Origin of the sequence: Pectobacterium polonicum, from assembly GCF_005497185.1 — a bacterium.
Classification (GTDB): domain Bacteria; phylum Pseudomonadota; class Gammaproteobacteria; order Enterobacterales; family Enterobacteriaceae; genus Pectobacterium; species Pectobacterium polonicum.
On sequence record NZ_RJTN01000022.1, the window covers coordinates 1 to 57,142 of the forward strand.

Sequence of the window (57,142 nt, forward strand, 5' to 3'; positions counted from 1 at the left end):
AAACGAGGGGAAGAAAAAGGGACGATATTTCCGTCAATGGGCTATTTGCATATTGATGGTAAAGGTATGCAGGCCAACGGTGGAAGTCGTTATAACACCTTTGAAGCTGAGACGATAGCAGCATGGCTTGCGGATCACAAAGAAGAAATTGAGCGCTATTACGATAAGCCCTTACATCAATTAGTCGGAGTTGTGACGCCATTTTCGGCGCAGGTCAGCACGATTAAATCGTCATTACGTAAGCTGGATATTAATTGTAATGGTGATGAACATTCGCTGACAGTGGGTACTGTTCATTCATTGCAGGGGGCGGAAAGGGCAATTGTACTTTTCTCTCCGGTCTATTCGAAGCATGAAGATGGTGGATTTATCGACAGCGACAGCAGCGTGCTGAACGTCGCAGTTTCTCGTGCTAAAGATAGTTTCCTGGTTTTTGGTGATATGGACCTATTTGAGATCCAGCCAGGCTCTTCGCCGAGAGGGTTGCTGGCAAAATACCTGTTTGCGTCCACCAGCAATGCCTTGCAGTTTGAGTACAAAGAACGCCAGGATCTTAGTACAGCACAAACGCAGATCTCTACCTTGCATGGTGTTGAGCAGCATGATGCGTTTCTGAACCAGACTTTTGACGCTATCGGTAAGAGTATTACCATTGTTTCTCCTTGGCTAACTTGGCAAAAGTTGGAACAAACCGGTTTTCTTGCATCGATGGCCCAGGCACGCGCTCGTGGTATCGACATTATTGTGGTAACGGACAAAAGTTTTAATACCGAGGATGCCGATTATGAAAAGCGTAAAGAGAAACAGCTGCGCTTAAATGATGCTATGGAAAAACTCAATGAGATGGGCATCGTGATGAAGCTGGTCAATCGTGTTCACAGTAAAATTGTGATTGGTGACGAAGGGCTGTTGTGCATAGGGTCGTTTAACTGGTTCAGTGCGGCCAGGGATGAGAAGTTTAAGCGATACGATACATCAATGGTATATCGTGGCAAAAACTTAAAAGGTGAAATTAAAACTATATATAACAGTTTGGAGCAACGTGAATTCTAATTCAGGATCATCATTTTAGAGAATTAAGGTTCTGTGTCATTCCAGTCATCTGTTCAGAAAAATGAATGACACAGGTCCTAGCCTTTCGATTTCGATAAAACTCACCAGACCAGCCAAGCATTGGCCGGAAAAAATGGCATATTAATATTATTAATGAAATAGTTAACCGAATCAGTTCTGGCTACCGAACTCGACTCATAGCTGGTTCAGGATGTGGACGCGAACCGTAAAAATGGTTCCGACAAGAAGATTACCAAAGCCACAATAGGCAGTCGAACCTGCTACGCAGCATGACTGTAACGGCAATTTTGAGTCTCAACTGGTTAAGTGGTTCTAGGCTACGCAGCCAGAGGAGATTAAGCAGAAAATTATCAGTCTGTTCACGCAAAGAATGAATTACGCCAACATCAGTCAGGATGTCTAAAATTTACACGATTTCAGTATCGTAACCGCTACGATTAGCGACGCCACCGACAAGATTATCCCTATCTCTGAATTCAAATAGTGGCAGTTGCGCCTATTCGCAAGGCTATTCACACGACTAACACCATTGAGTCGGTTCACTAGGAATTTTGCAAATTGACGGAAATCAAAGGTACCTTCCCTACGAGAATAGCATATTAAAGCGGCTTTATCTGGAATTGGTGAATGAGCAGGTGAAGTGGACAATGCCTATCCAGAACTGGAATTTAACATTGTCGCAGTTAGCTATCTATTTTGACTGGCGACTGGATAACGTTATTACGTTGTAATCTTTTTACCGTGGCATAGCATTTTGAATGCTCTCAACTGGTTTGCAGCCAAGCAATTTTTAATCTCTCGGTATTATTTTCCTGATAGTAAGCAACTCAGAGACCTTTAAAAACCTGCCCACGATGCCACTCAATAAACCTATCAAGTGGGTAATACTCCCGCTTTTTAGGCAGAAACAGCGGCTTTCCCTCAAAATCCCAGAATAGCCTTTCGACGATCTTGCTGCCATTCACGCCTTCAGAAACCATCAATTTCATGCCGTCATCAATACCGATAACGCCAATATCAAACGCAGAGTGATGTACTGAGCACAAGGCTAATCCGTTGGTCACGGTGCAAGGGCCACCGTATTGCTTCCATTTGATGTGAGCCGCTTCGAGGCCGACAGGCGTTGTATCGTGTCGTAAATCATAGCCGCATACCGCGCAGCGGTATTGGTACGCACGTAGTACCGTTTGACGGAAATGGGGATCGCGAGACTTGCGTACATCATCTAGCGATAGTTCCAGACGGTTGGCAATAACTTCCTGAACACTTTCAGGAAAATGCTCACTTAAAATTTGTTGAGCCAGTTTATCGATAAGTTGCGGCTGTTTGCACAATAGCTGATAGCTGACTTCATCAAATCCCCCCATGACACCGTGCTGAATCAGCTCACGATTTGGCGGCTCTTTACTCCCTTTCTGCGGTGAACAATGCTCGTCGTTCTGCAACTGCCAAAAACCATCTCCCTTCAGCCGCCAGAAAGGCATTTCAGGGTAATGAGCACGCCGCTGTGGCCCAAAGCTGTTCAAAAGTGCCAATAGAGAAGGGCGGATTTCGTCGCCATAGTGAAACAGGCGCGGGTGTCCTTGTTGATAGGCCGATAAGACATAAAGCAGCAACAATGGCTTATGAGGCGCACGTTGATCACCTTTACGCCATATCGACATGTTGGAAATTGCGGTTTGAAGTTCCTGAGCAGATGGCATACGCAACACGGGCTGAAAGGGAATATATTGCGATAATGCTCGCAAAATCAGTGGGATTCAAGTCTCCAGTTGCTCTCAGAATGTTACCTCACGCCATCTTATCAACGTAGATAACCCTGTGATGCTCGGCGTCAGTGATACTTTGCATATGTGAGATTCTGGCGATGAGTAAAAAGGTGAGCAGATCCTTTATGCCATATTTTCTGTAGATATTATTTTTCATATTATTGGCTGTTTTATGGGTTATCACCATTTTCCTTGCGATGGTTTTTATTGCCATTCCGTCCAGCCAATAGCCGAAGAATATTTTCTCATTTGGTGATAACGATATCGTCTTGCCTTTTATTTCTTTGAACGATGACAGGGCAGAGATCACTTTTTTAATCGTACTCATCGGTACGTGTTTTGATAATAGCAATACCTTTTTAGCCACCATCACCGGTGCATGTCTGCGGTTGTTGAGAATAATAATGAATGTCCGGTGTTCAGTGGTAATGATGTAGCTTAATAGTGCCATGTCGATACCGTGTTCAATATCAACAACAGTGATTGGCACATTACCGTTATCACTATTTCCCAGACAGGTAAACGCCGCCGTGGTGAAAGGGCAGCGGCTGAATATTTCAATGCTCATGGCGATCGCGATTCGATAGAAAAATAGCAACGTGATGTTTATGGTGGCACGTCATCCCTGTAACAGCTTTAATACGTTTCCCGACTGCTGATTGGCTTGTGACAAGACGGACAGGGAAGCCTGTTGCAGGATCTGGGATTTTGTCATCGCGGAAACCTCAATGGCATAATCGGCATCCAATATGCGGGAGCGAGCGGCAGCGGTGGCAATTTTCTCCTGTGACAGCACGGCAGTGACGGATTCGAAGCGGTTCATCTGGCTGCCGTATTCACTGCGGTAACTGTCCAGCGTTTTCAGCGCGTTATCGAACGTGGCTAATGCCGCTCTGGCCTGTTCAGGTGCACCTAGCGTCACAGAGGAAAGTCCCAACGACTGGCTATCTGCGGGCGTAGGGTTGAGGGTAACCGTTTGCAATGCATCACCGAAACTCGCCCCGACGACAAACGTCGTTTCTTTGCTGATCGGTACTGAGGGCGGCAGTGGCGGGGCTGGCTCTGTCGGTGTGGGAAGTTCATCCCAGCTTGCGCTACTATTAAAGACGCCGCTGCCAACCACAATGACAATCAGATCTTCTGTCACCTCATCAATATGAATTTTTTCCAGTCGGTTTGCAGCCCCCACATTCCCATCGTTAAATCCCCCGGTGTTGGCATCTTCAAAACGGTCACCATCACCGCTGTAGGTGATGGTCATACCTTGATACGTTGTCTGTGCCCCTGTATTGATATTGTATTCCCCGGCTTGCAGCAGCGAATCTGCCGAGTAGGTGGCTCCAGGTAAAAAGCCGTTATCTTGCGTAATCACGGCGGTATTCATGGTACTTTCATCTGTCACACCGTTTGCTGACCAGACGATATCGGCGTCTGTGCCTTCTGCGGGCGTACCGGCCAGATGTCTGCCGTCTCGCGCAAAGAGCTGGATATCGTCATCGGCGCTCAATGAGTCGATGGTTATGGTGATATTTTTTGCGCCAGCAGGAATGTAAGCCAGCGAAATTACCCCAGAGGGAAATTGATGATTGATATTGGGGACGGGAAACTTTTCAGCCAGTGGCAAGGTTTCCCCCAATTTGGCAGGCTGAGGACCCGGTTCAGCTGGAGCCAACGGATAGCGGCCAAAGATCTGTGTCGACGAAGCGATGCGGTCGATCTCTTCCCTGATTTGTTGATATTCACCGTTCAGGCTTGCCTGGTCGGAATCTGACAACGTGCGATTTGCCGCCTGCACTGCAAGATGTCTGCCGCGTTGTATAAGGTTATTGATAGCATTAAGCCCGCTCTCGGCGGTTTGCATCAGGCTGAGACCGTCTTTCATTCCGTTGGTGATAACGCTGTTGGCATTCAGATTAGCGGTCATCCGGTTGGCAATCGCCTGACCAGCGGCATCATCCTTCGTACCATTGATGCGCAGACCCGATGAAAGCCGTTCAATCGCCTGGCTCAATCGGGTGGCCGATTTATCCTGTTGATTCCGTATCGTTAAATGAAGAGAGGTAATCGGCGTCATTGCGCACCAGTCCTGATTTGGCAAAAACAACGGGATGATTTTTATCTGCTGATTATTGATTTACCGTACAACAAGCAATAGTTAGCCCTTCCCGATAATGGAAATAAAAACAGATAAAACATTACGTTATGGTTATTTTCGGCAATAGCTTATCGACGGTGGCGATCAAAAGATAATCGTTTTGATAGATCGATGCGATCGTATCGATCGGCGTTACCGATCAAAAGCGCTCTGAATCAGTGTTTACGTAACGTCATGAAAATTAAGCAGGTCGGTAGTCTGCCCAGTAACTAAAGCAGGCGAAGAAGACATATTCTTCAATCACCGCCTGTAGTGTTGGCTGAGTGCGCAGGCGGGTGTTAATCCACACCTGAACCTGTCTGTCGGTTTTATCTGCCAATGATGCCCATTCACGATAAGACAGGCCGTCAAGTAGCTCGGACCAGCACAGTAGCGTCAGTATTTCCCGAATGCCGGGGTCGTTTTCCCGATCAAATAATTGCTGAAGACTGTCACTCAATACCTCCAGATGCAGTCGCTCACATTCGCTGATGAGAATACCACTCAGCATAGGGTATCGGCGAAGATAGCGAGCAGCCTTCACTGGCAGAATGGCTCTGCTACCCGCTTCAATACGTGATACGTCTGATTGCTGCATTAGCCTCGCGGGAATAATCAGATGCGCTTTACGCTGGCCTGGCAGAGACACTGTCGTCAGACTCAACTGATGGAAGGTATGAATTTTTCTCGTACTGATACCCTGACGGATGGCGTGCGTTGCACTGTCATCAAGATGACTCTGATATTTATCCAACAACGTGGATAGCGTCGTGTTACGTGTCATTTGGAAAATGTCTCCAATATGCGGAATAACAGACAGCCCGTGTCCTCCGTGGAATCGGATAGTGGTCTGTTATCCTGGGAAAATGAAATAACGGGGAGGGGGAATGGTGCTGTTTCGGTCTGAAATGATGGGAGAGATAACGCGTCTGGATTATCTATTCCTGATGAGCTCCTTCCTCGAATTCATGTCCCTTCTCCCTGGCGACAACACTGTAGATACCGTCTTTACATGTTGGGCAGAGTTTCTTACCGGTATAGTCTTTTTTGCACAGTACGCAATACCAGCTTTTCGGTTTAGGAAGAACGTAGCTGGCAAAGACCTTCTCTCGTAATTTTTTAATCCTCTCTTCTTCTTTCTCTTCGGGGTCTCGATAGGGACATGCCATCAGTTTTTTTGAACTTATATTGAGCAGGTCATGCTCAAACCAGGTTCTTTCATGTTGAGAGCCTTTATGCAGGATTAACGTGCAGCCACAGGATGTACATGTCCAGTAACCTTGAGGCAGGCGGCTAGCCTCAGTCGAACTAACAAAACGATTTTTGGCGTTGTTAGCCAGATAGCATTTTAGAAAGCGCATAAATTGATTCCATTTCTGGCGACAAGGAGTCCGCATGTAGAGTGTGTCCTATCGCTGTTAGCAGGAAAATAAGTAGGGTTGAAGGCGTGTGATTACTGGCGAGATTGATCGATACGTTGCTGTAACCAGATTTCGACTTCACTTTGCAGCCAGCGGGAACTGCGGCCCAGCTTAATCGGCCTCGGAAATTCACCCAGTTGAATAAGCTTGTAAAACCATTTGTCGGTTAGTCCGGTCAACTGGGTGATAAATGCCATATCGACGAACTGGTCTTCAAGAAGGCGATAATCGGTAGTGGTGCTCATCGTTTTTTCTCCTCTGGTGAATGGAGAAGGAGCCGGAAAATGGAAATTGGCGAACTCCTTCAAACGATGTGCGCGTGGCGTAGTTTTTTATGGCTGAGTGACAATTAACCCAAGCATCTTGGTCGGCCTCGACGAGTAGGTTGGGAGATTTCACTAACCTGATAAATAATCCTCTCCGTTTTCTGATCCTGTTTACTCAGGTAACTCAAGATATATAGCATTCTGTTTATTCCTTCATCGTCGTCATAGGATGTCACCCATTCCCCTTTTACCCTGTAATGTTCCTTGGGTTCACATCGGTGTGCATACCCATCCCCCTCTGTCACATTCGCCCAAATATCCCTAATGTCTTCAAATACGGCCCAAACCTTACGATGTTTCTGACCATTGAGATAAAAAGCAGCATGGATATGAAAACTATGTTCTTCGGTATATTCCAGCACCCAGACATATCCGACGAGTCCCTTTAGCGAAGGGCACTGTTGTAATAACTGCGTGATATCAAAAACGGTGGAATGAGTATCTGCGTAATGATGGGCGTCACTCTTTTTTAAATATGAGAAATCGACTCGTAGCATAAGTAATTTTGAATAACGGTCAAATAGTCGACTGAGGTGATTTCGTATATTTCTACGTAGTGTCCGATGGTGAGCGTACCTGACGTTGGTATCAGTGATGATTTTATTGTATTCCATGAATTCATTCCTGAATGAGTGTTTTTCATGGGATAGGATGCTGGCGTAAATTTTTAAATTTTATTAGCACAAGATAATGCACATGAAGATAACATCTTGGGTTCTTTCTTGTACGGAGTGATAGGCGTAGAGATAGTGGTATGGATAATTTTATTTACATAAATCGTCTTCTTATAAAATATTAGTATTTACCTTAATTAATCGTTCCACCTTCAGAAGAATGAATATCTGAAATGGAATATGTCTTTGGAATACTGCGGTTTTCCTTGGATAACTATTCTGCCTCATTCATTGTGATAGTGTTATACTTACCAGGCATCGATATTGCTTATCGCTGTATGTCTTGGTACGTTATCTCTGTTGCCGATTCGCATCTATTGTGAATCATTCCGGCATCAGAACTATGGTCGCCTTCAGTCGACTGGGTACAAAAGCCAATGGCGACGAACCATCCTGATTTCTTGGTTCGTGTGACTATCGCGCCTAAACTCAGGTCAGATACAGATATCTGAAGCAACATGGATGTGTCATCGTATAGATAAGCCTTTGGGATACTGCCTCAATACTTAGCGTGAATCGTGCTGCAATACTGATATTTTTAGTGTAAAAAACACCTTTTATATCAATAAAAAACCTATCAATTCACCTTAAAAAACATTGAATCTATGCTTAAAAAACACCTTTTTAAAGGGTAGAATTATATGCTGAAAAGTAAGATTAAATTTTTTTGATAGTGGTTATCATTTGCGTATGGGGTAAGGCACGATGACGGATATGATGGATGATCTGAGAGTATTTAAGCTGCGCTCAAAAGATACAGGTCGCAAAGTGCATCTGTTAACCTACGGAGATATCAGCCGGTGCTATAGTTTTATCTGTTTTGATGAGAAGGTTCTTTTTTCTGCTAGATGGAAAGACGTTTTTTCAAAAGGAGATAATATCCCCTTTGATTTACTGGATGATATTTATTACAAGCAGAGAACACATGACGGTAAGAGAAATATAAGATTGCGCTACGATGAAAGAAATGACCATGAAATTAATGTGCTCCTGACTTACGCGCAGGAGTGCTGGGTGAAAGAATCAGTTGCACAGAAAGAAGAAACCGAAAAATACCTTTGTGATAAGTATGATACACTGCTAAAGAAACACAAAAAAATCACATTGCTGCCATTTGCTTTTTATCTTGCGGATGACTGGGAAGAACAAAATGGAGTCAGCCTATCTCGGAAGTTTTCTGTTAACGTTATAAAGTTAGCTCTGGAAGAACTTCAGGAGCGTTTCGATAAAATGATAAAAACTCTGAAGTCTCATAGCGAATATGAACCTGCTTGCGCCTATACTCGACTCATTTTACTTGATGAACAATTCAGGCCTTTTTATTTGGTGAATTTTTTCTTTCGTGGTGATGATATTAGTGACTTTTTTGCAAAGGATATCTGGGAGGAATGGCTGAACACTCGATGTTCTAGAAATAAAGAAAATGAACGAGCGACTCTTTACGCTTTTGAACACGAACACAAGCCATGTCGAAATGATGTAGAGGGATTGTTGTTTAGCCGTCCCGATAGGAGTATTTTTAGTATACATGATGAAGATGAAATAATTAAAAAGTTATTAAATTTTGATATAAATAACTTTGGCACAGTAAAAAATAACCGTAAATCTCATGAAAACTTTTTCCGTCTTCAGGCACAGAAATACAATGCCATCCCAGGTTCAAGAGCAAAAACGTTCTCAGACAACTTTACCTATACACTTTCTGCGAAGAAAAAAATGAAAGACAAATCAGATTAAAAATTTTTCAGTTATATATCATCCCTATGAAAACCCACCCATTTCAATTCATCAGGCCATCCATCCCGGATGGCCTTTTTCATTCTGAGGTTGATATGAAAAAATCATCAGGCTATGCCCTGATACGCCGCCATCTGCGGCGTTATCCCCGTTCGTTACGTCATACCCTTATGCAGGAGTTGACCCGGTTGGTCACCTATGAACCGGTGATTGGCATTATGGGCAAAACCGGTGTAGGGAAATCCAGCCTATGCAATGCGCTGTTTCGCAGCGAGGTCTGTGCGGTGAATGCTGTCGCAGCCTGTACCCGTGAACCACGGCGAATCCGTCTGCGTTTTGGTCGTCATTATCTCACGCTGGTTGATTTACCGGGTGTCGGTGAGAGCCAGCAACGGGATGAGGAATATCGCGCACTGTATCAATCCCTGCTGCCGGAGTTGGATATGGTGCTGTGGGTATTGAAGGCAGATGACCGCGCCTATTCTGCCGAGGAGCAGTTTTACCGTGATGTGTTCGGCTCCGTGAACGGTGAGCATCCGCCGATACTCTGGCTACTCAATCAGGTTGACAAGATTGAACCGAGCGAGGAATGGCATTGAGCCTCTGCGCAGCCGTCATCCAGGCAACGGGAGCATATGGCGCAAAAGCAGGCGGTTATCGGGCAACAACTCGGTATCGTGGCAGAGAACATTTTGCCGCTTTCCGTCAAAGGCCGTTACCAACTGGGAAAGATGGTGGAGGCGATGATAACCCTTCTCCCAAAGCAGGCCCGCAGTCCGGTCATTCCGCATTTACGTGCCGAGCACCAAACCGACAGCGCGGTACAGCAGGCCCAGGCAGGATTTTCCGACACGGTGGTCAGTGCGGTGGATTGGGTCATTGACCACGCGCCGTTGCCTCAGGTGGCAAAACAGGTGCTGCATGGCGTCACCCATTCCGTTGCCAGAGTGGCAAATGCTGTGTGGTCTTTTTTCTTCGACTAATGTTTTTGCTGCTTCCCATCAGATTTCTTTATCGTCACCGATCGATTTTGTCGATCGAACCGATCGAATTGATTTGTTATACCGCCATTTCTCCCCGCTATAAAATCGACATTCCACTCTGAGATTTTTTACTTTTACGAATCAATAACATGTTCATGTAACGCGTATGCGTCTGGAGGGCAATGATGCCGTTGTTACTGCTTTGGGTTGGACTGGCAATCGTACTGGGGTGCGTGGCATCCAGTAACGGTCGCTCATTCTGGGGCTGGTTTATTTTGGGTATGGTCATCGACCCGTTATTGGCCGGATTGCTGTATTACCTGATTTGCAGAGAAAAATAATATGCGAACGCTGTTGAAGCTGTTTGGCCGCTTTATGCGCTGGTATATCACGCTGGTGATTTTTATGGCCTGCCTGCTTTTTATTATCAATACCGTTGGTGGATGGGCTGGTTTTTAACCGAAAGCCCTTCCGAAGGAAAATCACAATGAAAACACAACCTGCACTGCCATGCAGCGGAATGCTGCTGGCCTCGCTGATTGTTCTTCCCATTCTGTCTGTACAGGCAAAGCCTGCTGACAATGAACCGCAAATTATCACCGACAGCGAAGGGCACATGGTTTGCCATCTTTGTGGACCCGACAGGAAAGACAGCTTCTTTATTTCTGACTATCCACAGGGCTATAAAAATAAAACGGATCAGTACAGCAAGTTATGGGACATGACGCGCTACACCATTCTGCTGAATGATGCCATTCCTGCTTATACGGCTAACCGGACACCCGATTTTTATTACATCGATAAATATGCAGCTTCTCCCACCGTTCACTTTATTGAGTTTGACGATGACCGCTCTGATTTATCGGCTGTAGCCACCGTGTCGGTTACGGAAAATAAAAATAACACGCTGCTCACTGTCATCTGGAAGAATGGAGAGAAGAACCGTTTCCAGATGAATAACCAGGCTCTGGCGTATCAGGCCCAAATCCTGAAAAACACGCAGGACCAGCTTTTTTGCCGGAATTGCGGAGACAGTGGTAAGGATGTTCTGGTTCAGGGCGCGGATACCGCCAGCCTTTATACCCGTTTGACCGACACGCCGTATTACGCCTTTCTGGAACAACGTGCCGGGATGGCCTGTCCGGCAGGAAGCTGGTATGCCGTCAATAAAACCAACCCCGCTCCTGAAATCAAGGTGATTAGCATCAAGGATTGCAGTGAAATCGTGAAGATTGACAGCACCCATGATGCCGACAAAACCACGCTTAACCTTACCCACTACAACGGCAAAAAGGACTCGCTGACATTCAGCAATCGTTGAGTGTTATCCCCTCTGGTCATTGACCGGCATCGGCCTGTCGAATAAAGGAAAATATCATGAAGAAAGCACTCATCGCGCTTTGTCTGGGGCTGTGTTCGCTCAGCGCTTTTGCAGAAAACGCGCCAGTCAGAGTGAAAAGCTATATTGCATCAGGAAACTGGTACGCTGGTCCCTATTACCCAAGGATATCCGTGACGGCGTTGACAGATGTTGTCGTTGTCAAAGACATTACGGTTAACCGGGGAAATTGTAAGCATCTTTCCGAAGCGTCCTGGAAGCCCGTTCGACTCCGTTTCGGCAACACTTTTGAAACGACGTTCAAGTCAAAAAACTGGGGAGCTGAATGTAATGTCCTTGAAATCATTGTTGATACCGATCAGGGCATATGGGAATTCAGGATGGAGTAACCGCTGACCTTATTTGCTATTCCGCAACCAATACCTCGTGCGTCTGCGCGAGGCATTGGATTTATGTGCTCTTATCATCCATTTCACCCTGCTTTTTCATCATCCATCGTTTAGATAAGGGATCACCATGTCATGTAATTCATTGGCAGGCAGCGTTGCGTCCAGAGAGCAGCGCATCATCCAGATGGCACTGTGCCTGCTGGAAAAACGGGTGCGTAAAAATGCGCGGCAGTTCAAAACCTCGGAGGACACCAAAAGCTGGTTAATGCTGGAGCTCAGTAGCCTGGAGCGTGAAGTCTTTATGGTGCTGTATCTGGATAACCAGCATCGCCTGATAGAAAAGGAAATTATCGCGCTGGGTGGTATTAACAGCACCGAAGTGCATCCGCGTGAAATCCTTAAAGCCTCACTGCGCCATAACGCCGCTGCCGTAATACTGGCGCATAACCATCCTTCCGGCTGGGCCGAGCCCAGTCAGGCCGACCGCCATATCACCGACAAGCTGAAGGACTCATTGTCACCACTCGACGTCAAAGTGCTCGACCATCTGGTTGTCGGCGGCGCTGAAGTGGTGTCGTTCGCTGAACGCGGCTGGCTGTGATAACCACATTCATCACCGCGCTTTTATAAGGAAACTATCATGCCATCATCGGATACCCCTGAATGGGGATTAAAATGTACCATCACTCCGCGATTCGGAGCCAGACTGGTGCAGGAAGGTAACCGTCTGCATTATCTGGCAGACCGGGCCAGCGTTGTCGGTACATTCAGCAAAACAGAAGCCAGAAGTCTGGAACGTTGCTTCCCTGAGCTGATTAAGCTGTTGGAACAGAAAATGCGAACGGGAGAACTGAATCCCCGTCAGCAGAACGGCGTCACGCTGCATTGCAACGAATGGACCTGTGAAGCCGATACGCTGGGCAGTTTTGGCTACGTGTATATTGCTATCTATCCCTCTTCTGCGGCAACACAATAATCCGCTGCTTCTCTCCCCACCTGGGTATTTTCCTGATTTTATCGACCTAACCTGTAGAGAGTATTCCCATGCAAACATCATCTGCAATCCCGCCACGGGAGGATAACCCCTGTGCGTCGCCTATAGCCGTCTGGCAGCAACTGCTTACCTACCTGCTGGAAAAACACTACGGTCTGACGCTGAACGACACACCGTTCTGTGAGGAAAATGTTATTCAGGAACATATTGATGCTGGTATCACGTTGCTCAATGCCATCAATTTTCTGGTGGAAAAATATGAACTGGTGCGTATCGATCGCAACGGCTTTAGCTGGCAGAAGCAATCGCCGTTTCTCACTGCCGTTGATGTTCTCCGTGCCAGACGTGCTACCGGCTTGCTCAAAGCATAAAGACTGCGAGCCGCTTTCCAGTTACATCTCACCAAATCTATTTATTCTTCTCTCCGATGCATAATGCGCCAGCCCTGACCGGTTGGCGCATTTGCTTTTATGTATGGACCACAAACTATGCAAACTGAACCCGAGGTTTTGACCGAACACACCGAGCTGATTTGCTCGACCAACATTGAGCGTATCGTTACCGGACGTGATGCCGCGCTACAACAGATAGAACAACTCCTTAATCAGCTACAGTCGATCTCAACGCTAACGGCGACTATCGGTGGCGGCACCGCCGAAGACTGGGCATTAAAGCAAGGGCATCGCTACGATTGCTGGCTGACAGAAACGCCAGCTAAAGCGATGTCAGCCATCATCCGCACGTTGGATCGCAATATCTGGCGTGACCTGATGCTGAAATCCGGCATGCTGTCGCTAATGGACGCCGAAGCGCGTACACAATGGCATAAAAATCTGGATGAGGGTGACCTACCTGTCATTAGCGAAGCCAATATCCTCAGCACCTTTGAGCAACTTCACCAGAGCAAGCAGGAGGTATTCGAGCGTGGGGTAATCAATGTATTCAAAGGGCTATCGTGGGATTACAAGACCAATCACCCTTGTTTCTTCGACAAGAAAATCATCATCAGCAATCTGGTGACCTACAACCGTTGGGGCTTTGGCCTGAACTGGGGCTGGCGACGCGATCAACTGGCCGACCTAGAGCGTATGCTTTACTTGCTGGATGGCAAACCTATTCCCGACAATCGAGGCGATGTCACTATCCGGCTGATGGACCATATTCGCGATAATCCTCATCAGCAGGAATATGAAGATGAGTATTTTAGCGTGCGTTACTTTCAGAAAGGCACCGGGCATCTCACTTTTAAACGCCCCGACTTGATCGAGCAGATGAACGACATTATTGCCAAACATTATCCGGGGATGTTGGCGGCGAGGTGATTAAACAATCAGGTTAATCAGGTATATCCCATTGACATATCCCATCAATATTCTATGCTATCGATAGCACGAATTTTATCCAAGGAGACTGCCATGGAAAAAACTACAGTATTTAAAAGCAATCGCAGTCAGGCTGTACGACTCCCTAAAGCCGTTGCACTGCCCGATGATGTGAAGCAGGTTGATATCGTCGCGATTGGTCGCACACGTATCATCACTCCGGCAGGCGAAAGCTGGGACAGTTGGTTCGAAGAGGATGGCGTAACGCCTGACTTTATGATCACCAGAGAGCAACCCGATGATCAGAGCAGAGAGGATTTTTGATGCTGAAATATCTGCTCGATACCAATATTTGTATTTACACCATCAAGAACAAGCCGCAGGAAGTCAGGGATGCTTTCTACCGTCATTACGGGCAGTTTGCTATCAGTTCTATCACGCTGATGGAACTGATCTATGGTGCGGAGAAATCGGTAAACCCAGAGAAGAATCTTGCCATGATTGAAGGGTTTTCTGCGCGTCTGGAAGTGCAAACTTATGGCTTTGACGCTGCCGTGCATACCGGGCAAATTCGTGCGGAGTTGGCAAGACAAGGAACCCCCATTGGCCCGTATGATGCCATGCTAGCGGGTCACGCGCGATCCGCAGGTTTGATTCTGGTAACGAACAACGTGCGTGAGTTTGAGCGTGTGCTAGGATTGCGCGTAGAAAACTGGGTCGGTAGATAGGCTGACAATAGCCAGTCTTTTTAATATGCTGTCGTAGTTCAACAACTGGCGTTACTTCTTAGTATTGTAGCGAACGGCAGGGTAGGGAATGAAGCAATGTGGGTTGTGGGTACAAATGCGGGTACATGAGCGTTGTATTTTAAGGTGGAACCTTTAAATTCAATGCTTTTAGCATGTTTTTCAAGTCCCGCCCCGGCACCATCAATTTAAGCTAGTAAAAACAGCTAGTTATCTAGCTCAAGCAAACCACCTTACGGTGGTTTTTTGTGCCTGAAAATCCCTTTCCTAATATTCTTCCTAATATGATTTTTGCGTGTTTGGTGAATATGCAATTATCGTGAATTTTTATTCTGACCGCCAACAACTGGAACGATCGGTGTTTTGCGGTCATATCGTGCTGTCTGGCTGATTGTCATGTGTCCCGATATTGCCTGTTTTTCTGCTAACGTCCCATCCAGATCTGAAATGCCTTTCGCCTTCAAATCATGAAGTGTGAAGTCGAAACTTAAATCTGGGGGTAGTTCCTCCGCTTTTTTCTTTGCCTTCATTCAGTGTGCGTTAAAGCTGTCGCGGGTGAATCTCGATACTGACGGTTGGTGTACCACGTATATCCCGGACATACCTGGTTTTAGCGGGAGAGACTCTGCGATTTTTATTGCCGCTGACAACCGATCATGTAAGTGCACCCGTTTTAGTTCCACGCATTTTTTGAGATTTCCGGGTTTTCAGCCATCAGCCGATATTCCTCCGGCGTCAGGTTATTCAGCGATTCATGGGGACACTCGCTGTTATATTCATTCAGCCAGCGTTCCGTAATTTCTCTGACCTCATTCAGTGTTCTAAACAGGTAAAAATCCAGTACTTCTGTTCGATACGTTCGGTTAAAGCGTTCGATAAATGCATTCTGTGTCGGTTTACCCGGTTTAATAAATTCCAATGCCACACCATGCTCTTCCGCCCACTGCGCCAATGTGAGCGATACCAACTCAGGCCCGTTATCCATGCGCAACTTCAACGGATATCCACGGTTGGCGACTACCCTGTCCAACACCCTAACAACGCGTTGTGCCGGGATATTCAGATCGATCTCTATTGCCAGCACTTCACGATTAAAATCATCCACGACGTTAAACGTACGAAAACGTCTGCCGCATACCAGCGCATCATGCATAAAATCCACTGACCAGCTCTGATTCAGATGTTCCGGCGTCGCCAGTGGTGCTGGATTACGCACTGGCAAACGTTGCTTTCCTTTACGACGAAAATTCAGTTTCAGTAAGCAATAAATACGATGAACGCGTTTATGGTTCCATGCATGCCCCTGCCTGCGTAGCTTCTGGAACAACTTCTTGAAGCCGTATCGCGGATAGCGTTCCGCCATTTCAGTCAATGCCTGAATGACCGGCTCATCACGCCGGATATCGGGCTGGTAAAAATAAACCGTCCTGCTCAACGATAACGTCCTGCATGCCTGGCGGATGCTCATCGCAAACTGCGCGGTCAGATAACTGACGAGCTCACGCTTTATCGCTGGTTTTAAAGCTTTTTTTCAATAACATCTTTGAGTGCGCGGCACTCCAGACTCAGATCAGCAAACATCTGTTTCAATCGACGGTTTTCGTCCTCCAGATCTTTCATCTTTTTGATATCAGAGGCTTCCATACCGCCAAACTTGGCTTTCCAGTTGTAATACGAAGCCTCGGATATTCCCGCTTCGCGGCAAACGTCTTTGACGGTCCGTCCGGCTTCAACGGACTTCAACACGGCGATGATCTGGTGCTCGGTAAATCGGGCTTTGCGCATAGCGATCTCCTCAACGGGACATAATCAGTATGTCGGAAGATCTCTAAAAGTGAATGGTTCAATTAAGCGGGATGCTTACAATCAGACCACGCCTTTACTTGAGCCATGCTGGTTTTGCTTTGCTGTATTAGTATCCCCTGGTCTAACAGGTTTCCTTTTCGTAACTCAAGAATGTCAGCTTGCCGAACGCAGCATCGATAGGCTAATGCCATTGCGGCTTTTACGAGGTCACCTGCGCACGAACGAAGGCTGGGTGTATCTTGCGGTGTGGCCGCGGGCGGTTATTGGCTGGTCAATGTCATCGCGGGTGATGGCGCAACTCGCCTGCGATGCGCTACAAATGGCGCTCTGGTGGCGTAAACGCCCGTTATTCACACGGACCGTGGTAGCCAGGACTGTTCATCGGATTATCAGGTCTTACTGAAACGCCATAATCTAAGCGGAAGCATGAGCGCAAAAGGTTGCTGTTATGCCAATGCCTGCGTGGAAAGCTTCTTTCACTCGCTGAAAATGGAATGTATCAAGGTGAACGCTTTGCCAGCCGGGAAATAATGCGAACGGCGGTGTTTAATTATATCGAGTGCGATTACAATCGCTGGCGTCGCCACAGTGCCTGTGGTGGACTCAGCCCGGAACAATATGAAAACCAGAACCTCGCTTAGGGCTGTGTCCACATTACGTGTGGTAGGATCATTGGAATAGGCACTCAATGTGTGACAGCATATTCACCGATCATATCAGTAATTAAACGAATTGTTGGCCTTGTTCCGCCATTTCCTTAATGCGCGCTTGTACTTTGAGTTCTAACCCCATCCGTTCTTCTAACGGCATTGCTTCGTATTGTTCTTTGGATATACCCATGGATGCGAGTATGGAGAAGAACAGTTTTTCTTCATAAGACATGGAAACCCAGTCCATAAACTCCTGTGCTGCCTGCGAGCGTGGAGGTTCCACTTTCGCGCTAGGTTCGTGTCTGATTAGCTGTCCGTTATCTTTTGCCTTCTCGAGTGCCATTTTGAAGGTATCTTCATTTGGCGCAATAGGGGGCTTATTGTTCTGGGTAAATAAAGCATTAGCCCCTTGAATGTCTGATGTGATCATATGAACTCTCCTTAGTTAGGCAGGGTAGATACTCGCACAATGTGGAGGGATGTTATCGTAGAGATACCATCTACATATCTATTTAATTCACATGATAGTTACGATTTTTGGCAGGCTGGTGGATGAAATGATAAAAGCAAAGCGACCTTTTAATCGCCGTTAAGATACGGCGACAAGTAGCACAATGATTGTTGCTAAAACTTAATCTATTTGTTTTTTCGGCATAGAAATTTATCTTTTATCACGCCATCAAAGAAACGGCCTTTAGAAACGACAGCGTCAGAAATAAACTTTTTATAGATAGATTCAGGTACGCCAACATATTGATAAATATCTTTGTTATGAAATGCTATCTCAAGAATGTGCGTCTTTGGGTCATACCCAATGGAATCAATTCGTGACGATGATACCTGCTGTCGCTGCAATGCTTGCTCCTCCCCTGTGTAAAATCAGATCAAATAATAAAAGAGTTACTGCATGACACATTGTCGACGATCATGCTTATTTATTGAATATGTATCAAATTTTGGGCGGGTTGGTTAGTAAAATCGTTGCTTTATCATTTTTATGCTGTGAATTTGTTCAATGACGGCAAGTCTTTCTGTTTGGCAAGGGGAACGGTGCAAATCTACGATGACGAATAGCGTGCTACTCTTTTTCAGATCTAGACTGAAACGCAGATTTGCAGCAACCCAGAATAGCTATTCTGGCGCGTATTCGATCCTGTTTCTGCCATTTGCCTTAGCTTGATAGAGTGCATCGTCCGCAGCCTTTATCAAGCATTCATAATCCGGATGACCATTATACACGGCGATGCCTGCACTGATGGTCATTGTCACGCTTTCACCGTTTTGAAGATGAATCGTGTGATCCTGAATTTTCTTTCGCAGTCGTTCTATGATGGTGTGAGCAGCAACCTTGGGCGTTTCAATGAGCACGATCATGAATTCTTCTCCTCCATAACGGAAAACATAATCACTATTCCTCGTACTCTCATACAGAATTTCCGCAATTCGTTTTAGAATATTATCGCCAGCAGTATGGCCATATGTGTCATTGATGGATTTAAAATGATCAATATCAATCATAGCGATGCTGAGTGGCGTGTTTGAATGCATTGTCAGCGATATTTCGTGTCGAAGTATGGTTGGCAGGAAACGGCGGTTTAGCAAGAGGGTTAGCGTATCTTTACCGCTTTCCAGTTTTTGGACTTCGTCGAATAATGAGCTCAACAGCATATTTATTTTATAAATTTTGCTTCTAACTGTTTTAAGTAGTGGAGCGTAATCTTGCTGTGTCAGTAGTGCGATATTACTGTAGTTGCGAATGTAGTCATCAGTTTCGGTTATAATTTTCGCAATAGTCCGTATTCCCTGAATATTACTGAAACTGGATTTTCCTTTGTGGTTAAACCACAGACCAAATTCTGAATCACTCAGGTCTTGGATGCTGGAAAGTGGTGTACCGGTAGCAACGCTAAAAATAAAAGCATTTTCCCAATTGAGCAGTGATGCATTCTGTCGTTCTCTCTCTATGCTGGCGTTTTCCAGAATAGAAAATAACCGATAAGATTCTTCGTTTTTGGCTGCTAGATCGTGTGATTGTGAATAGGTTTTATTCATTATCTCTATGGCGATATCCATGGAAATAGAAGCGTAACGCATAGCATCAAAACATAGTGATTTATCATCTGCCACTTGTGTGATGTTGTCATAGAGTTGCCATTTTAGACGCCGAGCCCCACGTTCAACCAGATCGATCGGAATACCAATACGTGCATGAATCTGGCCAATTTTCTTTTGATAATTAATCAAATCTGCTAGGTGATCCCCAGTGTTTGATAGAATGTCTACTATCCATTTGCTCATAGACCCATGGAGTCGATCATGGACTTGCTGGCTGGAAAGAAAAAGAGAAGCTTCTTGATCTTTGAGCATGTAGGAATAGAACTTATCAGCAAACTCGGATGCTTTTTGGGCGGCGAGAGTTTGCAGTAGACCAAAAGATTTTTGTGAGGTCGTGGCTATCAATTGTGTCCACTCTGATGTTACGACTTGATTGTAGTCTGACTCACCGTTATCTCTCTGTTCATTAACGTTCAGTAGTTCGTTCAACTTTTCATCTCTTTTGCAAATATGTCGGGTGTACTAAGATAGAAATGCTCAATTTTTGCTTGAATAATCGATATTTAATGACAGAGAGGGTTAGCATGTCGTTGCTAAAAATTAATAAAATTAATCATTTCATATAGGTACTATTATTACCGCCGCTGTAAATGATAATGCCGTTTTTTTGATGTTAGAAGTTATTTTGAGATAAATTTATGAAAGTTAATGATTTGGTTACTGTTAAAACCGATGGGAAGACGCGCAGGGAAGGGATTGTTCTGGCCGTGGAAACGTTTGAGGAAGGGATAATGTATTTAGTTGCACTAAAAGATTACCCTGCTGGTATCTGGTTTTTCAATGAGGTTAACAGTAAGGATGGTACGTTTGTTGAACCAAAGATCTTGCCGGAAAAAGAGTAAAGGGGAATGTCAATATACGAGCATTGTCCGAGTGAACAATGCTCGTAGCTATTCTAGTATCCAGTATTAGAATGTTTCCCAGTTACCGTTTTCCGTATTGGTTTTGCGGGGAAGGGCAAGTGATGAATGACCCTTCGCGTGCAGAGCATTTGGCCGAGCGGGTGCTGAAGGCGTACTTGATAGATGGCTGGATAACTTAAATGTTGCAACGGCACGGGTCAGTAATGCGGCTTGCTCCTCTAGCGAGGCCGCAGCGGCACTGGCTTCCTGAACGAGCGCAGCATTCTGCTGTGTCACGCTATCCATTTCAGATATCGCTTGGCCGACCTGAGTTATTCCTCGACTTTGCTCGTCAGACGCAGAAGCAATTTCACCCATGATGTCGGTGACATTCGTGACTGCATCGACGATCTCTTTCATTGTTTGACCCGCGTTATCAACCAAGACAGAACCACTATTGACCAGGTTGACTGATTCGGAAATCAGCGTTTCTATCTCTTTTGCTGCTTGCGCACTACGTTGTGCGAGGCTACGAACCTCACTTGCGACGACAGCAAAACCACGACCTTGTTCTCCTGCTCTGGCTGCTTCAACTGCTGCATTTAGCGCAAGAATATTTGTTTGAAAAGCAATGCTGTTAATGACGCTGGTAATTTCAGATATTTTCTTTGAGCTACCTGAAATACTGTTCATTGTATTGACAACGTTTGCAACGATCTCTCCACCTTGTTTAGCTTTCCCAGAAGCGTTTGCTGCGAGTTGGCTTGCATGGTGAGCATTTTCTGAGTTTTGTTTCACAGTAGCGGTAAGTTGCTCCATGCTTGCCGCAGTTTGTTCAAGCGCTGCCGCTTGCTGTTCGGTACGTGAGGAAAGGTCTGTGTTACCAGATGAGATCTCTGTCGAACCTTGATAAATAGAATCTGCGCTTTCCCGAACAGTAGTGACGGTTGTGACCAGCGAGGATTGCATTTGTTGAACGTTGCTGGCTAGCGTACCAATTTCATTCCTGCCATAGCGCTCCGATACTTGAGTCAGATCGCCCTGCGCAATACGTTGAATTCTCATGACCAACTGGTTCATCGGTTTGATGAGGATTCCTCGCAGAAGGAAGAATGTCAGAAGCGTTAAAATGGTGGCCAGAGCGAAACTGCTCCCCATTAACGAATATCCGAGTAGCGCATTTTTATGTGCGGTTTCGTTTAATTCTTTCGCTCTCTGCGTACGGTAAGCGACAGCTTCGAGTAGAAATTTGTTATAGGCCGAATCTAAAATTCGGGTTTCTTCGGATTCAAGGGTGATGACTTCTTCAAATAGCCCTTGTTTTGCCGCAGTGAGCATTAACATAATGCCTTGATTGACATAGGCATCATATGATTTGCGTAAATCGCCGTCCAACGCTATATCCTGAGGTGTTTTAACCGGACGCTCTTCATAGATGAGGAAGGCTTTTTTTGACTGATCCAGACGTTGTTCAGCTTGCTTCAGGTTGTCATTGAAGACCTGAGAGTCGCCAATGCGTGCTGCGGCGGCTGCTTGGATTAGTAACAGACGGGCAGTGCGAAGGTGGTTAGAACTGTTCGAAATCCCCATTCGGGTGTCGATTTCTTGTGTAACGTCATCTAATGATTGATTGCTGCTTTGTAAAAAGTAGCTGGATGTGCCGATAGATGCTGCAAATAGCAGCATAATACCACCCAGAATAATGATGAATAAGGGAACTAGCCGTAAATTGCTCAGCATGCCAGCCTCGACGTGCTGCTCAGACCTTGAAGTTATTTTCATATCCATTCACTCATTCTCAGGAAATTATGATTTACCATGCCACTAGCGGCGGCATTAGCGTTTAGGTTTTAGTGTCTACATTAATGACAATCCATTAGCTAAACAACCAATGTAAAAGATAATCGGCATATATTGAGAAACCTTAATCAAATTCGATGCGATCCCGATCACGTTTTTAACGCTTTAAAAAGAAAAGAAAATTACGTGATGCGAAATCATACAAATTGATAATAAAAAACGAAGAGTCTGACACTCTAACTTTATTTGTCTGTGCTTCAACGCTATTGTGTGAAATCTATCTTCGGAGGGATTTTTCTTGGAAAAGCATACGCATTTTTTTTCTGATAAAAAAGTTGTTTTTTTTATCGCCACATTATGTTGTTTACTATGGGGGAGTGCTTATCCAGCCATTAAAAATGGCTATGAGCTGTTTCACATTGCGGATAATGATATTCCTGGAAAACTTGTTTTTGCGGGTTACCGTTTTGCGTTTGCTGGGCTGTTACTGTTGGTACTAGCCGTGCTACGTGGTCGGTCTATTGGGCGGTTTCGGCCGGGGCAGTTAGCCCAGTTGACAATCTTGGGAACATTTCAAACATCATTGCAATATGTTTTTTTCTATATCGGTCTGGCATATACCACAGGTGTTAAAGGTTCAATTATGAACGCAACCAGTACTTTTTTCAGTGTACTTCTTGCTCATTATCTGTACAGGAATGATAAGTTAAACGGCAATAAGCTAACAGGTTGTATATTAGGTTTTGCTGGTGTAATGGCCGTTAATATTAGCAGTCATGAAATGAGTATTAGTTTTACGCTGCTAGGTGATGGTTTTGTTGTTATTGCTGCATTTATTTTGTCAGCATCGACAATATATGGTAAACGGATATCACAAACGATGGACCCAACTATTATGACGGGTTATCAATTAGCGATTGGTGGCGTTATCTTAACGGTGTCAGGGTATTGTACAGGAGGATCGCTAGTTATACCCGATTGGAAAGCAGTGCTGATGCTCGGCTACCTTATTTTGCTATCTTCAATCGCTTTTTCATTATGGAGTCAATTGCTGAAATATAACCGGGTCGGTATGGTTGCACCATTTAATTTTCTCATTCCCGTATCCGGTACCGCGTTGTCAGCGTTGTTTCTTAATGAAAGTATTCTGGAGTGGAAATATTTCTTTGCACTCATCTTGGTATGTTCAGGTATTTGGTTGGTTAACCGGGTTACGAAGATGTGATCAGAAAATTATTTTTATTACAACCAGATAACTTCCTAATGTTGCATTCTGAGGTGTAACGTTTGAGATCGCTAAGGTCATGCCGTGCTTTGTATGGCCTCATACCGTAGCGGCTGCAATCAATTCCGATGGCTTACTATTTTATTAAAAATCAATAAATTATCCTTTTTTCGACTTTTTTGTTACATTTACATGTGTAGTGGCTTGGTAAGGAATGAGTACATTTTGCATCAAAACATATCGTTGAGAGTTTTTTGGGGAAAAAGTGTAAGTTTTTCATGAAAGGTATAAACTTACATGATGGCGCGCATATCGGGTATGATGATATTTTTGTATATGTATCATTTACATAGCAAGCAAATTGTTTCTTTTTTATTATTTTCAATGCTCTTTTTGTAACGTTTATTGTGCATTTGGGATGTAAAAATAAGCATGAAAGTGATCTGACCAGACGCAGCTTGGTTCATAAAGCTTTCATTTGTGTGACTTGCGTCACATAATGGCCAAAATTCTTCTTCAGTCGCGTTGTGTGTGCTATGGATTAGGCGGTACAGTTGCGCTGTTTTAGGATTAATCCTATGCTCTTGGTTGAGTGAGTCTTCATCGAAGGATCAGGAAAGCAGCGGATGAACGGATTCTCCGCGTGATGCGCAAAGTTGGCTAAAGTTGGCAAGTAGCATTGCCCGAATAAGAAATGATGAAGTAGTAACTTGCAGTATCTGGCACCGATAGTTTTTTATGCCATCAATGGAGAGTGATTTTCGAACTGGGCGATATGGTCTATCACCTAACTTATGTTTTAAACATAGCCTGTCGGGATGGGAAATATGGGTACCTCTGAATTACTCAAACACATTTATGACATTAATCTGTCTTATTTGTTACTGGCGCAACGCTTAATTAATGATGAAAAAGCTTCTGCGATGTTTCGTCTAGGAATCAATGACGAGATGGCAGATATCTTGATGCAATTGACTCTGCCGCAGATGGTGAAACTGGCAGAAACTAACCAACTGATATGCCATTTTCGTTTTAACGATCACAATACAATCAAAGTGTTGACTCAAGAATCGCGTGTGGATGATTTACAGCAAATTCATACGGGGATCTTGTTGTCGAGCCACTTATTACAACAGTTAACTTCGAAAGAAGAAAACCTGCCTAAGAAAAGGGCATAAGTGATGGCGGAGAAAAGTATTGTTCAGGAAGCGAAAGATATCCAGTTGGCGATGGAGCTCATTTCGCTTGGTGCTCGTTTACAGATGTTAGAAAGTGAGACTCAGTTAAGTCGCGGGCGTTTGATCAAGCTGTATAAAGAACTTAGAGGAAGCCCGCCACCAAAGGGAATGTTGCCTTTTTCAACGGATTGGTTTATGACCTGGGAACAGAATATTCATTCATCAATGTTCTACAACGCTTATAGCTTTTTAATTAAGAATGGGCAGTGTAGCGGTGTTGAAGCAGTCATTAAATCGTATCGATTGTACTTGGAACAGTGTGCACCTCAGAGTGATTCTCCTCTATTGGCATTGACTCGAGCTTGGACATTAGTCCGGTTTGTTGACAGCGGTATGCTGCAACTGTCGTCATGCAATTGCTGTAAAGGGATGTTTATTACTCACGCTCATCAGCCTAAAAACAGTTTTGTTTGTAGTTTGTGCCAACCGCCTTCCAGAGCGGTAAAAAGGCGTAAACTTTCGCAAAATCTTGCCGATATAATACCTCAACTGCTGGATGAACAGGTAAAACACGCAGTCTGAGTCTGTAGCGCGATTTGTGAATCTATCACTGTTGCTTGTGAAAGCAGTGATAGGTTTTTCCTCAAGAACGTCTTGGCTATGGCTCCGCAGTTTTATCTCACCTTCCGCCCACCTTTTTTATTATAAGGATTTCTTGTGCTGGTTATATTGGGTTATATCGTAATTGTGGCCTCGATACTCGGCGGTTATCTCATGGTCGGTGGGGCCTTGGGTGCGCTTTATCAGCCTTCGGAGTTACTGATTATTGGTGGTGCAGCGTTGGGCGCTTTCATTGTGGGCAACAATGGAAAGGCGATAAAAGCAACATTGCGAGCGCTGCCTCTTTTGGTCAAAGGCTCCAAGTATAATAAAGCTTTGTATATGGATCTTATGGCCTTGCTCTTTCGTGTGATGGCCAAATCTCGTCAGCAAGGGATGCTTTCGCTTGAGTTTGATATTGATAATCCTCGCGAGAGCGAGATCTTCTCAAGCTATCCGAATATTCTTTCCGACAACAACATTGTTGAGTTTATCACCGATTATTTGCGTTTGATGGTCAGTGGTAACATGAATGCGTTTGAGATTGAAACGTTGATGGACGAAGAGATCGAAACGATTGAACATGAAAGTGAAGTACCTGCGAGCAGCCTGACAATGATGGGTGACGGCCTCCCAGCATTTGGTATTGTTGCAGCAGTTATGGGCGTTGTTCACTCATTAGCCTATGTTGACCGGCCTGCCGCTGAGTTAGGGATGATGATTGCCCATGCCATGGTGGGGACTTTTCTTGGTATCCTACTGGCTTACGGTTTCGTCTCTCCATTAGCAGCTTTACTGCGGCAGAAAAATGCAGAAAAAATCAAGGTATTGCAGTGTATTAAAGTGACTTTACTGTCGAGCCTTAATGGCTATGCACCGCAAATTGCTGTGGAGTTTGGACGTAAAACGCTGTACTCAACGGAACGCCCTTCTTTTACAGAATTGGAAGAACATATTCGTCGTGTAAAATCGCCGACCCAGCAAGCGTCGGATAGTAACGCATGAAACATCAGCATCCCATTATTCGCAAAAAGCGCAAATCTGGGCATGGGGGCCACCATGGTGGCTCTTGGAAGATTGCCTACGCTGACTTTATGACAGCAATGATGGCATTGTTTCTGGTTATGTGGCTCATCGCCATCTCTACACCTATGCAGTTGGCCCAAATCGCGGAGTATTTTCGTACCCCATTAAAGGTTGCATTAACTTCAGGTTCTAAATCAAGCGACAGCTCCAGCCCCATCCCTGGTGGGGGGAACGATCCAACTCAACAAGATGGTGAAGTGAAAAAGGCCATCAAAACAGATAACATAGAAAAGAAACTGGATGAGGCACGACTGAATAAACTGCGAGAGCGCTTGGATCAGTTAATTGAGGCCGATCCCCGATTACGTGCACTCCGTCCACATTTGCTGATTGAGATGATTGAGGAAGGGTTACGTATTCAAATCATCGATAGCCAAAACCGTCCAATGTTTAAAACTGGGAGTGCGCAGGTTGAACCTTATATGCGGGATATTCTGCGTGCAATAGCCCCTATTTTGAATGACTTCCCTAATAAACTGAGTATTTCAGGCCATACCGATGATGTTCAGTATACGACAGGGGAACGCGGTTATAGCAACTGGGAATTATCTGCTGATCGCGCCAATGCATCACGACGAGAGCTTATTTTTGGTGGTTTGTCTGATGGAAAAGTTTTGCGCGTTGTGGGCATGGCTGCGACAATGAGCCTCAAACAGGCGACAAGCGGAAATGATGCAATTAATCGACGTATCAGTCTCTTGGTACTGAGCAAACAAGCTCAGAAGGATATTGAAGAAGAAAATGCAGAAAGTTCTGCTGTAAATATAGACAAAGCAGAAAATTTACAAAATATGGGGTTGGATAAGCCTAAACCTACCACGCCGACTGCCGAAAATAGTGATAACAATACGGGTGGAAGTGGTGAGGCATTGCCACAACCAACAAATGGAGTTCCTGCTCCAGAGCGTCAACAGCCAACTACTGCGTTGCCTGCTGCGCCGGATAGCCAGGCGACGCCTTCTCAATAAGCCGCGATTCACAGCTGAGGTGACCACGTGAGCATGGACATGAGTGCTTTCTATCAAACTTTCTTTGATGAAGCAGATGAATTACTGGCAGATATGGAACAACATTTATTGTTGTTGGATCCTTCAGAGCCTGATACCGAACAATTAAATGCGATTTTCCGTGCAGCTCACTCCATAAAAGGAGGTGCAGGCACATTCGGTTTTAAAATTTTGCAGGAAACTACGCACCTTTTAGAAAATCTACTCGATGGGGCAAGACGTAGTGAAATGCGTCTTAGCACTGATATCATTAACCTGTTTCTGGAAACAAAAGACATCATGCAGGATCAGTTGGACGCTTATAAAACCGCACAGGAGCCCAATGCTGAGAGCTTTGAGTATATCTGTCAGGCCTTGCGCCAGCTTGCTCTGGAGTCTAAAGCAGATGGTGAGGCAACCCAGCCTGACACATCGTCTACAACCCTACACTCTGTCAGCCCAACATCTAATGATGTAGGTAAAGGTGAAATGCGTATCGCATTAACCGGCCTGAAATCCCAGGAAATACCTCAGATGCTGGAAGAACTTGGTAATCTGGGAACCGTTAAAGATCCTCACCAGACTGACACCAGCGTAGAAGTGACATTAGTCACTTCTGAAAGTGAAGACGATATTAGCGCTGTACTGTGTTTTGTTCTTGAACCAGAGCAAATCAGTTTCAAGTCTGCCGTAGCCAGTCAACCCGTTGTCGCTGAAGTCGCAGAAACGTTAACTGTTGTTGAAGCACCCGTTGCGCCAATAGCACCGTCTGCGCCCGTTGCAGCGAAACCGCAATCTGCTCCGGAAAATGGAAAAAATAAAGCAAAAACCGGTGATACCAGCATCCGTGTAGCGGTTGAGAAAGTTGACCAACTTATCAACCTGGTTGGTGAGTTAGTGATTACGCAATCGATGCTGGCACAGCGCTCAAGTGAGCTTGACCCTGTGGCGCACGGCGATCTGCTCAATAGCATGGGGCAATTGGAACGCAACGCCCGCGATCTGCAAGAGTCGGTTATGTCCATTCGTATGATGCCGATGGAATATGTATTTAGTCGTTTCCCTCGTTTGGTGCGTGATTTGGCTGCCAAGTTGGATAAGCAGGTCGAGTTAACGCTGATGGGGAGCTCGACTGAATTGGATAAGAGCTTGATCGAACGTATTATTGATCCTCTGACACACTTGGTGCGCAACAGCCTTGATCACGGTATCGAGTCTCCAGATAAACGCGTTGCTGCCGGTAAGTCTGCCGTGGGTAACCTGACGCTTTCTGCGGAACATCAGGGCGGTAACATCTGCATTGAGGTTATCGACGATGGGGCTGGGCTTAACCGTGAAAGAATTCTTGCTAAAGCTCTGTCTCAAGGGTTGGCGGTGAGCGATGCAATGTCTGATGAAGAAGTGGGCATGTTGATTTTTGCTCCTGGCTTCTCCACAGCAGAGAAGGTCACTGACGTTTCTGGCCGAGGTGTCGGCATGGATGTCGTCAAGCGGAATATCCAGGAAATGGGCGGACATGTTGAAATCCACTTCCAGGCTGGAAAAGGTACAACGATAAGAATCTTGTTACCATTAACGTTGGCCATCCTTGATGGTATGTCCGTTAAAGTTAACAATGAAGTCTTTATCCTACCGCTTAACGCCGTGATGGAATCTTTGCAACCTCAGTCTGAAGACCTGTACCCGTTAGCGGGTGGTGAGCGTGTGCTACAAGTTCGTGGTGAATATTTACCTCTCGTTGAACTATTCCATATCTTTGATGTGGATGGTGCTAAAACGGATGCTACTCAGGGTATAGTCGTTATTCTACAGAGTGCAGGTCGACGTTATGCCTTGTTGGTCGATCAGTTGATTGGGCAACATCAGGTCGTCGTCAAAAACTTGGAAAGTAATTATCGCAAGGTACCAGGCGTTTCAGCCGCTACCATTCTTGGTGATGGTAGCGTTGCGCTGATTGTGGATGTTTCAGCGTTACAAGCGCTTAATCGTGAAAAGCGTGTGGTTGAAACTGCTGCTTAATAAAACAGATCGTTAATAAAGGGTGGAAAACATGACTGGACTTGCAAGCGTCACCAAATTAACTGGCGAAACCGTAGGACAGGAATTCCTGATTTTTACGCTGGGTGACGAAGAGTACGGCGTTGATATTTTAAAAGTACAAGAAATTCGCGGTTATGACCAGGTAACGCGTATTGCCAACACGCCTTCTTTCATTAAGGGTGTGACCAATTTACGTGGTGTTATTGTCCCTATCGTTGACTTGCGCATTAAATTTGCCAAGCAAGATGTTGAATATGATGACAACACGGTTGTTATTGTTCTGAACCTTGGGCAGCGTGTTGTTGGTATCGTTGTAGATGGTGTGTCCGATGTATTGTCATTGACTGCGGACCAAATTCGACCTGCACCAGAGTTTGCCGTAACACTGTCAACAGAGTACCTGACTGGGTTGGGTTCTCTGGGTGAGAGAATGCTGATTTTGGTTGATATTGAAAAACTGTTGAGCAGCGAAGAAATGGCTCTGGTTGATAGTGTATTGAAAGTCTAATTCATCGGCCTTCAGGGGCTACGAAAGTGGCCCCGAAAACCTCCCTTAGCCATATCCTTGTCAGTTCAGAAATTCGTAAAGATATCCAGAATAATGCCGATATTACCGGTGGTTGGTCTACTCAAAAGGCGTTGTATGTTTAACCGTATAAAAGTTGTCACAGGTTTGATGCTTGTGCTGGTGTTGTTTGGAGCCCTTCAGCTTATTTCTGGTGGTTTATTTTTTAGTGCATTAAAAAATGATAAGGATATCTTCAGCTCAACGCAGGTTATTAACCAGAAGCGTTCTGAACTGGATTCAGCATGGTCATATTTATTACAGACCCGCAATACACTTAACCGTGCAGGCACGCGTTTTGCTCTTGATGCCAGCGGTACGGGCACGGGCACAGGGGGAAAAGAGCTTTTGGCTTCTGCTCAAAAGCAACTGTCTGTAGCAAACGATTTTTTCTCACGGTATGAGAAAGTGCCGCAGGATTCACGTCAGGATGAAAGCGTTGCTCGGGGCGTAAAAGAGAATTATGTGGCTTTGAATAGTGCGTTGATTGAATTAATTCAGTTCTTGAACGCAGGGGAATTTAAGAAATTTATTGATCAGCCGACACAGCGTTTTCAGGATAACTTTGAAAAAGCGTATTACACCTATAAAGCTGAAAGCGACAAACTTTATCAGGCTGGCATAACTAAAAATGATGAAGCTTACGATTCGGCACTTTGGATACTTGGTTTCATTACCGTGTTGGTTTTTGCGTTAGCCTTGATTTCCTGGATTGGTATTCAACAATTATTAATGAGGCCGCTAAATAATATTGTTGAACATATTCGTCATATCGCTAAAGGTGATTTGACAAAGACGACCAATTTTCATAGCAGTAATGAAATGGGCATTCTTGCTGACAGCATTCGTCATATGCAAAGCGAGTTTGTTTCAACGGTGAGTGCAGTCCGACAAGGTGCCGATGCTATCTATACTGGCGCGACGGAAATTAGTGCCGGGAATAACGATCTTTCCTCACGTACAGAACAACAGGCGGCTTCGTTAGAAGAAACGGCTGCCAGCATGGAACAACTGACGGCAACGGTTAAACAGAATGCGGAAAATGCCCGCCAAGCTAGCCAGTTGGCACTAAGTGCGTCAGAGACTGCTCAGAAGGGGGGCAAAGTTGTCGATAATGTCGTCAAAACCATGCACAATATTGCTGGAAGTTCGCAAAAAATTGCCGATATTACTAGTGTGATTGATGGTATCGCTTTCCAAACCAATATCCTTGCGCTGAATGCGGCGGTTGAAGCGGCCAGAGCCGGGGAGCAGGGACGTGGGTTTGCGGTTGTTGCTGGGGAAGTTCGCAATTTGGCACAACGTAGTGCTCAGGCTGCGAAAGAAATCAAAAGCCTGATTGAAGATTCAGTCAACCGAGTCGATGAAGGCTCTGTACTGGTTGAAAGTGCGGGCGAGACGATGGGAGAAATCGTCAGTGCGGTCACACGTGTAACAGATATTATGGGCGAAATTGCCTCGGCCTCTGATGAGCAAAGTAAAGGCATCGATCAGGTTGGCCAGGCTGTTACTGAAATGGACCGCGTAACGCAACAGAACGCCTCTTTGGTTGAAGAGTCTGCTGCTGCTGCGGTTGCTTTGGAAGAGCAGGTTAAAGTGCTAAACCAAGCCGTTGCTGTATTCCGGCTGTCTGAGGATACGGGTTCGTTTAGAAGAACAACGCCAGCAGCAACCGGACAAAAGCCTGTATTGTTGGCTCCATCAGCAAATGGCGGTAAGAAAGTGAAAGAAGGTTCTTCCAATGATAATTGGGAAACGTTCTGATAAAAACCTTGGTATAGCGGCTATAAGTAAGCCCAATATGTAAAGCTTCTAGTGAGCTAACGCCCAGCCGCTTGCGTGTCGGTGGCTGGGTGATTGTTTATTTAAAAAGATAAGCGTGAGCGTCACTTATCTGTGTACGTTTACTGTTTACGGTGATACAGCACTTGGTGCTTTGAAGCAGGGTAATTCATGGTATTGTTCAATCTGTAACTTATGTTATGGATATGATGGGGTGACGTTGACTTTGGTATAAAAGCCAGAGGCAAAGCAAGCAGGTAGCACAGCTGTGACGAGAGGGACAATGCCACCCGACAGCATGTGGCTTTGGTAGAACAGACACGCTGAGCGTTCTGCTTTCAGAACTTGCGGAGTGTATTACCAATACAGTGTCAATTTTAATCGTAATGCGATGAGCAATTGACGAATGACAATAAAAACCTGCGTTAGCTGTAAAGGAAAGTTCAGATTGAAAAACACCATAGCAAAACACACTATTCGAGCGGTTTGATATGAAAAGTATACCATCGCAAAATCGCCCCGAATCTGCGTCTATTCTGACGCAGATGGTTGATCGGTTGCCGCTGTCGGACACACATTTTCGACGGATCAGCCAATTAATATATCAGCGTGCTGGAATTGTCTTGGCCGATCACAAACGTGAAATGGTTTATAACCGTTTGGTTAGACGTCTCCGTTTACTTGGAATCAATGATTTTGGCCAGTATTTAGCGCTCTTGGAGTCAGATCCTAACAGCGCGGAATGGCAGGCTTTCGTTAATGCGTTAACGACTAACCTGACGGCATTTTTTCGCGAAGCTCACCATTTTCCTATATTGGCAGAACATGCCAGAAAACGCCCCAATGGCTATACGATTTGGAGTACAGCGGCTTCCACGGGAGAAGAACCTTATTCATTGGCGATGACACTTGCTGAAGTCTTAGGTAATAAAGCGAGTGGATGTCAGGTGTGGGCCAGTGATATTGATACTCAAGTGTTAGAAAAGGCAACTGCTGGTATCTACCGTCAGGAAGAATTACGTTCTCTTTCTCCACAGCAGCTACAGAAGTTTTTTTTACGCGGTACCGGGCCGCATAGTGGTTTAGTTCGTGTTCGCCCGGAACTTGCGTCTATGGTGCATTTCCAACAACTCAATCTGCTCGCCCCCGATTGGTCTGTCCCTGCACCATTCGATGCTATTTTTTGTCGCAATGTAATGATTTATTTCGATAAAGAAACCCAAGAGCGTATTCTCCGTCGATTCGTCCCGATGCTCAAACCGGGTGGATTGTTATTTGCTGGACATTCAGAGAATTTCAGCCAGATTAGTCGAGAATTCTATTTGCGTGGGCAAACTGTATATGGACTGGCTAAGGAAAGATAATGAGCAAAATAAGAGTATTATGCGTTGATGATTCTGCCCTAATGCGCCAGATCATGACTGAAATAATTAATAGCCATCCTGACATGGAAGTTGTTGCGACTGCGCCAGATCCATTAGTTGCTCGTGATTTGATTAAAAAATTCAATCCTCAGGTATTAACGTTGGATGTTGAAATGCCGCGCATGGATGGGCTGGATTTTCTTGAAAAACTTATGCGTCTGCGTCCGATGCCTGTTGTAATGGTGTCGTCGCTGACGGGAAAGGGTTCAGAAATTACGCTTCGCGCATTGGAACTTGGTGCTATTGATTTCGTCACCAAACCGCAACTGGGTATCCGCGAAGGGATGCTTGCATACAGTGAACTGATTGCGGAAAAAATTCGTATGGCAGCGAAAGCGCGTTTGCCGCAACGTAGCACAGTAGCAGAGCCGACAAAAATTATTCAGCACATGCCACTGCTCAGTAGTGAGAAGCTGATCGCGATTGGTGCATCCACGGGGGGAACAGAAGCGATACGGCATGTATTACAGCCTCTGCCACCAACAAGCCCTGCGCTATTGATTACACAACATATGCCCCCTGGTTTTACGAAGTCTTTTGCCGAGCGTTTAAACAAGCTATGCCAGATTACGGTGAAAGAAGCAGAAGACGGGGAACGTGTGCTTCCTGGTCATGCATACATCGCTCCAGGGGCTCGCCATCTTGAATTGGCTCGTAGTGGGGCAAATTATCAAGTACGTTTAAATGATGGACCTCCAGTTAATCGGCATCGTCCATCAGTTGATGTGTTATTCCGTTCGGTTGCGCAATATGCCGGGCGAAATGCTGTAGGGGTAATCCTTACTGGAATGGGGAATGATGGGGCGGCCGGCATGCTGGAGCTCCATCAGGCTGGTGCTTATACGCTGGCCCAAAATGAAGCAAGTTGTGTGGTTTTCGGGATGCCACGCGAAGCGATTGCGATGGGTGGTGTCGATGAAGTGGTGGATTTGCACCAGGTGAGCCAGCGAATGTTGGCACAAATCTCTGCCGGACAGGCATTACGTATATAAGCAGCTCTCGGTGAGCAATAAATATTTTAGGAGTAGGTATGGCCGATAAAGAACTCAGATTTCTGGTAGTGGATGATTTTTCGACAATGCGCCGAATTGTCCGTAACCTGCTTAAGGAACTGGGCTTTAATAACGTAGAAGAGGCAGAGGATGGTGCCGATGCACTGAATAAGCTTCGCTCCAGTGCTTTTGATTTCGTCATTTCTGACTGGAATATGCCCAATATGGATGGACTTGAGCTGTTGCAGACTATCCGTGCTGACGGCGCGCTTTCCAGCCTCCCTGTGCTGATGGTAACGGCAGAAGCGAAGAAAGAGAACATTATCGCTGCAGCACAAGCGGGTGCTAGCGGCTATGTAGTTAAACCATTTACTGCAGCTACCCTCGAAGAAAAACTAAGTAAGATTTTCGAAAAACTGGGTATGTAAGGGGATCTTATGACGCCACATATGCCGTCAGTTAACGACACAGCTTCAGCAACCGAGATCATTTCGCGTATTGGCCAATTGACTCGTATGCTGCGTGACAGTTTGAAAGAACTGGGTCTGGATAATGCGATAGCAGAAGCAGCAGAGGCCATTCCTGATGCCCGCGATCGTCTTGACTATGTTGTCCAGATGACCGCGCAAGCGGCGGAGCGAGCACTGAACTGTGTCGAAGCTGCGCAACCACGCCAGAACCAGCTCGAGTCAGGCGCAAAATCCCTGAAGGTTCGTTGGGATGAATGGTTTGAAAATCCAATCGAACTTGCAGATGCGCGCGAATTAGTGACGGATACGCGTAGCTATCTTGAAGATGTGCCACAACATACCTCATTTACCAACGCCCAACTGTTGGAAATTATGATGGCGCAAGATTTCCAGGACCTTACTGGCCAGGTAATCAAGCGTATGATGGATGTTGTTCAGGAGATCGAAAAACAATTGCTGATGGTATTGCTGGAAAATATCCCAGAAAAACCTGATGCACCTAAGCGTGCCAATGATGGTCTTCTGAATGGACCCCAATTGGACAAAGGTGCAGCAGGTATTGTAGCCAATCAGGATCAGGTTGATGATCTTCTGGATAGTCTCGGGTTCTAATGAGCCTTGCTTTAAGAAAAGGAATCATTTCCTTTTTTGAAAGGCTAGAGTGCCGTTGTTCCGGTTATTTATGGCCAGATTTATGGCCATAAATAGCTACTCTTGATTTCCCCTTTCCCTTTCCTTTTCACTATGCGTTAAAGAAGCGTTAGTTTTTCTCGTTGTTCCGGCCATAAAATTTTTCTGTATTTGTCATGCTAGGCAGCAAATTCCTATCCCGGAAGTCGTAACAGGAACATCGCCGTGGCTGAAGATAGCGATCTGGAAAAAACAGAGGCCCCCACTCCCCAAAAGGAGGAGAAGGCGCGAGAAGAAGGCCAAGTCCCACGTTCTCGAGAGTTGACTTCCGTTTTGATGATGGTCGCAGGATTGGCTATTTTGTGGATGGGAGGCGATGCAATGGCTGGCAGACTGACCAGAATTGTCGCGCAGTCGCTAAATTTTGATTATGCAACGATTAGCGATGATACCCAAATGCTACGCCATGTTGGTTCATTATTGCACCAAGCTGCATTTGCATTGATACCGATTATGCTAGGGGCTGTGTTGGTGGCGTTGTCTGCTCCGATGCTGCTAGGGGGAATATTATTTAGCACTAAGTCATTAAAAGTTGATTTTAAAAAACTAGATCCTATTTCTGGTTTAAAACGTTTATTTTCTGCTCAGTCATTGGCTGAACTTTTCAAGGCAATATTAAAATCTGTCATGGTTGGGATCATTAGTACCTTGTTCCTGATTCATAACTGGCCGAAAATATTGCATTTGGTATCCGAAGCGCCGATTGCAGCGTTAGGTGATGCATTGGAATTGGCCGTAATGTGTGGCTTTCTCATCATAATGGGCCTTATTCCCATGGTTGCATTTGATGTGTTCTGGCAAGTCTGGAGCCACATCAAGAAATTACGGATGACGAAGCAGGAAATTCGTGACGAGCATAAGCAGAACGAAGGCGATCCTCATGTTAAAGGTCGTATTCGTCAGCAACAAAGGGCAATTGCCCAACGTAGGATGATGGCGGATGTTCCTAAGGCGGATGTAATAGTCACTAACCCGACGCATTATGCGGTAGCATTACGATATGATGATAAAAAAATGAATGCGCCGAAAGTGTTGGCTAAAGGGGCTGGTGAAATCGCTTTGCGTATTCGTGAACTGGGGACCGAGCATCGCGTTCCTATTTTAGAAGCGCCGCCGTTGGCGCGAGCGTTATTTCGTCATTCAGAGATCGGAGAGCATATACCTGCTGCGTTGTATGCTGCCGTTGCAGAAGTCTTAGCTTGGGTTTATCAACTGAAACGCTGGAAGCGAGAAGGTGGATTAATCCCTAGAAAACCGAAACATCTACCAGTGCCTGATGCACTGGATTTTGCTAAAGAGAATACTACTGATGGCTAATTTGGCCTCTTTGCTTCGTTTACCGAGTAATATGAAAGGTAGCCAATGGCAAATATTAGCCGGACCTATACTGATCCTGCTGATACTGTCTATGATGGTATTGCCGCTGCCACCATTCATTCTGGATCTGCTATTTACCTTTAATATCGCACTATCAATCATGGTCTTGCTGGTTGCGATGTTTACGCAACGGACGTTGGAGTTCGCTGCATTCCCTACCATCCTACTGTTTTCTACATTACTGCGCTTGTCACTTAACGTCGCCTCTACCCGTATTATTTTGCTGGAAGGGCACACGGGGACCGCCGCAGCAGGGAAGGTTGTCGAAGCATTTGGACACTTCCTTGTAGGTGGGAATTTTGCTATTGGTATTGTGGTATTTATCATTCTCGTTTTAATCAACTTCATGGTTATTACCAAAGGTGCCGGCCGTATTGCCGAAGTTGGTGCTCGCTTTGTATTGGACGGTATGCCTGGTAAGCAGATGGCGATCGATGCCGATCTTAACGCTGGGATAATTGGTGAGGAAGAAGCGAAAAAGCGCCGTGCAGAGGTAACACAGGAGTCAGACTTTTATGGTTCTATGGATGGTGCCAGTAAGTTCGTGCGTGGTGATGCTGTCGCTGGACTGATTATCATGGTCATCAATATTGTTGGCGGATTGATCGTCGGTGTCGTGCAACATGGAATGCCAGTAGGGCAGGCGGCGGAAAGCTATACCTTGCTTACTATCGGTGACGGGCTGGTTGCTCAGATCCCTGCTCTGATTATTTCTACCGCTGCGGGTGTTATTGTTACTCGTGTGAGTACCGATCAGGATGTTGGCCAGCAGATGGTCACTCAGTTATTCAATAATCCGCGGGTTATGGTGCTGAGTGCGGCAGTGATTGGGCTTATTGGGCTGGTTCCTGGAATGCCTAATTTTGTCTTTTTGTTATTCACCGCATCTTTGTTGGGGCTTGCTTGGTGGATGCGCGGGGAACAGACAAAAGAACCCGCTATGCAGCCCATACCTGCATCAATGGAGAAGCATCAGGTTGTTGAAGCTAGTTGGTCTGATGTACAGCTTGAAGATCCGCTAGGTATGGAAGTGGGCTATCGTTTGATCCCAATGGTTGACGCGCAGCAAGATGGAGAACTATTGGGAAGAATTCGTAGTATCAGGAAGAAGTTTGCTCAGGAAATGGGATACTTACCTCCAGTGGTTCATATTAGGGATAACCTGGAGCTCCAACCTGCCAGTTACCGCATATTAATGAAAGGTGTTGAAGTGGGGAGCGGTGAGGCTCATCCTGGTCGGTGGATGGCAATAAATCCAGGGAATGCGGTTGGCTCTTTATCTGGAGATATCACACAGGACCCTGCGTTTGGGCTACCAGCAGTCTGGATTGATAATGCTCTGAAAGATCAGGCTCAAGCTCAAGGGTTCACGGTTGTAGAGGCCAGTACTGTGGTGGCTACACACCTGAACCACTTAATTGCATTACATGCTAGCGAACTGTTTGGTAGACAAGAAGCTCAGCAACTGATGGATCGTGTGGCGCAGGAAATGCCAAAACTGACAGAAGATTTTATTCCAGGCGTTGTGACGCTAACCACATTGCACAAAGTTTTGCAAAATCTGCTCAGCGAGCGGGTTTCGATTAGGGATATGCGAACCATCATGGAGACATTGGCTGAGCATGCGCCTGTGCAACCAGACCCCTATGAATTGACTACAGTTGTCAGGGTTGCATTAGGACGTGCTATCACTCAGCAGTGGTTCCCGGGAGACAGCGAACTTCAGGTTATTGGGCTGGAAGGTTCATTGGAACGCCTTTTACTACAGGCCCTTCAGGGGGGCGGTGGCCTCGAACCGGGGCTTGCCGATCGCCTACTCGAGCAGGCGAGACAGGCACTACAACGACAGGAAATGTTAGGTGCTCCACCTGTGCTGCTTGTGAACCATGCTTTGCGTGCTTTACTTGCCCGATTCTTGCATCGTAGTCTGCCAAACATGGCTGTACTTTCTAATTTGGAAATTAGCGATCATCGCCAAATCCGCATGACATCAGTTATAGGGGAAGCTCAACAATGAGAAAGCTGATTCGTTCTCTAGTCGCTGTAGTGATGGTTTTTCCGCTTTGCGCTATCGCAACGCCGGGTAGTTGGAATGGAAGTCAGCCTGGGGTAAAACTTGATTACCGTGGTGAAATGATTACGACATCGGCCTTTGTCCCTAACACCATGGTTAAGCCGAATGAAACCATTACGACAATATACTGGCGATATGTGATTGATTCAGTGATACCTACGGGGCTGGTCGTTAAGCTTTGTTCGGAATCACCGCAGCGTTGTGTTGACTTAAATGGAAGCGGTGACGGGCAAACTCAGGCATTTGATGGATTAGCGGCCAATAATGAGTTTCGTTTTGTATACTACATTGAAGGAAAAGGGCGCATTAAGCAGACGTTCATCGTCCGTACGATCGATATCGCGGTCAACTATAAATAGTGGTTTTAAGTAAGAAGCTGTATTGGACAATGAGAAGTCTCTGCTGAAACGCAGAGACTTTAGAATGTGATTTTCCTGCCGCCCACGATAACACCTTTCGACTGACCATCAGGACCATACAGTCCTTGACCATGGCGAGGCTTCAATATATTGATGGCTTCATTGGTATAGGCAATATGGCGGTTAAGCAGAAGGCCATTATGCTTATTCTGATCATTTAAACGTCTGGTTAATTCCTGCACTTGCTGCCAGTAATCAGATAGCTTTTCAACACCGTCATAAGGTGCCTGTAACTTAAGTGTCGATTCTGTTGCATGGCGTCGAACTTCCAAATGCTGCATAGTCGCCAGCAAGGAAGTCTTCTTCTCTGTTACCTGTTGCAGAGCAATGCTATTAATATGTCCAGCGCAAAGTAACGTTTGCTCTTCAGACATGACTACATCAAGTTCACGTAGGTTGTTGAGCAGTTGCTCCAGGATCGATTGTAGATTTTCCATACGTGTTAATTACCTGCTAAAAAATCCCGCGTTTCTTTAAGTAGCGCATCAGCAATTCTTCCGGTATCAATTTTAAGTGAGCCATCACGAATTGCCTGTTTCAAGGTTTCAACGCGAGCCATGTCTATATCCTGCGTACCAGGCTGCATCAATTTTGCCTGCGCATCGCTCAGCTTTACCTGTGTTGCGCTGACTTCAGACTGAGTTTCAGCTTGTTTACGCTTGGTTTTAACGATATCGCCAGATTCGCGTTGTTGCACTTGACTGACCGGCTTCAGTGATTGTGTGCGATCAATACTCATAATACATCCCTCTGATTTGAGGATAAATAGTTAGTCACCAACGTGTTACGAAATGTTCATCACATTGGCATTCAATTTTAAAACGTCGTCAGCAATGACTCTGTAACTATCATCGGCAAACATGAGCAAATCTTTAATTAATTACTGCGAGATCAGAATAATCCCATCTTCGTTCGTAATGCCGCTGATTATTTGTCCATTTGCCGTTCTGACCCTAACTGTCTGTCCGGCAGCCGCGTTGTTCATGGCCTTCCCTTCGCCATTAATCGTGAAACCGTCACCTTGGGCAATAACTTGTACCGACTGGCCTGCCTTTACCACCCAAGCGCGTCTGATCATGGAAGCAGTAATAACCTGACCGGGTGTTAGATCGCGTAAAAGAACCGCACCCTGCGCGCCTTGTAACGTCAGTATAGGGCGCAGTGGTAATAAATCGAGCCTGCCTTTTGTCAAACCAATATCTTTTTCCGTCAGCGTTGTCCCACGATTTATAGGTCGCGAACTGGTGACATAATTCCCTGTCACCTGAACTTCGGTTTGAATGAAGCGACGCTGCTGCTCACAACGCACGGACAGGCTCACATTTCCCCACATTTTTGTATTTCCGGGCTGCGTGATTTGGGGCGCTTCACACTGTGGCCATTGCGATTCTGGCGATTTTATCAGAACGTTGACGGTATTGGTGCTTCCCTGAAAGCGCGAGGCAAAAAATTGATTGATCTGTGCCGGAAGGTTGCTCGCATTGATTGGGGCACACAAGATGAAAAAACAGGGCGTTGCCAGGCAGAGATAATAATATATTGTTTTCATTCCAGTTCAGCTCTCCTGATTCCGATCGTGTCGTGCATAAGTGTAACGATGTCAGCATAAGGTTAAGGCAATAAATAGCGCTGCATTTGGTGCCTATTCGTTCGATGGCATAGCCATAATGAGAATTATCCTACCCACTCCAAATTCTAACTTGCGGAGGGAGCATGCTTGATAAATTAAACGCCTCATTGCGGTTTCAGCAGGAAGCGTTGAACTTGCGTGCCCAGCGGCAGGAAATTCTGGCCGCGAATATTGCTAATGCGGATACACCTGGCTATCAGGCCAGAGATATAGATTTTGCCAGCCAGCTCAGTAAAACGATGGAGCAAGGGCGGGTGAATGGTACGGGTATCGCGCTGAAAACTACATCTGTACGGCATATACCGGCACAGAATTTTCAGCCGCCGGAACTTGATTTGCTCTATCGTGTACCCGATCAGCCAGCATTAGACGGTAATACGGTCGATATGGATCGGGAACGCACTAATTTTGCCGATAATAGCCTGAAATATCAAACCAGCCTGACCGTTCTGGGTGGACAGATTAAAGGCATGATGTCGGTCTTGCAATCAGGTTCATGATCGTAGCGCGATGGGAAGGTAAAGATTCATGTCGTTATTAAATATATTCGAAATTTCGGGCTCAGCACTTTCAGCGCAATCACAGCGTCTGAATGTGAGTGCCAGTAATCTGGCGAACGCAGACAGCGTAACGGGTCCAGATGGCGAACCTTATCGCGCCAAGCAGGTTGTATTCGAAGTGAATGCGGCTCCGGGTCAGTCAACTGGCGGCGTGCGCGTTGCTAATGTAATCGAAGACCCATCACCGGCTCGTCTGGTTTATGAACCGGGCAACCCGTTGGCTGATGGACAGGGATACGTTCGCATGCCGAATGTTGACCCAGTGGCAGAAATGGTAAACACCATTTCTGCATCGCGTAGTTATCAGGCAAACGTCGAAGTCTTGAATACGACAAAATCGATGATGCTGAAGACATTAACGATCGGGCAATAATCGGGAGACAAGATAATGTCTATCACAACTAATGATACTTCCTCGGCAACGAGAACACAGAATACATCCAATACGTCTGTGTCGTCGTCGATAGATAAGAACAGCGCTGCCGACCTTCAGAATCAGTTTTTGACACTTCTGGTTGCGCAGTTGAAGAATCAGGACCCGACAAATCCGATGAGCAACGATCAGCTTGTAAGCCAGCTTGCTCAGCTCAATACGGTCAGCGGTATTGAGAAATTGAACACTACACTCGGTTCTATCTCCGGTCAGATCAATAACAATCAATCCATGCAAGCAACAACGCTGATTGGCCGCAGTGTCATGGTTCCTGGCAAGAGTATTCTTGTTGGTAAAGAAACCAGCACTCCTTTTGGTGTGGAATTGGAGAAAGCGGCAGAGGTTGTTACTGTCACTATTAGTAACGAGCAAGGTAGCGTCGTCCGTACTGTTGAGTTGGGGACGCTTTCTGCTGGGGTTCACTCATTCAACTGGGATAGTAAGCTTTCTGATGGTTCTGTTGCGCCTGATGGTGCTTATACCTTCACGGTTGCTGCCAGCACCGGTGGTGCGCAACAGGTTGTTCAGCCATTGAGCTATGCGGTTGTGAATAGTGTTGTTCGCGGCGATAGCGGTGCATTGCTGGATTTAGGGCTGCGCGGCAAAGCCACCATGGACGATGTCAGGCAAATTCTGTAACGGCATAAATTTCATAGTATTCCAGTGGTACCCACAATCTGGAATATGATTAATTAATTTATCTGGAGAGCAACATGAGTTTTTCTCAGGCAATCAGTGGCATAAATGCAGCATCTCAGAACCTGGATGTTATTGGTAATAACATTGCTAACTCAGCAACAGTAGGTTTCAAATCTAGCAATGTAACATTTGGTGATATGTTTGCAGGATCACAAGTCGGTATGGGTGTGCAGGTTGCAGCCGTACTGCAGGATTTCTCTAATGGCACGATCACTTCGTCTTCTCGAGACCTGGATGTTGCGATCAGTAACGGTGCTGGCTTTTACCGCATGCAAGATACCAATGGTGCCACTTATTATAGCCGCAATGGTCAGTTTATGCTGAATGGGCGTAATATCGTTAATGCTCAAGGTATGCAATTGACGGGTTACCCAGCTATCGGAGCTCCGCCGGTTATTCAAACGGGGGGCGACCCACAGCCACTGACTATTCCTGATGGTGATATGTTTGCGAGTGCGACGACGGCTGCATCTCTGATTGCCAGCTTGAAATCATCTGACGCTGTACCAGCCAAGCCTTGGGTTGCCGCAAATCCTACAGCTACACCTCCGGTATTAAGCACAGAGGGGCAAGAAGGTACCTTTAACAATTCAACATCGTTGACGACTTATGACAGTCAGGGAAATAAGCACAATTTTACGCTGTACTTCGTTAAGGTTAGCGATAATAACTGGAAAACCTATGCACGAGATGCTTCAGCGGCATCCCCTAAATATCAAGATGTTGGCACGCTAACTTTTGGTGCTAATGGTGCATTACTTTCCCAGAATCCGTCCCCTGATGCCACTACTGGCGTAACGCCTGGAGCCCTTACTGTCGATCTCGCGGGGACTAATGGTGCGGCGCAGGGTACGTTCACACTCGATTTCACTGGTAGCGTGCAGCAAAACACAGACTATAGCTATAAAAGCCCCGTTCAGAATGGCTACGCGCCAGGTGCTCTGACAGGATTTGCTATCCAGGGGGATGGTACCATTGAGGGTAGCTACAACAATGGTCAGAAACAAGCATTAGGACAAATTGTATTAGCGGGCTTTGCTAACCCTGGTGGTTTAGTGCCTAATGGGGATAACGTCTGGTCTGAAACAATAAGTTCTGGTCAGGCGGTTGTCGGTACTGCGGGTTCCGGAAATTTAGGACGGCTCATCGGTAAATCGACGGAAGCGTCAAACGTTGATATGGGGCAAGAATTGGTCAATATGATCGTTGCGCAACGTAATTACCAATCAAACGCGCAGACGATTAAAACGCAGGATTCTATTCTGCAAACGTTAGTTAGCATGCGTTAATTATCCTAACGGGGACATTGCATGGATCACGCGATTTATACGGCAATGGGTGGCGCGAGCCAGTCATTGGAAAAGCAGGCGATTACTGCGAACAACTTGGCTAATGCCTCAACGCCGGGTTTCCGTGCACAGCTCTCAGCTTTGCGTGCCGTGCCGGTAAATGGGTTGACCCTGCCCACCCGAACGCTGGTTGTCGCTTCAACGCCTGGCGCTGATATGACCGAAGGCGTGATGAATTATACTGGTCGTGCAATGGATGTCGCTTTACCGAAAGAAAGTTGGCTGGCAGTACAAACGGCTAATGGCGGTGAGGCGTACACCCGTAATGGTAATATGGAAATCAGTGCTGATGGGCAGTTGACTATTCAGGGACGTGTGGTGATGGGGGATGGGGGACCGATTGACATCCCTCCTCAAGCCCAAATCAGTATTTCTCCTGATGGTACGATTTCTGCACTGAATGCGGGTGACCCGCCGAATACTATTGCCCAGCTAGGTCGTCTGAAGCTTGTTAAGGCTACTGGGCAGGAAGTGGAGCGATCCGATGATGGATTATTCCGCTTGACGCAACAGGCTCAGCAACAACGTGGTAATGTGCTGCAAAACGATCCCACCGTGCGTATCATGCCGGGTGTAATTGAAGGCAGTAATGTGAACACGGTCGATACGATGGTCGATATGATTGCCAATGCTCGTCGCTTTGAAATGCAGATGAAAATCATTAGCAGCGTTGACGATAATGCACAACGTGCTAATCAGATATTAGCAATGGGTTAAGCGCCGAGTGCGCACAGGAGTGAATAAATGATCCGTTCTTTGTGGATTGCAAAAACCGGCTTGAACGCTCAGCAGACCAATATGGACGTTATTTCCAATAACTTGGCAAACGTCAGTACTAATGGTTTCAAGCGTCAGCGTGCGGTATTTGAAGACTTGATGTATCAAACCGTTCGTCAGCCCGGAGCTCAGTCTTCAGAACAAACCATGCTACCGTCCGGTTTGCAGTTAGGTACCGGGGTTCGTCCGGTATCAACAGAGCGTATTCATACTCAAGGGACGTTTTCCGAGACGGGTAACTCTAAGGATGTTGCTATTAAAGGGCAGGGGTTCTTTCAGGTTCAGTTGCCTGATGGTACGACTGCTTATACGCGTGACGGTGCTTTCCAGCTTGACGGTAACGGCCAGTTAGTGACGTCCAGTGGCTATCAGGTTCAGCCAGCCATTACTGTCCCAGCGAATGCAACTGAACTCAATATTGGTCGTGACGGTATTGTCAGCGTTAAATTGCAGGGGCAGGCGGCAACAAACCAGATTGGTCAGTTGACGTTGACGACCTTTATTAATGATAGCGGTCTTGAGAGCATGGGGGAAAATCTGTATTTGGAAACGGCCAGCTCTGGTGCGCCGAATGAAACGAACCCTGGTTTGAATGGTGCGGGTCTGCTATATCAAAAATATGTCGAAACCTCCAATGTCAATGTGGCTGAGGAATTGGTGTCGATGATTCAGACTCAGCGTGCTTATGAGATCAACAGTAAAGCAATTTCGTCTTCTGACCAGATGTTGCAGAAATTGACTCAGCTGTAATGTTGTAATCCGCTAATTTCATTAATGAGAGCAAACGCTCTGATGATTTGGCGGTGGTAGCATAGATAGCGTTTAACGGGGTAATGAAGGCCATAAGCAACCGAAATGGGGAATATGGTTTTGATTTACCCCGTGAATATGTGAAATAGATTAATTTAAGGCGATATCCGCAGTGATAATGAATGCAAAGTCGGTTATCAAACCACTCCGCCGACCCCGTCTGTTGGCATTGATCGCGATGTTAGCACTTAACGGCTGCGCCTATATTCCGCATGATAAAGTTGTCACTGGGCCTACAACAGCCCAGCCGGGATCGCCAGTACTAGCGGGTCCTAATGGTTCTATTTTCCAAACCGTGCAGCCGATGAATTATGGCTATCAGCCGATGTTTGAGGATCGTCGCCCGCGTAATATTGGTGACACATTGACGATTGTGTTGCAGGAAAACGTCAGTGCCAGTAAAAGCTCATCAGCGAATGCTGCGCGTAATGGTGCGTCGACGTTTGGTGTGGCTACGACACCACGCTACCTCGAAGGGCCATTGGGCAATAACCGTGCAGCTCTGAATGCTACGGGCACAAATGATTTCACAGGGCAAGGCGGCGCCAATGCCAACAACACGTTTAGCGGAACGATTACAGTTACGGTGGGTCAGGTGTTAGCAAATGGCAACCTGAGCGTCGTTGGTGAAAAACAAATTGCAATTAATCAGGGAACTGAGTTTATCCGTTTCTCTGGGGTTGTTAATCCGAGAACCATTAGTGGTAACAATTCGGTGCCATCAACTCAGGTTGCGGATGCGCGCATTGAATATGTCGGTAATGGCTATATTAACGAAGCGCAAAACATGGGCTGGTTGCAGCGGTTCTTCCTCAATGTTTCTCCGTTCTAAGTTTAAGAGGCCTGTCATGCGGATTACATCATTTTTCACTGTACTGCTGATGTTACTGACGCTGAATATTGCTCCTGCGTCTGCAGAGAGAATTCGCGATTTGGTTAATATCCAGGGCGTACGTGGTAATGCGTTGATTGGTTACGGTTTAGTGGTTGGATTGGATGGTTCTGGTGATCAGACCATGCAAACACCGTTTACTACGCAAAGCTTAACCAACATGCTTTCCCAATTAGGGATCACCGTTCCTGCCGGAACGAACATGCAGTTGAAGAATGTAGCGGCAGTGATGGTAACGGCGGAACTTCCACCTTTTGGTAGGACAGGCCAAAATATTGATATCGTGGTGTCTTCACTCGGTAATGCGAAGAGCTTGCGTGGCGGGACGCTGCTGATGACTCCGCTAAAAGGGGTGGATAACCAAGTGTATGCTCTGGCTCAGGGTAACGTTTTGGTTGGCGGTGCAGGCGCTTCTGCTGGTGGAAGCAGTGTTCAGGTTAACCAGCTTGCAGGCGGTCGAATTAGCAACGGTGCCGTGATTGAGAGAGAATTGCCAAGTACGTTTGGCACATCAAATACGATAATGTTGCAACTGAAGAACGACGATTTCTCGATGGCGCAGAAAGTGAGTGATGCGATCAACCGTTCTGGATACGGCGGTACCGCAAGCCCATTAGACTCACGGACTATCCAGGTGCTTGCCCCGCATGGCAATAGCTCTCAGGTTCGCTTTTTAGCCGATATCCAGAATATCGAAGTTAGCATCGGTATTCAGGACGCCAAGGTTATTATCAACTCTCGCACTGGCTCTGTCGTGATGAATCGTGATGTTACCTTGGATAGCTGTGCTATTGCCCAGGGTAACCTTTCTGTAACGATTAATCAGCAAGCTAATGTCAGTCAGCCGAACACGCCATTCGGTGGCGGTCAGACGGTAGTGACTCCACAAACAGAGATTTTAGTTCAGCAAGCAGGCGGTGCGTTACAGCGAGTCAATTCCAGCGCCAATCTTAACAATGTTGTGCGTGCACTGAACTCCTTGGGTGCAACGCCGATGGAGCTGATGTCTATTCTGCAGGCGATGCAAAGCGCTGGCTGCTTGCGTGCCAAACTGGAAATTATCTGATGAGTGATATGCAGACGCTGAATAACGCGGCCTATGATGCACAGTCCCTGAATACGTTGAAGCGTGAAGTTTCAGGTAACCCTCAAAGTAAAGAGGGTATCAGGGCCGTGGCGCAACAAATGGAAGGCGTGTTTGTACAATTAATGATGAAAAGTATGCGCTCTGCGATTCCGCAGGACGGGCTCTTCAGCAGCGATCAGACGCGTCTGTATACCTCAATGTATGACCAGCAAATTGCTCAAGAGATTTCAACGAAGGGCAAGGGGCTAGGGCTCGCGGATGTTATGGTTGAACAATTGACTCGACAATCCCCAGATGCTACGTCGACTAAAGTTGCTGTGCCCTCGGTTCCATTAACATTCGATGGTGACGTACTCAAAAGTATGCCAATCGCGGCTGTGGAGCAAATGGTGCGTAAAGCGCTCCCCAAATTACCAAGTACTGGGTCAGCGCTGCCGCTATCCAATAGTAACTTTGTATCTCAGATTTCTTTACCGGCTCAGATTGCCAGTCAGAGTAGTGGCATACCTCATCACCTCATCATCGCCCAAGCCGCGCTTGAGTCTGGCTGGGGGCAGCGTGAAATTCCTACCGAAGATGGGCGGCCAAGCCACAATTTATTCGGTATCAAAGCTGGTGGCAGTTGGAATGGGCCGACAACTGAGATAACCACGACCGAGTATGAGCAGGGTGTGGCTAAAAAGGTAAAGGCCAGTTTCAGAGTTTACGATTCCTATATTGAAGCGATTGGCGACTATGTGAAATTGCTGACTAATAACCCACGCTATTCTGCGGTGATGAGTGCCGGAACGGCTGAGCAAGCAGCCCATGCGTTGCAAAAAGCGGGTTATGCAACAGACCCACAATATGCTCAGAAACTGGTTAGCATGATCCAACAAATGAAAAATTCAGGTGAGAAAGTAGCAAAAGCCTACACCCACGATTTGAGTCGGCTATTTTGAGTTTTTTATTCAAGATTTGCACTTTCTGACCGATAAAGTAATTAACTTATGTAGCAGATTTGCTGCTTTCAGCATTTAGTTAACTGCGCAGAGCGAAGAGAGCCTGTGTAAAAGGAACAACACCCTATGTCCAATTTAATTAACACCGCGATGAGTGGCTTAAAAGGTGCACAGGTTGCGCTGAATACCGTGAGTAATAACATTAGTAATCAGGCTGTTATTGGATATAGTCGGCAAAATACGATAATTGAACAAGCGATTAGCAGCAGCACATCGGCTGGATATATGGGCAACGGTGTGAATGTTGTTAGCGTCGATCGCCAATATAATGAATTTATTAACAACCAATTGCGTTCTGCACAAACGACAAGCAGTTCAGTTTCTGCGTATTACGATCAGATCTCTAAGATTGATAATCTGCTGGCCAGTAGTACCACCAGCCTTTCATCAGCGATACAAGGATTTTTTTCTAACTTACAGAACCTCACCAGTAATTCTGGCGATTCCGCTACTCGCCAAACCGTGCTGGGTAAAGCTGAAGGGCTTGTAAACCAGTTTAAAGTTACTGATAAATATTTGCGTGACATGGACAGTGGCCTGAATACGCAAATTCAAAGTATCGTCGGGCAGGTTAATACTTATACTAATCAAATTGCATCTTTAAATAACGATATCAATCGGTTGCTGGGTGCAAATAGTGGTGCAATGCCTAATGATCTTCTCGATCAGCGCGATCACTTGGTTGACCAACTCAATAAATTAGTCGGTGTCGATGTCGTTATTCAGGATGGAACTGTTTATAACGTCGCGTTAAAAAATGGGACTAACTTAGTTCAGGCGGGTAGCAGTAATCAATTGGTAGCAATTGGTTCGAGTAATGATGGGGCTCGCCTTACCGTTGGTTATAAAGACCAGGCAGATAATGTCACCACGTTGAATGAGAGTTCGTTAACTGGCGGCTCATTAGGGGGATTACTTTCCTTCCGTTCAGAGACGCTGGATGGGACGCGCAATCAGTTAGGGCAATTAGCGCTGGCATTTGCTGATGCATTTAATATCCAACATCAAAAAGGTTACGGCCGCGATGGCGTTGCAGACAGAGAGTTCTTCGCGTTTGGTAAAGCTGTTGTCTTGGGTGACAGTAAAAATGGCGGCACAGCTACGTTAACGCCATCTTACACTGATACCAAAGACGTACAGGCAACGAATTATGCGGTTAAATATGATGGTGCGAATTGGCAAGTTACCCGTTTATCTGACAATTCAACCTTTACGGCAGCGGTAGACGTTTCTGATAACAGCCTGAATTTTGATGGTATCAAGATGGCTATCACGGGGACTCCTGCAGCGAATGACAGCTTCTTACTTAAACCAGTGAACGATGTCATTATTAATATGTCGGTAGCTATTTCCGATCCTGATAAAATTGCAGCCGCCGCTGCTTTTGATGCGGATGGCAATTCTATACCTTTTGGTGGTGTGAGTGATAACACCAATGCTAAAGCGTTACTTGCGCTGCAAAATGAAAAGATTGTAGGTGGCAAAGCTAGCGTGTCTGGCGCGTATGCAGGGATGGTTGGTTCGATTGGTAATCAGGCCAGTACGCTGAAGATAAATAACGCATCGCAGCAAAACGTTGTCAAGCAACTGACGGCAGAACAGCAGTCTGTATCTGGTGTGAATCTAGATGAAGAGTACGGCGATCTGATGCGTTATCAACAATATTACATGGCAAATGCTCAGGTCATCAAAACAGCACAATCCATATTTGATGCACTTTTAGCAGCCCGTGGCTAATCTGACCAATTGAGAAAGAGGAATTGATACCATGCGCTTAAGCACCAGCATGATATACCAGCAAAATATGCAAGGCATTGTTAATGGTCAGACAACATGGCAAAAAACGGGTGAACAATTGTCAACCGGTAAACGTGTTGTGAATCCATCGGACGATCCGATAGCGGCAGCGAATGTCATTATGCTTGGTCAAGCTCAATCAGAAAACAGTCAGTACACATTGGCACGTACGTTTGCTAAGCAAAGTATGTCGTTGGAAGATTCTATTCTGAATAGCAGCGTTATTACTATTACTAGTGCATTGACGGAAGTGATTAGCGGTGGTGGTATTAAGAGCGATGATGACCGTAAATCAAATGCGACCGCGCTGCGTGGGATGAAGGCTGAATTACTTAATCTTGCAAACAGCACTGATGGTAACGGAAATTATATCTTTGCAGGCTATGAAACGGATAAAACCCCTTTCGCAGATAGTGCAACAGGCATCAAATATGTTGGCGGAGATAAGGCGATTTCACAGCGCGTGGACGCGTCTCGAAATATGAATGTTAGCCATGTCGGTTCTACGGTTTTCAATGCTGTAACGGGAGATGCTAAAAAAGAGCCAGATGGTAGTATCCAATCGGACTTATTTGAAACATTGGATATTGCAATTAAAGCGCTTGAAACACCGCTTGATGGTGCTGACGATGCAACAATAGCTGATGTTGAAGCAAAATTGGCAACGGCTAATCGTGGTTTAAATAACTCTATAAACAATATTTCTTCTGTTCGTGCAGAATTAGGTATTCAACTTAATGAGATCGATACTCTAGATTCTATCGGTAAAGACCGTGATGTGACCAACAAATCAACGTTGTCACAGTTGGAGGATACCAACTGGGTTGAAGCTATTTCGTCCTATATGATGCAACGAGATTCTTTGCAGGCTTCTTATACAGCATTTCAGAATATGCAAGGCATGTCGTTATTTCAGATAAATCGGTAATAAGTGAAACTAAACGATACTCTTTGCATTCAAATTTGAATACGCTTAAACCGGGCGTATTTTTTAGGCATGTCACCTTTTCATTATACTGAATGGTGACATGCCGTTTTTTACTAATCATGAATTTCACTTCTCTATACTATTTATTTTCATGTCATTCTCTCACCGCTTAGCGTACCTACATCCGTGTAGTTATTATCTACACGTCGTTTATTTCAATCACAGTCTATGTGTCCATGTAACGAGTTAGGATTAACGCATTTATTACCGATGCGGAATTCGTGTTGTACGCGCTTTCATAGATAGCTCTAAGAGCCTGCTAGTTGGGTAAGAATATCAGCGAGTAAATCGAATACCTCACTGAATAAATGCTCTGCGAATGGTGGGATTAGCGGGAGTAATAAGCCTATCGTCATGATTCCGATAGTGAGGGTAATCGGGAAGCCAACAACAAATATTGAGAGCTGGGGGGCCATGCGGTTAAGCATACCTAACGCCAGGTTGATAGTTAGCAAGAGGGTTATGATGGGTAGCGCCAGCATCAATCCGTTAATAAAAATCAATCCACCGGCACGTGCCAGAGCAAGGAAAGCATGGCTATTAATGGGAGCAGTACCGATGGGCAGGGTATAGAAGCTATCTGCCAATAACGAGATCAGCCAGAGATGTCCATCAAAGGTTAAAAACAGTAATATGGCGAGAATATTCAGGAAACGAGCTATTACTGGCATATTCGGACCGCCAGTCGGATCAAAGAAAGTCGCAAAGGCGAGACCCATCTGTAAACCAATAAGTTCCCCCGCGTGGCGAATAGCGGCAAATGCCAACTGCATTGACAAACCGAGAGTTACACCGATGAGGATTTGCTGTATTAGCAGCCACACGCCCGAGACAGAAAAAATGGGCGTTGTGTTTAGCGGTAAATAGGGTGCAACGAGCAGGGTAATCAGCACTCCCAGACCTATTTTCACTCGGTTAGCGATAGCTCTTTCGTTAAAGACTGGCGCAGTACTGATCAGTGCGAGAATTCTGACAAAGGGCCAGAAAAACTGGCTAACCCAATTCACCATGTCCCAGCTGTTAAACGTCAGCATGTTTACCCAATAATATTAGGTAACTGGCCGAATAGCGTACGCATATAGTCCAGCATCAGGTTTAACATCCAAGGACCAGCGATCACTAAGGTGAAAAACACGGTTAGGATTTTAGGAATAAACGATAATGTCATTTCGTTTATTTGGGTAGCTGCCTGCAAAAGGCTAATAGTCAGACCGCTGAGCAGAGCCGCCATCAGAGGAGGGGCAGCTAGTGCCAATGCGACTTTCATTGCTTCATAGCCAAGTGCCATCACCGATTCTGGTGTCATAGTCGGATTCCTCTAACTGTAAAAACTTTGGGCTAATGAACCAAGTAGCAGTTGCCAGCCATCGACTAATACGAAAAGCATGAGTTTAAAAGGCAAAGAAATGGTAGCTGGGGGAACCATCATCATCCCCAGTGCCATCAATACACTGGCAACAACGAGATCGATGATAAGGAAGGGAATAAAGACGGTAAAGCCAATTTGGAAAGCTGTTTTTAATTCACTTGTCACAAACGCGGGAAGAAGTACGCGCATCGGCACCGCTTCAGGCCCCTGAATTTCTGGAATTTCTGCCAGCCTTGTAAACAGCGCCAGATCGGTTTCCCTCGTTTGTCGCAGCATGAATTCACGTACTGGTTCTGCGCCGCGTTCGATGGCGACTTCCATGCTGATTTGATCTTGGCTGAATGGAAGATAGGCCTCGTCATAAACACGATTTAATACTGGCGACATAACAAAAAATGTCAGAAACAGCGTCAATCCTAGCAACACTTGGTTTGGCGGTGCAGTGGGTGTACCCAACGCATTGCGTAACAAACTTAATACAATGATGATTCGGGTGAAGCTGGTCATCATTAGCAATGCGGCGGGAATAAAAGTTAATGACGTGAGGAAAACCAACGTCTGTACTGATAGCGTCCAGCTCTGTCCGCCATTAGGTAGCGGTTGAGTCACAATTCCCGGAAGCTGTGCCCATACTGACGGCGCCATGAATAATAAACCGATGGCTAAGCTATAGCGCAGTGTATGAAGAAAGGTAGTGATACTACAATATTTAGACAACGCTCTCATTCCGATTTTTCCGGACGCTTTAAAACTCTCTTTAACAGTTGATTAAAATCTGCCGGCTTGCTATCGCCTACAGATGAACTGTCATTGGTTGGTTGTGCTGGGAGCGTATGCAGTGGCGTGACTTGCTGAGGAGTAACACCTAATACTAACCAGGTATTATCCACTTCGACAATAACGACACGCTCACGTTGGCCGACAGAGCAACTGGATACGACTTTTAGCAACTTGTTTTGTTTGGCTTGCGGAGCAAAACCGAGTTTACGGGCAAGCCAGGCAATGAGTAGAATAAATAACAAAATGCCGGCAAGTACGCTACCGACCTGTGTCAGTAGCATGCTGCCAGTAAGTGGTGGCCCAGTAACAAGAGTTGATTGTTGGCTTGCTACTGAAGTCGGGGGTGATACCGAAACTGTTGCCATTAACGACTCAAGCGGCGCATACGTTCAGAGGGTGTCATGATATCGGTAATACGAACACCATACTTATCAGAAACGACGACGACTTCTCCCTGTGCGATCAAATAGCCATTGATCAGGATATCCAGCGGTTCACCTGCTAAGCCATCAAGTGCAACAACAGATCCCTGAGTCAAACGCAGGAGTTCCTTTATCGTCATTTTGGTTCGGCCAAGCTCAACGGTAAGTTTAACCGGAATATCCAATATCAGATCGATATCTTGTAGGGCACCTAGCGGGTCATGACCTTCTAACGACTTAAAAATGCCTTCCGTTGTCGCGGCCGGTTTTTCTGCAGCCTGCTGCTCGTTAAATGCATCAGCCCACAGATCGTCCACTGATTCCTTGTCGTCGGACGGTTTCTTGGTGTCACTCATGGGGCTGTTCCTCGTTATCCAGAGAATTCAATATAGGGTTAATCAAATGTTCAACACGTAGAGCATATTGCCCGTTCAATGTACCATACTGGCTGGTCAGAACTGGTACACCGTCAACATGGGCAACGATCTTTTCAGGTTTGTCGATCGGTAACACATCGCCGGGTTGTAACTTCAGAATTTTGGAAAGTCGCAACGGAATATCTACAAAATTTGCGACTAATTCCAGCTCGGAATGTTGTACCTGCTTGGCTAAGGTATCCCGCCAGCTCTGATCTTCTTGTCGCGAGTTTTCCAATGGTGGGTTCGCGAGCAGTTCACGTAGCGGCTCTATCATTGAAAAAGGAATACAGATGTTAAATTCACCGGTTAATGAACCGATTTCAACATGGAACGGTGTGGTCACAACGATATCATTAGGCGACGTCGTAATGTTGGTGAACTTGACCTGCATTTCTGAACGCACGTATTCGATATCAAGTTTATAAATCGCGTTCCAGGCTTCACCATAGGCTTCCAGCGCCAGACGTAACATACGCTTCACGACGCGCTGCTCGGTATGGGTAAATTCACGCCCTTCTACTTTTGTCGGGAAACGTCCATCGCCACCGAAGAGATTATCTACGGCGATAAACACCAGGCTTGGCGAGAACACAAATAGCGCGGTGCCACGTAGTGGTTTTAAGTGAATCAAATTCAGGTTCGTCGGTACTGGAAGATTCCTTGCAAACTCGTGGTAAGGCTGGATTTTAATCCCTCCCACAGTAATGTCAGGACTACGGCGCAGTAGGTTAAACAGAGCCATACGAAACTGGCGAGCAAAACGCTCATTAATAATTTCTAATGCTTGTAAACGCTCACGGATAACGCGCCGTTGAGTATTCGGATCATAGGGTTTTACATCCCCATCCGTTTTTGATAACGCATTTGTATCAGCGTCACTATCGCCGCTGTCACCGTTTAATAATGCATCAATCTCTGCTTGTGAAAGAATACTATCGCCCATAATGGTTACCGCAGTATAAAGGCCGTGAACAGAACATCAGTGACGACCTGGTTAGGTTGACCAGGAACTAATGGTGGGCTTAGCACTTGCTTGATTTGCTCTATCAGCTTCTGTTTACCTTGCTCATTGGCAAGCGCGATGGCGTCCTGACGAGAAAGTAATAGTAACAGCCTGCTGCGAACTTCAGGCAGGTAATTCGTAAATCGCGTGCGGGTTGCTTCATCTGGCAAACGCAGCGTGAATCCTACATATAATACACGGTCAGGGTCATTATCTGCATTGACGAGATTAACGGTAAAGGTATCCAGTGGCATGAAAACAGGCTCTGGCGGTGGCGGTGCTTCCTGCTCAGACGTAGCCGCATTTTTTTGACTTAATAGCCACCATGTGGCACCCGCAGCAGCACTCGCAGCGAGAGCAACGATTATCAGTAGTATTAGCCAAACAGACCGTTTACGTCCTGGTCGAACTTGCATATCAGACATAGCCAAAGATAGTTCCCGTTACTTATCGATATTTATTGCAGGGTGAAATTAACAATAAATAAATGCGTAATGTCGATGATTATCCTGCCTATTGCAATGTTCAATACAGAGAATAGGCAGGGAAAACCGTGCTAACTTATTCGTTTACTTCACTTTCAAGCAAAGATATCAACACCGTTGACGGATGATGCCATTGCTTTTAGCTGTTCTGGTACGTTTAATGACTCACTTGTGCTTTCTGACGAATGACCAAATTGTTGTTGGTAAGACGGGCCACGGTTGTTGCCATCATTATTATTACTTGCCATTTGCTGCTGCCAGGCTGATGAGTCACTGCCGACACTGCTTTGCCCAAGGTTAATGCCGCTTTCTGCCATTGTATTACGTAAATGTGGCAATGCGGCTTCCAACGCTGAGCGAACCTGACTGTTTGCTGAAACTAAGTGAATCTGGGCTTGGTTATCATCGATTTTTAGGCTGATGTGTAGGGGGCCAAGTTCTTGTGGATTTAAACGCAATTCTGCGGTCTGCTGACCATTACGACTGAACATAACGATTTGTTGTCCCAATGCGTCTTGCCACTGTGGAGAGCCAAACGGTGCATTCAGTTGTGCATTTGCTACCTGAGGGGCTGGAGCGGTGCTTCCCACCGTTGCCGGCTGAACGTGCATAGCCTGAACTACAGGCGACGTTGTTTGAGATGCGCTATTGCCTAAAGTGGAAATCGATTCAGATGCATTACGATCGCCAGCAAAGGAATGTGGTGCAGCCAGTGAGAATTTTGCCACATCATCCTTAGACTCGGTCGAAGTCGGTGACGCCTGCTTAGTTACATGCGGAAGATCGCGTGATATGTCAGCACCTTTATCTGACACTATTGATGTGTCTAGCAGCTTTGCCAAAGTACTTTTGCCATTTTCATCTGTGCTGCTTAATGCAGCAGATGCGGGGATATCACTTTGGCGTTTAGCGTTAATGAGTCCTGGAATATTTAAACCGGTGTTTACTGCTGTCATGGCGATACTATCAGTATCAGCTGCAGTTTGCGTAGGCAATGGCGTTGTTTGCAACATAGCAAACAGTGTCTGCATTGCAATCGCGTCGTTTGCGCTATCGTCGCTATCTTTTTTGTCTATATCTTTTAACTTCGCCTGATCAGCAATTTCTGGGTTTTGCTTATTAGACGCAACAGCTACCCCAGTTAGAGAGCTGAATGAAGAAAGAAAGGCATTTAAATCGTCACGGCTGAGCAAGGTATTATCCTTACCCAAGGCATTTAACAAAGCATCCTCGTCCACTTTATCAAGCGTCTTTTTACTCGATGTATCAGCTACTTGTGATATGCGTTTGCTCAACAGATCAACAAAATCTTTTGGCAGCTCACCCTGTGTCAGCAAAGAAGCAGAGGAACTGCTCGTATCACTGGCAGTGGTAGCAGCTATAGGTAATGCGGACAGATTCATGATTCTGTTTTCCTCTGTGAGGCCCGTTGGGCAAATTCATCCATTTGTTTTTGTTCTATTTTATTCTCTTTTGCAAGCTGTCTTGTCAGTTCACGATCTTGCAGTTTTTCAAAAGCATTCAATCTCTGCTGTTTTTCTTGCCAGGTTTTCATTGCCAAATCTAAACGTGATGTCCATTGAGAGAGCTGTTGCCTGTGTTGCTCAATTGC

62 protein-coding genes and 4 pseudogenes (1 of these 66 cut by a window edge) are annotated in these 57,142 nt (G+C 45.8%); 41 read left to right on the top strand and 25 right to left on the bottom strand.

Annotated elements, in window-relative coordinates:
• Nucleotides 1–1,053, top strand: a 1,053-nt coding sequence (locus EDI29_RS18375) for an AAA domain-containing protein (protein ID WP_241664971.1), incomplete at its 5' end; no start/stop codon positions are given.
• A 519-nt stretch (nt 1,054–1,572) separates the two neighbouring features.
• A pseudogene (locus EDI29_RS23285) lies at nt 1,573–1,805 on the top strand (transposase); the annotation flags it as partial.
• A 96-nt stretch (nt 1,806–1,901) separates the two neighbouring features.
• Here EDI29_RS23285 and EDI29_RS18385 read toward each other — a convergent pair.
• From EDI29_RS18385 to EDI29_RS18415, 7 genes are all read right to left on the bottom strand, one after another.
• On the bottom strand, nt 1,902–2,777 hold the full coding sequence (locus EDI29_RS18385; protein WP_137742047.1) for a phosphorothioated DNA-binding restriction endonuclease: 876 nt from the start codon (nt 2,775–2,777) through the stop codon (nt 1,902–1,904).
• Between the two features lie 88 nt (nt 2,778–2,865).
• Nucleotides 2,866–3,411, bottom strand: coding sequence for a helix-turn-helix transcriptional regulator (locus tag EDI29_RS18390; protein WP_137742048.1), 546 nt, complete (start codon nt 3,409–3,411; stop codon nt 2,866–2,868).
• 51 nt (nt 3,412–3,462) lie between these two features.
• Entirely contained in the window at nt 3,463–4,917 is a 1,455-nt protein-coding gene (locus tag EDI29_RS18395) for a flagellin N-terminal helical domain-containing protein (protein WP_137742049.1), read from the bottom strand.
• A gap of 262 nt (nt 4,918–5,179) precedes the next feature.
• Nucleotides 5,180–5,761 (bottom strand): hypothetical protein, encoded by a 582-nt coding sequence (locus EDI29_RS18400; RefSeq protein WP_137742050.1) that lies wholly within the window; start codon nt 5,759–5,761, stop codon nt 5,180–5,182.
• A gap of 154 nt (nt 5,762–5,915) precedes the next feature.
• Nucleotides 5,916–6,338: a putative zinc ribbon protein gene (locus EDI29_RS18405; RefSeq protein ID WP_137742051.1), complete on the bottom strand. Its 423-nt coding sequence runs from the start codon at nt 6,336–6,338 to the stop codon at nt 5,916–5,918.
• Nucleotides 6,339–6,430: 92 nt separating this feature from the next.
• Nucleotides 6,431–6,643 (bottom strand): helix-turn-helix transcriptional regulator, encoded by a 213-nt coding sequence (locus EDI29_RS18410; protein ID WP_137742052.1) that lies wholly within the window; start codon nt 6,641–6,643, stop codon nt 6,431–6,433.
• A gap of 104 nt (nt 6,644–6,747) precedes the next feature.
• Nucleotides 6,748–7,338, bottom strand: a complete 591-nt coding sequence (locus EDI29_RS18415) for a YagK/YfjJ domain-containing protein (RefSeq protein WP_137742053.1) — start codon at nt 7,336–7,338, stop codon at nt 6,748–6,750.
• Between the two features lie 765 nt (nt 7,339–8,103).
• Between EDI29_RS18415 and EDI29_RS18420 the strand changes: the two genes are divergently transcribed.
• From EDI29_RS18420 to vapC, 11 genes and pseudogenes are all read left to right on the top strand, one after another.
• Nucleotides 8,104–9,135, top strand: a complete 1,032-nt coding sequence (locus EDI29_RS18420; RefSeq protein ID WP_137742054.1) for a hypothetical protein — start codon at nt 8,104–8,106, stop codon at nt 9,133–9,135.
• A gap of 95 nt (nt 9,136–9,230) precedes the next feature.
• Nucleotides 9,231–10,118, top strand: a pseudogene (locus EDI29_RS18425) (GTPase family protein).
• Nucleotides 10,119–10,300: 182 nt separating this feature from the next.
• Entirely contained in the window at nt 10,301–10,459 is a 159-nt protein-coding gene (locus tag EDI29_RS22810; RefSeq protein ID WP_154715508.1) for a hypothetical protein, read from the top strand.
• Between the two features lie 146 nt (nt 10,460–10,605).
• Complete coding sequence (locus EDI29_RS18430; protein WP_137742055.1) at nt 10,606–11,439, top strand: hypothetical protein; 834 nt, start codon at nt 10,606–10,608, stop codon at nt 11,437–11,439.
• Nucleotides 11,440–11,495: 56 nt separating this feature from the next.
• Nucleotides 11,496–11,846: a hypothetical protein gene (locus EDI29_RS18435; protein ID WP_137742056.1), complete on the top strand. Its 351-nt coding sequence runs from the start codon at nt 11,496–11,498 to the stop codon at nt 11,844–11,846.
• A gap of 127 nt (nt 11,847–11,973) precedes the next feature.
• On the top strand, nt 11,974–12,447 hold the full coding sequence (radC, locus tag EDI29_RS18440; RefSeq protein ID WP_137742057.1) for a RadC family protein: 474 nt from the start codon (nt 11,974–11,976) through the stop codon (nt 12,445–12,447).
• A 39-nt stretch (nt 12,448–12,486) separates the two neighbouring features.
• Complete coding sequence (locus EDI29_RS18445; RefSeq protein ID WP_137742058.1) at nt 12,487–12,822, top strand: type IV toxin-antitoxin system YeeU family antitoxin; 336 nt, start codon at nt 12,487–12,489, stop codon at nt 12,820–12,822.
• A 68-nt stretch (nt 12,823–12,890) separates the two neighbouring features.
• On the top strand, nt 12,891–13,211 hold the full coding sequence (locus EDI29_RS18450; protein WP_137742059.1) for a TA system toxin CbtA family protein: 321 nt from the start codon (nt 12,891–12,893) through the stop codon (nt 13,209–13,211).
• 117 nt (nt 13,212–13,328) lie between these two features.
• Nucleotides 13,329–14,162 carry a DUF4942 domain-containing protein gene (locus tag EDI29_RS18455; RefSeq protein ID WP_137742060.1) on the top strand — a complete coding sequence of 278 codons (834 nt, stop codon included), beginning with the start codon at nt 13,329–13,331 and terminating at the stop codon, nt 14,160–14,162.
• A gap of 93 nt (nt 14,163–14,255) precedes the next feature.
• Nucleotides 14,256–14,486, top strand: a complete 231-nt coding sequence (vapB, locus tag EDI29_RS18460) for a type II toxin-antitoxin system VapB family antitoxin (RefSeq protein ID WP_137742061.1) — start codon at nt 14,256–14,258, stop codon at nt 14,484–14,486.
• Complete coding sequence (gene vapC / locus EDI29_RS18465; RefSeq protein WP_137742062.1) at nt 14,486–14,890, top strand: type II toxin-antitoxin system tRNA(fMet)-specific endonuclease VapC; 405 nt, start codon at nt 14,486–14,488, stop codon at nt 14,888–14,890. Before vapB ends, vapC begins: the two co-directional genes overlap by 1 nt.
• Nucleotides 14,891–15,222: 332 nt before the next feature.
• Here the strand turns inward: vapC and EDI29_RS23070 are convergent.
• Both EDI29_RS23070 and EDI29_RS18475 read right to left on the bottom strand, forming a co-directional pair.
• Nucleotides 15,223–15,564 (bottom strand): annotated as a pseudogene (locus EDI29_RS23070) (site-specific integrase); the annotation flags it as partial.
• Nucleotides 15,565–15,581: 17 nt separating this feature from the next.
• A protein-coding gene (locus tag EDI29_RS18475) for an IS3 family transposase (protein ID WP_137742063.1) occupies nt 15,582–16,693 on the bottom strand; the annotation gives its coding sequence in 2 pieces (ribosomal slippage) (nt 15,582–16,432 and nt 16,432–16,693; 1,113 coding nt in all).
• A 229-nt stretch (nt 16,694–16,922) separates the two neighbouring features.
• Between EDI29_RS18475 and EDI29_RS18485 the strand changes: the two are divergent.
• A pseudogene (locus EDI29_RS18485) lies at nt 16,923–17,355 on the top strand (IS3 family transposase); the annotation flags it as partial.
• 82 nt (nt 17,356–17,437) lie between these two features.
• On the opposite strand, the gene EDI29_RS18490 reads toward EDI29_RS18485, so the two are convergent.
• From EDI29_RS18490 to EDI29_RS18500, 3 genes are all read right to left on the bottom strand, one after another.
• Entirely contained in the window at nt 17,438–17,794 is a 357-nt protein-coding gene (locus tag EDI29_RS18490) for a hypothetical protein (protein ID WP_137742064.1), read from the bottom strand.
• Between the two features lie 206 nt (nt 17,795–18,000).
• A complete protein-coding gene (locus EDI29_RS18495; protein WP_137742065.1) occupies nt 18,001–18,219 on the bottom strand; it encodes a KTSC domain-containing protein in 219 nt (72 codons plus the stop codon).
• A 276-nt stretch (nt 18,220–18,495) separates the two neighbouring features.
• On the bottom strand, nt 18,496–19,908 hold the full coding sequence (locus EDI29_RS18500; protein WP_137742066.1) for a diguanylate cyclase: 1,413 nt from the start codon (nt 19,906–19,908) through the stop codon (nt 18,496–18,498).
• 209 nt (nt 19,909–20,117) lie between these two features.
• Between EDI29_RS18500 and dsrB the strand changes: the two genes are divergently transcribed.
• Nucleotides 20,118–20,321, top strand: a complete 204-nt coding sequence (gene dsrB, locus EDI29_RS18505; RefSeq protein ID WP_137742067.1) for a protein DsrB — start codon at nt 20,118–20,120, stop codon at nt 20,319–20,321.
• Between the two features lie 66 nt (nt 20,322–20,387).
• On the opposite strand, the gene EDI29_RS18510 is transcribed toward dsrB, so the two are convergent.
• Entirely contained in the window at nt 20,388–22,109 is a 1,722-nt protein-coding gene (locus EDI29_RS18510; RefSeq protein WP_137742068.1) for a methyl-accepting chemotaxis protein, read from the bottom strand.
• Between the two features lie 310 nt (nt 22,110–22,419).
• Between EDI29_RS18510 and EDI29_RS18515 the strand changes: the two genes are divergently transcribed.
• The 15 genes from EDI29_RS18515 to EDI29_RS18585 all read left to right on the top strand — a co-directional run bounded on the left by EDI29_RS18515 (nt 22,420) and on the right by EDI29_RS18585 (nt 38,969).
• The gene (locus EDI29_RS18515; RefSeq protein ID WP_137742069.1) at nt 22,420–23,346 is read left to right on the top strand and encodes a DMT family transporter; all 927 of its coding nucleotides are present in this window, start codon (nt 22,420–22,422) and stop codon (nt 23,344–23,346) included.
• Nucleotides 23,347–24,173: 827 nt separating this feature from the next.
• Nucleotides 24,174–24,524, top strand: coding sequence for a flagellar transcriptional regulator FlhD (flhD, locus tag EDI29_RS18520; RefSeq protein WP_014915924.1), 351 nt, complete (start codon nt 24,174–24,176; stop codon nt 24,522–24,524).
• Between the two features lie 3 nt (nt 24,525–24,527).
• Nucleotides 24,528–25,106 (top strand): flagellar transcriptional regulator FlhC, encoded by a 579-nt coding sequence (gene flhC / locus EDI29_RS18525; RefSeq protein WP_005970730.1) that lies wholly within the window; start codon nt 24,528–24,530, stop codon nt 25,104–25,106.
• A 135-nt stretch (nt 25,107–25,241) separates the two neighbouring features.
• Nucleotides 25,242–26,129 carry a flagellar motor stator protein MotA gene (gene motA / locus EDI29_RS18530; protein WP_107167797.1) on the top strand — a complete coding sequence of 296 codons (888 nt, stop codon included), beginning with the start codon at nt 25,242–25,244 and terminating at the stop codon, nt 26,127–26,129.
• Nucleotides 26,126–27,178, top strand: coding sequence for a flagellar motor protein MotB (motB, locus tag EDI29_RS18535; RefSeq protein WP_137742070.1), 1,053 nt, complete (start codon nt 26,126–26,128; stop codon nt 27,176–27,178). The genes motA and motB overlap by 4 nt, the downstream gene beginning before the upstream one ends.
• Before the next feature lie 39 nt (nt 27,179–27,217).
• Nucleotides 27,218–29,215 (top strand): chemotaxis protein CheA, encoded by a 1,998-nt coding sequence (cheA, locus tag EDI29_RS18540; protein WP_193555677.1) that lies wholly within the window; start codon nt 27,218–27,220, stop codon nt 29,213–29,215.
• Nucleotides 29,216–29,246: 31 nt separating this feature from the next.
• Complete coding sequence (cheW, locus tag EDI29_RS18545) at nt 29,247–29,744, top strand: chemotaxis protein CheW (RefSeq protein WP_010279509.1); 498 nt, start codon at nt 29,247–29,249, stop codon at nt 29,742–29,744.
• A 135-nt stretch (nt 29,745–29,879) separates the two neighbouring features.
• Nucleotides 29,880–31,565, top strand: a complete 1,686-nt coding sequence (locus tag EDI29_RS18550) for a methyl-accepting chemotaxis protein (RefSeq protein WP_137742071.1) — start codon at nt 29,880–29,882, stop codon at nt 31,563–31,565.
• Nucleotides 31,566–32,074: 509 nt separating this feature from the next.
• Complete coding sequence (gene cheR, locus EDI29_RS18555) at nt 32,075–32,947, top strand: protein-glutamate O-methyltransferase CheR (RefSeq protein WP_107167793.1); 873 nt, start codon at nt 32,075–32,077, stop codon at nt 32,945–32,947.
• Nucleotides 32,947–33,999 carry a protein-glutamate methylesterase/protein-glutamine glutaminase gene (locus tag EDI29_RS18560; RefSeq protein WP_107167792.1) on the top strand — a complete coding sequence of 351 codons (1,053 nt, stop codon included), beginning with the start codon at nt 32,947–32,949 and terminating at the stop codon, nt 33,997–33,999. The genes cheR and EDI29_RS18560 overlap by 1 nt, the downstream gene beginning before the upstream one ends.
• 38 nt (nt 34,000–34,037) lie before the next feature.
• Complete coding sequence (gene cheY, locus EDI29_RS18565; RefSeq protein WP_095699942.1) at nt 34,038–34,427, top strand: chemotaxis response regulator CheY; 390 nt, start codon at nt 34,038–34,040, stop codon at nt 34,425–34,427.
• A gap of 9 nt (nt 34,428–34,436) precedes the next feature.
• The gene (gene cheZ, locus EDI29_RS18570; protein WP_107167791.1) at nt 34,437–35,081 is read left to right on the top strand and encodes a protein phosphatase CheZ; all 645 of its coding nucleotides are present in this window, start codon (nt 34,437–34,439) and stop codon (nt 35,079–35,081) included.
• Nucleotides 35,082–35,324: 243 nt separating this feature from the next.
• Nucleotides 35,325–36,476 carry a flagellar biosynthesis protein FlhB gene (flhB, locus tag EDI29_RS18575; RefSeq protein WP_137742072.1) on the top strand — a complete coding sequence of 384 codons (1,152 nt, stop codon included), beginning with the start codon at nt 35,325–35,327 and terminating at the stop codon, nt 36,474–36,476.
• Entirely contained in the window at nt 36,469–38,553 is a 2,085-nt protein-coding gene (flhA, locus tag EDI29_RS18580; RefSeq protein WP_137742073.1) for a flagellar biosynthesis protein FlhA, read from the top strand. Before flhB ends, flhA begins: the two co-directional genes overlap by 8 nt.
• Nucleotides 38,550–38,969: a flagellar protein FlhE gene (locus EDI29_RS18585; RefSeq protein WP_137742074.1), complete on the top strand. Its 420-nt coding sequence runs from the start codon at nt 38,550–38,552 to the stop codon at nt 38,967–38,969. Before flhA ends, EDI29_RS18585 begins: the two co-directional genes overlap by 4 nt.
• Before the next feature lie 59 nt (nt 38,970–39,028).
• Here EDI29_RS18585 and EDI29_RS18590 read toward each other — a convergent pair whose 3' ends face one another.
• The 3 genes from EDI29_RS18590 to flgA form a co-directional block, all read right to left on the bottom strand.
• The gene (locus tag EDI29_RS18590; RefSeq protein ID WP_137742075.1) at nt 39,029–39,466 is read right to left on the bottom strand and encodes a flagella synthesis protein FlgN; all 438 of its coding nucleotides are present in this window, start codon (nt 39,464–39,466) and stop codon (nt 39,029–39,031) included.
• Nucleotides 39,467–39,471: 5 nt separating this feature from the next.
• Nucleotides 39,472–39,768, bottom strand: a complete 297-nt coding sequence (gene flgM, locus EDI29_RS18595; RefSeq protein ID WP_107167786.1) for a flagellar biosynthesis anti-sigma factor FlgM — start codon at nt 39,766–39,768, stop codon at nt 39,472–39,474.
• Nucleotides 39,769–39,909: 141 nt separating this feature from the next.
• Nucleotides 39,910–40,578, bottom strand: coding sequence for a flagellar basal body P-ring formation chaperone FlgA (gene flgA / locus EDI29_RS18600; protein ID WP_137742076.1), 669 nt, complete (start codon nt 40,576–40,578; stop codon nt 39,910–39,912).
• Between the two features lie 164 nt (nt 40,579–40,742).
• Between flgA and flgB the strand changes: the two genes are divergently transcribed.
• From flgB to flgL, 11 genes are all read left to right on the top strand, one after another.
• Nucleotides 40,743–41,159, top strand: a complete 417-nt coding sequence (gene flgB, locus EDI29_RS18605; protein ID WP_039347427.1) for a flagellar basal body rod protein FlgB — start codon at nt 40,743–40,745, stop codon at nt 41,157–41,159.
• Nucleotides 41,160–41,187: 28 nt separating this feature from the next.
• The gene (gene flgC / locus EDI29_RS18610; protein WP_015840801.1) at nt 41,188–41,592 is read left to right on the top strand and encodes a flagellar basal body rod protein FlgC; all 405 of its coding nucleotides are present in this window, start codon (nt 41,188–41,190) and stop codon (nt 41,590–41,592) included.
• Nucleotides 41,593–41,607: 15 nt separating this feature from the next.
• On the top strand, nt 41,608–42,291 hold the full coding sequence (gene flgD / locus EDI29_RS18615; RefSeq protein ID WP_137742077.1) for a flagellar hook assembly protein FlgD: 684 nt from the start codon (nt 41,608–41,610) through the stop codon (nt 42,289–42,291).
• Between the two features lie 74 nt (nt 42,292–42,365).
• Nucleotides 42,366–43,640, top strand: a complete 1,275-nt coding sequence (gene flgE / locus EDI29_RS18620) for a flagellar hook protein FlgE (protein ID WP_137742078.1) — start codon at nt 42,366–42,368, stop codon at nt 43,638–43,640.
• 21 nt (nt 43,641–43,661) lie between these two features.
• Nucleotides 43,662–44,417 carry a flagellar basal body rod protein FlgF gene (locus tag EDI29_RS18625; RefSeq protein WP_137742079.1) on the top strand — a complete coding sequence of 252 codons (756 nt, stop codon included), beginning with the start codon at nt 43,662–43,664 and terminating at the stop codon, nt 44,415–44,417.
• Between the two features lie 27 nt (nt 44,418–44,444).
• On the top strand, nt 44,445–45,227 hold the full coding sequence (flgG, locus tag EDI29_RS18630; protein WP_039359858.1) for a flagellar basal-body rod protein FlgG: 783 nt from the start codon (nt 44,445–44,447) through the stop codon (nt 45,225–45,227).
• A gap of 178 nt (nt 45,228–45,405) precedes the next feature.
• Nucleotides 45,406–46,119, top strand: a complete 714-nt coding sequence (locus EDI29_RS18635) for a flagellar basal body L-ring protein FlgH (protein ID WP_107167781.1) — start codon at nt 45,406–45,408, stop codon at nt 46,117–46,119.
• Between the two features lie 16 nt (nt 46,120–46,135).
• The gene (locus EDI29_RS18640; RefSeq protein ID WP_137742080.1) at nt 46,136–47,245 is read left to right on the top strand and encodes a flagellar basal body P-ring protein FlgI; all 1,110 of its coding nucleotides are present in this window, start codon (nt 46,136–46,138) and stop codon (nt 47,243–47,245) included.
• On the top strand, nt 47,245–48,207 hold the full coding sequence (flgJ, locus tag EDI29_RS18645) for a flagellar assembly peptidoglycan hydrolase FlgJ (RefSeq protein WP_137742081.1): 963 nt from the start codon (nt 47,245–47,247) through the stop codon (nt 48,205–48,207). Before EDI29_RS18640 ends, flgJ begins: the two co-directional genes overlap by 1 nt.
• Before the next feature lie 126 nt (nt 48,208–48,333).
• A complete protein-coding gene (gene flgK, locus EDI29_RS18650) occupies nt 48,334–50,004 on the top strand; it encodes a flagellar hook-associated protein FlgK (RefSeq protein WP_137742082.1) in 1,671 nt (556 codons plus the stop codon).
• A gap of 31 nt (nt 50,005–50,035) precedes the next feature.
• The gene (flgL, locus tag EDI29_RS18655) at nt 50,036–50,992 is read left to right on the top strand and encodes a flagellar hook-associated protein FlgL (protein ID WP_137742083.1); all 957 of its coding nucleotides are present in this window, start codon (nt 50,036–50,038) and stop codon (nt 50,990–50,992) included.
• A 308-nt stretch (nt 50,993–51,300) separates the two neighbouring features.
• Here the strand turns inward: flgL and fliR are convergent, their stop codons facing one another.
• The 9 genes from fliR to fliJ form a co-directional block, all read right to left on the bottom strand.
• The gene (fliR, locus tag EDI29_RS18660; RefSeq protein ID WP_137742084.1) at nt 51,301–52,086 is read right to left on the bottom strand and encodes a flagellar biosynthetic protein FliR; all 786 of its coding nucleotides are present in this window, start codon (nt 52,084–52,086) and stop codon (nt 51,301–51,303) included.
• A 2-nt stretch (nt 52,087–52,088) separates the two neighbouring features.
• A complete protein-coding gene (gene fliQ / locus EDI29_RS18665; RefSeq protein ID WP_039273449.1) occupies nt 52,089–52,358 on the bottom strand; it encodes a flagellar biosynthesis protein FliQ in 270 nt (89 codons plus the stop codon).
• 12 nt (nt 52,359–52,370) lie between these two features.
• Complete coding sequence (gene fliP / locus EDI29_RS18670; RefSeq protein WP_193555678.1) at nt 52,371–53,066, bottom strand: flagellar type III secretion system pore protein FliP; 696 nt, start codon at nt 53,064–53,066, stop codon at nt 52,371–52,373.
• Between the two features lie 77 nt (nt 53,067–53,143).
• Nucleotides 53,144–53,566 carry a flagellar biosynthetic protein FliO gene (gene fliO, locus EDI29_RS18675; protein ID WP_137742086.1) on the bottom strand — a complete coding sequence of 141 codons (423 nt, stop codon included), beginning with the start codon at nt 53,564–53,566 and terminating at the stop codon, nt 53,144–53,146.
• Nucleotides 53,566–53,979: a flagellar motor switch protein FliN gene (gene fliN, locus EDI29_RS18680; protein WP_107167773.1), complete on the bottom strand. Its 414-nt coding sequence runs from the start codon at nt 53,977–53,979 to the stop codon at nt 53,566–53,568. The genes fliO and fliN overlap by 1 nt, the downstream gene beginning before the upstream one ends.
• Nucleotides 53,972–54,985, bottom strand: a complete 1,014-nt coding sequence (gene fliM / locus EDI29_RS18685) for a flagellar motor switch protein FliM (RefSeq protein WP_137742087.1) — start codon at nt 54,983–54,985, stop codon at nt 53,972–53,974. Before fliM ends, fliN begins: the two co-directional genes overlap by 8 nt.
• 5 nt (nt 54,986–54,990) lie before the next feature.
• Nucleotides 54,991–55,470, bottom strand: coding sequence for a flagellar basal body-associated protein FliL (fliL, locus tag EDI29_RS18690; protein ID WP_107167771.1), 480 nt, complete (start codon nt 55,468–55,470; stop codon nt 54,991–54,993).
• 155 nt (nt 55,471–55,625) lie between these two features.
• Nucleotides 55,626–56,933, bottom strand: a complete 1,308-nt coding sequence (locus EDI29_RS18695) for a flagellar hook-length control protein FliK (RefSeq protein WP_137742088.1) — start codon at nt 56,931–56,933, stop codon at nt 55,626–55,628.
• On the bottom strand, nt 56,930–57,142 hold the 3' portion of the coding sequence (gene fliJ, locus EDI29_RS18700) for a flagellar export protein FliJ (RefSeq protein WP_137742089.1). Its footprint extends 234 nt past the window's final position; the window shows 213 of its 447 coding nt (coding positions 235–447); its start codon lies beyond the right edge, outside the window; it ends in the stop codon at nt 56,930–56,932. The genes EDI29_RS18695 and fliJ overlap by 4 nt, the downstream gene beginning before the upstream one ends.

Coding starts and splice junctions, on each gene's coding strand:
- EDI29_RS18385 (WP_137742047.1), bottom strand. CDS start 2,777: ATGCCATCTGCTCAGGAACTTCAAACCGCAATTTCCAACATGTCGATA.
- EDI29_RS18390 (WP_137742048.1), bottom strand. CDS start 3,411: ATGAGCATTGAAATATTCAGCCGCTGCCCTTTCACCACGGCGGCGTTT.
- EDI29_RS18395 (WP_137742049.1), bottom strand. CDS start 4,917: ATGACGCCGATTACCTCTCTTCATTTAACGATACGGAATCAACAGGAT.
- EDI29_RS18400 (WP_137742050.1), bottom strand. CDS start 5,761: ATGACACGTAACACGACGCTATCCACGTTGTTGGATAAATATCAGAGT.
- EDI29_RS18405 (WP_137742051.1), bottom strand. CDS start 6,338: ATGCGCTTTCTAAAATGCTATCTGGCTAACAACGCCAAAAATCGTTTT.
- EDI29_RS18410 (WP_137742052.1), bottom strand. CDS start 6,643: ATGAGCACCACTACCGATTATCGCCTTCTTGAAGACCAGTTCGTCGAT.
- EDI29_RS18415 (WP_137742053.1), bottom strand. CDS start 7,338: ATGGAATACAATAAAATCATCACTGATACCAACGTCAGGTACGCTCAC.
- EDI29_RS18420 (WP_137742054.1), top strand. CDS start 8,104: ATGACGGATATGATGGATGATCTGAGAGTATTTAAGCTGCGCTCAAAA.
- EDI29_RS22810 (WP_154715508.1), top strand. CDS start 10,301: ATGATGCCGTTGTTACTGCTTTGGGTTGGACTGGCAATCGTACTGGGG.
- EDI29_RS18430 (WP_137742055.1), top strand. CDS start 10,606: ATGAAAACACAACCTGCACTGCCATGCAGCGGAATGCTGCTGGCCTCG.
- EDI29_RS18435 (WP_137742056.1), top strand. CDS start 11,496: ATGAAGAAAGCACTCATCGCGCTTTGTCTGGGGCTGTGTTCGCTCAGC.
- radC (WP_137742057.1), top strand. CDS start 11,974: ATGTCATGTAATTCATTGGCAGGCAGCGTTGCGTCCAGAGAGCAGCGC.
- EDI29_RS18445 (WP_137742058.1), top strand. CDS start 12,487: ATGCCATCATCGGATACCCCTGAATGGGGATTAAAATGTACCATCACT.
- EDI29_RS18450 (WP_137742059.1), top strand. CDS start 12,891: ATGCAAACATCATCTGCAATCCCGCCACGGGAGGATAACCCCTGTGCG.
- EDI29_RS18455 (WP_137742060.1), top strand. CDS start 13,329: ATGCAAACTGAACCCGAGGTTTTGACCGAACACACCGAGCTGATTTGC.
- vapB (WP_137742061.1), top strand. CDS start 14,256: ATGGAAAAAACTACAGTATTTAAAAGCAATCGCAGTCAGGCTGTACGA.
- vapC (WP_137742062.1), top strand. CDS start 14,486: ATGCTGAAATATCTGCTCGATACCAATATTTGTATTTACACCATCAAG.
- EDI29_RS18490 (WP_137742064.1), bottom strand. CDS start 17,794: ATGATCACATCAGACATTCAAGGGGCTAATGCTTTATTTACCCAGAAC.
- dsrB (WP_137742067.1), top strand. CDS start 20,118: ATGAAAGTTAATGATTTGGTTACTGTTAAAACCGATGGGAAGACGCGC.
- EDI29_RS18510 (WP_137742068.1), bottom strand. CDS start 22,109: ATGGATATGAAAATAACTTCAAGGTCTGAGCAGCACGTCGAGGCTGGC.
- flhD (WP_014915924.1), top strand. CDS start 24,174: ATGGGTACCTCTGAATTACTCAAACACATTTATGACATTAATCTGTCT.
- flhC (WP_005970730.1), top strand. CDS start 24,528: ATGGCGGAGAAAAGTATTGTTCAGGAAGCGAAAGATATCCAGTTGGCG.
- motB (WP_137742070.1), top strand. CDS start 26,126: ATGAAACATCAGCATCCCATTATTCGCAAAAAGCGCAAATCTGGGCAT.
- cheA (WP_193555677.1), top strand. CDS start 27,218: ATGAGTGCTTTCTATCAAACTTTCTTTGATGAAGCAGATGAATTACTG.
- cheW (WP_010279509.1), top strand. CDS start 29,247: ATGACTGGACTTGCAAGCGTCACCAAATTAACTGGCGAAACCGTAGGA.
- EDI29_RS18550 (WP_137742071.1), top strand. CDS start 29,880: ATGTTTAACCGTATAAAAGTTGTCACAGGTTTGATGCTTGTGCTGGTG.
- cheR (WP_107167793.1), top strand. CDS start 32,075: ATGAAAAGTATACCATCGCAAAATCGCCCCGAATCTGCGTCTATTCTG.
- EDI29_RS18560 (WP_107167792.1), top strand. CDS start 32,947: ATGAGCAAAATAAGAGTATTATGCGTTGATGATTCTGCCCTAATGCGC.
- cheY (WP_095699942.1), top strand. CDS start 34,038: ATGGCCGATAAAGAACTCAGATTTCTGGTAGTGGATGATTTTTCGACA.
- cheZ (WP_107167791.1), top strand. CDS start 34,437: ATGACGCCACATATGCCGTCAGTTAACGACACAGCTTCAGCAACCGAG.
- flhA (WP_137742073.1), top strand. CDS start 36,469: ATGGCTAATTTGGCCTCTTTGCTTCGTTTACCGAGTAATATGAAAGGT.
- EDI29_RS18585 (WP_137742074.1), top strand. CDS start 38,550: ATGAGAAAGCTGATTCGTTCTCTAGTCGCTGTAGTGATGGTTTTTCCG.
- EDI29_RS18590 (WP_137742075.1), bottom strand. CDS start 39,466: ATGGAAAATCTACAATCGATCCTGGAGCAACTGCTCAACAACCTACGT.
- flgM (WP_107167786.1), bottom strand. CDS start 39,768: ATGAGTATTGATCGCACACAATCACTGAAGCCGGTCAGTCAAGTGCAA.
- flgA (WP_137742076.1), bottom strand. CDS start 40,578: ATGAAAACAATATATTATTATCTCTGCCTGGCAACGCCCTGTTTTTTC.
- flgB (WP_039347427.1), top strand. CDS start 40,743: ATGCTTGATAAATTAAACGCCTCATTGCGGTTTCAGCAGGAAGCGTTG.
- flgC (WP_015840801.1), top strand. CDS start 41,188: ATGTCGTTATTAAATATATTCGAAATTTCGGGCTCAGCACTTTCAGCG.
- flgD (WP_137742077.1), top strand. CDS start 41,608: ATGTCTATCACAACTAATGATACTTCCTCGGCAACGAGAACACAGAAT.
- flgE (WP_137742078.1), top strand. CDS start 42,366: ATGAGTTTTTCTCAGGCAATCAGTGGCATAAATGCAGCATCTCAGAAC.
- EDI29_RS18625 (WP_137742079.1), top strand. CDS start 43,662: ATGGATCACGCGATTTATACGGCAATGGGTGGCGCGAGCCAGTCATTG.
- flgG (WP_039359858.1), top strand. CDS start 44,445: ATGATCCGTTCTTTGTGGATTGCAAAAACCGGCTTGAACGCTCAGCAG.
- EDI29_RS18635 (WP_107167781.1), top strand. CDS start 45,406: ATGAATGCAAAGTCGGTTATCAAACCACTCCGCCGACCCCGTCTGTTG.
- EDI29_RS18640 (WP_137742080.1), top strand. CDS start 46,136: ATGCGGATTACATCATTTTTCACTGTACTGCTGATGTTACTGACGCTG.
- flgJ (WP_137742081.1), top strand. CDS start 47,245: ATGAGTGATATGCAGACGCTGAATAACGCGGCCTATGATGCACAGTCC.
- flgK (WP_137742082.1), top strand. CDS start 48,334: ATGTCCAATTTAATTAACACCGCGATGAGTGGCTTAAAAGGTGCACAG.
- flgL (WP_137742083.1), top strand. CDS start 50,036: ATGCGCTTAAGCACCAGCATGATATACCAGCAAAATATGCAAGGCATT.
- fliR (WP_137742084.1), bottom strand. CDS start 52,086: ATGCTGACGTTTAACAGCTGGGACATGGTGAATTGGGTTAGCCAGTTT.
- fliQ (WP_039273449.1), bottom strand. CDS start 52,358: ATGACACCAGAATCGGTGATGGCACTTGGCTATGAAGCAATGAAAGTC.
- fliP (WP_193555678.1), bottom strand. CDS start 53,066: ATGGCGCCGTCAGTATGGGCACAGCTTCCGGGAATTGTGACTCAACCG.
- fliO (WP_137742086.1), bottom strand. CDS start 53,566: ATGGCAACAGTTTCGGTATCACCCCCGACTTCAGTAGCAAGCCAACAA.
- fliN (WP_107167773.1), bottom strand. CDS start 53,979: ATGAGTGACACCAAGAAACCGTCCGACGACAAGGAATCAGTGGACGAT.
- fliM (WP_137742087.1), bottom strand. CDS start 54,985: ATGGGCGATAGTATTCTTTCACAAGCAGAGATTGATGCATTATTAAAC.
- fliL (WP_107167771.1), bottom strand. CDS start 55,470: ATGTCTGATATGCAAGTTCGACCAGGACGTAAACGGTCTGTTTGGCTA.
- EDI29_RS18695 (WP_137742088.1), bottom strand. CDS start 56,933: ATGAATCTGTCCGCATTACCTATAGCTGCTACCACTGCCAGTGATACG.